Source organism: Butyrivibrio sp. VCB2006 (genome assembly GCF_000420945.1).
Lineage (GTDB): Bacteria > Bacillota > Clostridia > Lachnospirales > Lachnospiraceae > Butyrivibrio.
In genome coordinates, this window is sequence record NZ_ATVX01000012.1 from 57,672 (window position 1) to 104,832 (window position 47,161).

42 protein-coding genes (1 of these 42 running past the window's edge) are annotated in these 47,161 nt (G+C 41.9%); 37 read left to right on the plus strand and 5 right to left on the minus strand.

All coding sequences use genetic code 11. The features are described from left to right. The 15 genes from G613_RS0112140 to G613_RS0112210 form a co-directional block, all read left to right on the plus strand. On the plus strand, positions 1-1,301 hold the 3' portion of the coding sequence (locus tag G613_RS0112140) for an ATP-binding cassette domain-containing protein (RefSeq protein ID WP_029674897.1). It extends 235 nt beyond the left edge of the window; only the last 1,301 of its 1,536 coding nucleotides appear in the window; its start codon lies beyond the left edge, outside the window; it ends in the stop codon at positions 1,299-1,301. A 3-nt stretch (positions 1,302-1,304) separates the two neighbouring features. Next, positions 1,305-1,829, plus strand: a complete 525-nt coding sequence (locus tag G613_RS0112145) for a GNAT family N-acetyltransferase (protein WP_051151074.1) — start codon at positions 1,305-1,307, stop codon at positions 1,827-1,829. Next, positions 1,822-2,274 carry a GNAT family N-acetyltransferase gene (locus G613_RS0112150; RefSeq protein WP_029232888.1) on the plus strand — a complete coding sequence of 151 codons (453 nt, stop codon included), beginning with the start codon at positions 1,822-1,824 and terminating at the stop codon, positions 2,272-2,274. The genes G613_RS0112145 and G613_RS0112150 overlap by 8 nt, the downstream gene beginning before the upstream one ends. 83 nt (positions 2,275-2,357) lie before the next feature. Further along, positions 2,358-3,122, plus strand: coding sequence for a hypothetical protein (locus tag G613_RS0112155; protein WP_029232889.1), 765 nt, complete (start codon positions 2,358-2,360; stop codon positions 3,120-3,122). Between the two features lie 276 nt (positions 3,123-3,398). Further along, positions 3,399-4,193 carry a class I SAM-dependent methyltransferase gene (locus tag G613_RS0112160; protein WP_029232890.1) on the plus strand — a complete coding sequence of 265 codons (795 nt, stop codon included), beginning with the start codon at positions 3,399-3,401 and terminating at the stop codon, positions 4,191-4,193. Between the two features lie 54 nt (positions 4,194-4,247). Then, on the plus strand, positions 4,248-4,772 hold the full coding sequence (locus tag G613_RS0112165) for a GNAT family N-acetyltransferase (protein WP_029232891.1): 525 nt from the start codon (positions 4,248-4,250) through the stop codon (positions 4,770-4,772). Between the two features lie 17 nt (positions 4,773-4,789). Then, positions 4,790-5,338 carry a GNAT family N-acetyltransferase gene (locus G613_RS0112170; protein ID WP_029232892.1) on the plus strand — a complete coding sequence of 183 codons (549 nt, stop codon included), beginning with the start codon at positions 4,790-4,792 and terminating at the stop codon, positions 5,336-5,338. 84 nt (positions 5,339-5,422) lie between these two features. After that, positions 5,423-5,692 carry a hypothetical protein gene (locus G613_RS0112175; protein ID WP_029232893.1) on the plus strand — a complete coding sequence of 90 codons (270 nt, stop codon included), beginning with the start codon at positions 5,423-5,425 and terminating at the stop codon, positions 5,690-5,692. Between the two features lie 160 nt (positions 5,693-5,852). Then, positions 5,853-6,953: a radical SAM protein gene (locus G613_RS0112180; RefSeq protein ID WP_029232894.1), complete on the plus strand. Its 1,101-nt coding sequence runs from the start codon at positions 5,853-5,855 to the stop codon at positions 6,951-6,953. A gap of 41 nt (positions 6,954-6,994) precedes the next feature. Next, complete coding sequence (locus G613_RS0112185) at positions 6,995-7,915, plus strand: DUF2156 domain-containing protein (protein WP_029232895.1); 921 nt, start codon at positions 6,995-6,997, stop codon at positions 7,913-7,915. 26 nt (positions 7,916-7,941) lie between these two features. Further along, positions 7,942-8,598 (plus strand): GNAT family N-acetyltransferase, encoded by a 657-nt coding sequence (locus G613_RS18745; RefSeq protein ID WP_029232896.1) that lies wholly within the window; start codon positions 7,942-7,944, stop codon positions 8,596-8,598. Positions 8,599-8,616: 18 nt separating this feature from the next. Further along, positions 8,617-9,582 (plus strand): ABC transporter ATP-binding protein, encoded by a 966-nt coding sequence (locus tag G613_RS0112195; RefSeq protein ID WP_029674901.1) that lies wholly within the window; start codon positions 8,617-8,619, stop codon positions 9,580-9,582. Further along, positions 9,579-10,370 (plus strand): ABC transporter permease, encoded by a 792-nt coding sequence (locus G613_RS0112200; RefSeq protein ID WP_029232898.1) that lies wholly within the window; start codon positions 9,579-9,581, stop codon positions 10,368-10,370. The genes G613_RS0112195 and G613_RS0112200 overlap by 4 nt, the downstream gene beginning before the upstream one ends. A 3-nt stretch (positions 10,371-10,373) precedes the next feature. Continuing rightward, the gene (locus G613_RS0112205; RefSeq protein ID WP_029232899.1) at positions 10,374-11,174 is read left to right on the plus strand and encodes an ABC transporter permease; all 801 of its coding nucleotides are present in this window, start codon (positions 10,374-10,376) and stop codon (positions 11,172-11,174) included. 147 nt (positions 11,175-11,321) lie between these two features. After that, positions 11,322-11,810 carry a YgjV family protein gene (locus G613_RS0112210; RefSeq protein WP_029232900.1) on the plus strand — a complete coding sequence of 163 codons (489 nt, stop codon included), beginning with the start codon at positions 11,322-11,324 and terminating at the stop codon, positions 11,808-11,810. A 163-nt stretch (positions 11,811-11,973) separates the two neighbouring features. Here G613_RS0112210 and G613_RS0112215 read toward each other — a convergent pair whose 3' ends face one another. Next, positions 11,974-12,195, minus strand: a complete 222-nt coding sequence (locus tag G613_RS0112215) for a hypothetical protein (protein ID WP_029232901.1) — start codon at positions 12,193-12,195, stop codon at positions 11,974-11,976. Between the two features lie 287 nt (positions 12,196-12,482). Here G613_RS0112215 and G613_RS0112220 point away from each other — a divergent pair, with 287 nt between their 5' ends. From G613_RS0112220 to G613_RS0112275, 12 genes are all read left to right on the plus strand, one after another. Then, positions 12,483-12,683, plus strand: a complete 201-nt coding sequence (locus G613_RS0112220; protein ID WP_026662330.1) for a hypothetical protein — start codon at positions 12,483-12,485, stop codon at positions 12,681-12,683. A 30-nt stretch (positions 12,684-12,713) separates the two neighbouring features. Further along, positions 12,714-12,923, plus strand: coding sequence for a PspC domain-containing protein (locus tag G613_RS0112225; protein WP_029232902.1), 210 nt, complete (start codon positions 12,714-12,716; stop codon positions 12,921-12,923). 132 nt (positions 12,924-13,055) lie between these two features. Next, positions 13,056-14,411 (plus strand): ElyC/SanA/YdcF family protein, encoded by a 1,356-nt coding sequence (locus tag G613_RS19700; protein ID WP_029232903.1) that lies wholly within the window; start codon positions 13,056-13,058, stop codon positions 14,409-14,411. 216 nt (positions 14,412-14,627) lie between these two features. Next, positions 14,628-15,704, plus strand: coding sequence for a mannonate dehydratase (gene uxuA, locus G613_RS0112235; RefSeq protein WP_029232904.1), 1,077 nt, complete (start codon positions 14,628-14,630; stop codon positions 15,702-15,704). 2 nt (positions 15,705-15,706) lie between these two features. Next, the gene (locus tag G613_RS0112240) at positions 15,707-17,326 is read left to right on the plus strand and encodes a mannitol dehydrogenase family protein (protein ID WP_029232905.1); all 1,620 of its coding nucleotides are present in this window, start codon (positions 15,707-15,709) and stop codon (positions 17,324-17,326) included. Between the two features lie 171 nt (positions 17,327-17,497). After that, positions 17,498-19,840 carry a beta-L-arabinofuranosidase domain-containing protein gene (locus G613_RS0112245; RefSeq protein ID WP_029232906.1) on the plus strand — a complete coding sequence of 781 codons (2,343 nt, stop codon included), beginning with the start codon at positions 17,498-17,500 and terminating at the stop codon, positions 19,838-19,840. 40 nt (positions 19,841-19,880) lie between these two features. Further along, positions 19,881-20,591 (plus strand): LytR/AlgR family response regulator transcription factor, encoded by a 711-nt coding sequence (locus G613_RS0112250; protein WP_013280088.1) that lies wholly within the window; start codon positions 19,881-19,883, stop codon positions 20,589-20,591. 23 nt (positions 20,592-20,614) lie between these two features. Next, positions 20,615-21,907, plus strand: a complete 1,293-nt coding sequence (locus G613_RS0112255; protein ID WP_029232907.1) for an ATP-binding protein — start codon at positions 20,615-20,617, stop codon at positions 21,905-21,907. A gap of 205 nt (positions 21,908-22,112) precedes the next feature. Next, positions 22,113-24,110 (plus strand): glycoside hydrolase family 2 protein, encoded by a 1,998-nt coding sequence (locus G613_RS0112260; RefSeq protein WP_029232908.1) that lies wholly within the window; start codon positions 22,113-22,115, stop codon positions 24,108-24,110. 35 nt (positions 24,111-24,145) lie between these two features. After that, a complete protein-coding gene (locus G613_RS0112265; protein ID WP_029232909.1) occupies positions 24,146-25,678 on the plus strand; it encodes an MFS transporter in 1,533 nt (510 codons plus the stop codon). 12 nt (positions 25,679-25,690) lie between these two features. Continuing rightward, a complete protein-coding gene (locus tag G613_RS0112270) occupies positions 25,691-28,894 on the plus strand; it encodes a glycoside hydrolase family 3 C-terminal domain-containing protein (RefSeq protein WP_029232910.1) in 3,204 nt (1,067 codons plus the stop codon). A 3-nt stretch (positions 28,895-28,897) separates the two neighbouring features. Then, on the plus strand, positions 28,898-29,341 hold the full coding sequence (locus G613_RS0112275; RefSeq protein ID WP_029232911.1) for a hypothetical protein: 444 nt from the start codon (positions 28,898-28,900) through the stop codon (positions 29,339-29,341). 213 nt (positions 29,342-29,554) lie between these two features. Here G613_RS0112275 and G613_RS0112280 read toward each other — a convergent pair whose 3' ends face one another. Beyond that, complete coding sequence (locus G613_RS0112280) at positions 29,555-29,791, minus strand: helix-turn-helix domain-containing protein (protein WP_029232912.1); 237 nt, start codon at positions 29,789-29,791, stop codon at positions 29,555-29,557. Between the two features lie 12 nt (positions 29,792-29,803). Next, positions 29,804-30,346, minus strand: coding sequence for a DUF2975 domain-containing protein (locus G613_RS0112285; protein WP_029232913.1), 543 nt, complete (start codon positions 30,344-30,346; stop codon positions 29,804-29,806). A 279-nt stretch (positions 30,347-30,625) separates the two neighbouring features. Between G613_RS0112285 and G613_RS0112295 the strand changes: the two genes are divergently transcribed. From G613_RS0112295 to G613_RS0112320, 6 genes are all read left to right on the plus strand, one after another. Next, the gene (locus tag G613_RS0112295) at positions 30,626-31,639 is read left to right on the plus strand and encodes a LacI family DNA-binding transcriptional regulator (protein WP_029232914.1); all 1,014 of its coding nucleotides are present in this window, start codon (positions 30,626-30,628) and stop codon (positions 31,637-31,639) included. A gap of 286 nt (positions 31,640-31,925) precedes the next feature. Further along, positions 31,926-33,224 (plus strand): extracellular solute-binding protein, encoded by a 1,299-nt coding sequence (locus G613_RS0112300; protein WP_029232915.1) that lies wholly within the window; start codon positions 31,926-31,928, stop codon positions 33,222-33,224. A 99-nt stretch (positions 33,225-33,323) separates the two neighbouring features. Further along, positions 33,324-34,685, plus strand: a complete 1,362-nt coding sequence (locus G613_RS0112305) for a carbohydrate ABC transporter permease (protein ID WP_029232916.1) — start codon at positions 33,324-33,326, stop codon at positions 34,683-34,685. Then, complete coding sequence (locus tag G613_RS19905) at positions 34,685-35,998, plus strand: sugar ABC transporter permease (protein ID WP_029232917.1); 1,314 nt, start codon at positions 34,685-34,687, stop codon at positions 35,996-35,998. The genes G613_RS0112305 and G613_RS19905 overlap by 1 nt, the downstream gene beginning before the upstream one ends. Before the next feature lie 102 nt (positions 35,999-36,100). Continuing rightward, on the plus strand, positions 36,101-37,834 hold the full coding sequence (locus tag G613_RS0112315) for an alpha-amylase family glycosyl hydrolase (protein ID WP_155828084.1): 1,734 nt from the start codon (positions 36,101-36,103) through the stop codon (positions 37,832-37,834). After that, entirely contained in the window at positions 37,831-40,239 is a 2,409-nt protein-coding gene (locus G613_RS0112320; protein WP_029232919.1) for a glycoside hydrolase family 31 protein, read from the plus strand. The genes G613_RS0112315 and G613_RS0112320 overlap by 4 nt, the downstream gene beginning before the upstream one ends. A 52-nt stretch (positions 40,240-40,291) precedes the next feature. Here G613_RS0112320 and G613_RS0112325 read toward each other — a convergent pair whose 3' ends face one another. Further along, positions 40,292-41,842 (minus strand): carbohydrate-binding domain-containing protein, encoded by a 1,551-nt coding sequence (locus G613_RS0112325; RefSeq protein ID WP_029232920.1) that lies wholly within the window; start codon positions 41,840-41,842, stop codon positions 40,292-40,294. A gap of 227 nt (positions 41,843-42,069) precedes the next feature. On the opposite strand from G613_RS0112325, the gene G613_RS0112330 reads away from it, so the two are divergent. From G613_RS0112330 to G613_RS0112340, 3 genes are all read left to right on the plus strand, one after another. Beyond that, positions 42,070-43,260 carry a class I SAM-dependent methyltransferase gene (locus G613_RS0112330; protein ID WP_029674909.1) on the plus strand — a complete coding sequence of 397 codons (1,191 nt, stop codon included), beginning with the start codon at positions 42,070-42,072 and terminating at the stop codon, positions 43,258-43,260. Between the two features lie 119 nt (positions 43,261-43,379). After that, positions 43,380-43,670, plus strand: coding sequence for a hypothetical protein (locus G613_RS0112335; protein ID WP_013280103.1), 291 nt, complete (start codon positions 43,380-43,382; stop codon positions 43,668-43,670). Between the two features lie 175 nt (positions 43,671-43,845). Beyond that, a complete protein-coding gene (locus G613_RS0112340) occupies positions 43,846-44,883 on the plus strand; it encodes an aldo/keto reductase (RefSeq protein ID WP_029232922.1) in 1,038 nt (345 codons plus the stop codon). 37 nt (positions 44,884-44,920) lie between these two features. Here G613_RS0112340 and G613_RS0112345 read toward each other — a convergent pair whose 3' ends face one another. Next, positions 44,921-45,817 (minus strand): AraC family transcriptional regulator, encoded by an 897-nt coding sequence (locus G613_RS0112345; protein ID WP_029232923.1) that lies wholly within the window; start codon positions 45,815-45,817, stop codon positions 44,921-44,923. A 109-nt stretch (positions 45,818-45,926) separates the two neighbouring features. On the opposite strand from G613_RS0112345, the gene G613_RS0112350 reads away from it, so the two are divergent. After that, complete coding sequence (locus G613_RS0112350) at positions 45,927-46,970, plus strand: DUF6709 family protein (protein WP_029232924.1); 1,044 nt, start codon at positions 45,927-45,929, stop codon at positions 46,968-46,970. Positions 46,971-47,161: the final 191 nt, after the last annotated feature.

Consider the following 47,161-nt stretch of genomic DNA (forward strand, 5'->3'; position numbering starts at 1 on the left):
TTCCGGAGACTGATAAAGAAAAAACGCTATATGAATACTTTTCACAGGCACAGCTCTTTTTTGATAAGAATCCAAAAGAACTAGCTGAGATGGCCAGGGAATTCCAAGTGCCCTCAGATTTCTTTTACAGCGATCAAAAAATGGGAAGTTTATCCGGTGGAGAGAAGGTTAAGGCTCAGCTTATGAGGATTCTTATGGATAAGCCGACAGTTCTTTTGCTGGACGAGCCTTCGAATGATATTGATATAAGCACGCTGGAGCTTTTGGAGAAGCTGATAAATGAGTGGAAGCACATAGTTCTTTTCATATCTCATGATGAGACCCTTATTGAGAACACGGCTAATGTGGTGATCCACATCGAGCAGATCATGCGAAAGACTAAGAGCAGGTACACTGTCGTTAAGGATAATTACAGGAATTATATCAAGAATAGGGCCGAGAACTTCGAGAGGCAGGAGCAGCAGGCAATTAACGACAAAAAGGAGAAAAAGCGCAGGGACGAAAAGTATGCCCGAATCTATAACAGCGTGGACCATGCACAGACCAGTATATCCAGAGCCGCCAGGGACGGAATAGGTAAGAATCTCAAAGATAAGATGCACACGGTTAAGGCCATGGAAAAGCGTTTTGAAAAAGAAGATGAGAACATGACCAAGATGCCTGAGCAGGAGGAAGCGATCTTCTTCAAGCTTGGAGGGGAAACGGCCAAAATGCCTGCAGGCAAGACCGTTATTGAGTATTCCCTGGATGAGCTGAGAACTCCTGATGATTCCAAGGTCCTTGCAAAAGACATTTTCCTTAGAGTCAGAGGCCCGGAGAAAATCTGCATTGTTGGAACAAATGGTGTGGGTAAAACGACACTCCTTAAGAAAATGGCAGATGAGCTGTTATCCAGAAAAGATATAAAGGCCCAGTATATGCCACAGAACTACGAGGAGCTTCTTGATCTTGATGCTACACCGGTAGAATTTCTGGACGATACAGGGGATAAAGCGATTAGAACCCGCATAAGGACCTATCTTGGTTCTCTTAAGTACACAGCGGATGAGATGGATCATGCTATCAGGGATCTGTCCGGAGGACAGAAAGCCAAGGTGCTGCTTTTGAAAATGAGTTTATCTGATGCCAATGTACTTATTTTGGATGAGCCAACAAGAAACTTTTCACCGCTGTCGGGACCTGTTATCAGGAAGATGATTGCTTCTTTTCCGGGAGCTGTGATCAGCATTTCCCACGACAGAAAATATATTGATGAGGTTTGCACAAAGGCATACACGCTTACAGAGAAAGGACTTAAATAACCAATGACAGGAAAGTGGATAAAAGTAATTCCCTTTGATATGAAATATCTTAGGGACTATCACGAAAACTTCAACGAGGAGATTGCAAGATACCAATGGCCGGATCCCTTTGAAAATGAAGACGCTGCAAGGGAAGTTTTGCAGGAGTTTCTTGACGAAATGGAAAAAGAGGAAATGCTGATTTTTTCTATTGTTGATGAAAATGAGAAGTTTGTGGGAAGCGTTGAGATGCATGGACTTACAGAAGAATGTCCGGAACTTGGCGTGTGGATCGTAGAAGCGGAGCAAGGAAAGGGCTATGCCTTTGATGCGCTGAACTTCATTCTGGATTACGCCCATGAGAAATACGGAAAGAGCCAGTTCTTTTACGAAGCTGATATCAGAAACGCAGGAAGTAACAAGCTTCTGGAAAAGCTATCCTCAGACTACGACATAGAGGAATTTGAAGTGGAAGACCTTGTTACTGATTCAGGAAAAGAGCTAAAGCTAAAAGGAAATGAACTAAGGAGAAAAACTGAAAATGAGTGAATATACATATTTGAATTTAAGAGAAAAACCTGAAATGAAAGACATGGCAGCCAATTGGTTCCACGAAAAGTGGGGAGTGCCAACAGAGGCGTACCTTGAGTGCATGGAGGATTACCTTGGCGGTAATACAGAATACGGCTGGTACCTTTGCCTTGATGGTGACAAGATCGTGGGCGGTCTTGGCGTTATTGAAAATGATTTCCATGACAGAAAAGACCTTGCGCCCAACGTTTGCGCAGTTTATACAGAAGAGAACTTTCGTTGTCAGGGCATTTGCGGAAATCTTCTTAACATGGCAGTTGATGATATGAAATCAAAAGGCATTACACCAATTTACCTTGTTACAGACCATACCGGATTCTATGAGAGATATGGCTGGGAGTTCTTCTGCATGGCACAGGGCGACGGAGAACCTGAGCCTACAAGATTGTACATACATAGATAATTGCGAAATCCAATAGACCAAATTGCACGTAGATGCTTATAATGCGTCTGCTATGTATAAATGACAGAGAATGGAGGGATTGGATGAATTATTTCGTTGAAGGATTACAGGGAAGCGGTAAGAGTACCCTTGTAAGAAGACTGTCCGAAAAATATTCTGATCTTAAGGCTATCTGCGAAGGTGATTACTCTCCTGTAGAGCTTGCCTGGTGCGCCTATGTGGATAATAAGACCTATGAAGAGATTCTCCATAAGTACAGCGCTATAAAGGATGAAATCAGGGAAAAGACCTATGAAGAAGGAGATAAAAGGATAATCTGTTACACCAAGATCATCACTGACATTCCGGGATTTCACAAAGATCTTGAGCAGCATGAGATATACAATGGGCGTATTGATTATGATAGCTTCAAAGATATTGTTTTGGGGCGCCTAAAGAGATGGCATAGTGATAACAACATTTTTGAGTGTTCTCTTTTCCAGAACATCGTGGAGGATATGATTCTTTTTAGGAACATGAGTGATCGGGAAATCCTGGATTTCTACAAAGAGATTAGCCTGGTCCTTGCTGATAAAGATTACAAGATTATGTATCTTAAGGCCGATGATATAGCTTCAAACATCGATGTTATCAGGAAGGAAAGATCTGACGACAACGGAAAAGAAATGTGGTTTCCCCTTATGCTGGGCTACTTTGATAATTCTCCCTATGCTGTAGAAAACAAAGTATCCGGGACAGAGGCTTTACTTGGTCACTTTGCCCACAGGCAGCAGCTGGAGTTGAGAATCCTGGAGGAAGTGTTTGAAGGTAGGTACACCATACTAGAGTCAAAAAAATATGAAATATAGTGTTGACACGAAGTTGTCAGACAGATATACTAACAACTAAATATTTTCAGAAAGTGATTCAAATTATGAAAAATTTTAGACTCGTCAATTCCATTACTAAGAATATGATGCCCGTGGATTATAAACAGGGGTCTATTAGTGATAGCATTGATGAGGATAGAGAATAGGTGCAGAGTATACGCATATATTCATATTGTTTTGAGATTTGGCCTCATCAGACTTATATAGTTTGATGAGGCTTTATTCATTCCATCTTAAAGTTATAGGAGGGGACATATGGCAGAACAATCAAGACAGGAAATAGTCAGCGGTTTTTACAACCAGTATGAAGAGGAGGGGCGCCTTGACAGGTCAGTTCATGGAAGACTTGAGTTTGCTACAACCATGAACTACATCCACAGATATGTCGGCAAGAATTCCAAGATTTTGGAAGTAGGCGCGGGCACCGGCAGATATTCGATAGCTCTGGCAAAAGAGAGCATGGATGTTACAGCAGTTGAGCTGGTTGATAAGAATCTTGAAATCTTAAAAGCGAACGGGGCAGGTCTTGATAATCTGAAAGCTTATCAGGGGGATGCCACAAGGCTTGATCAGTTTGCCGATGGCTCTTTTGACGTAACCCTTGTTCTTGGGCCTTTATATCACCTGTACGAGAAGGACGATATTAACAAGGCTATCGACGAGGCTATTCGAGTCACGAAAAAAGGCGGAGTTGTCATGTATGCCTTTATCTCAGTATTTGCCATTATGTACGCGGAGTACTTCTACGGCAACTGGGCAGCAGGGCAGGAGGAGAACTTCACCAAGGACTATAAGGTCAGACATTTCAAGGAGCAGCTTTTTACCGGATATGATGTGACGGAGTTTGAACAGCTTTTTGAGGGAAAAGATATAACCTGGATCACCACAACAGGTGTGGATGGCCTGCTTCAGCCAATCGAAGAAAGACCGGATTTTAAAATGTCAGATGAAGACTTTAAGGCAATGGCCGACTGGTATCTGGCTTTTTCGGAAAAGAGGGAGCTGCTTGGGCACACAAATCATCTCCTATATATCTGCAGAAAAAATTGAGATAAATAATGGGGATAATAATTTATATCAATATAAAAAAAGAGGAGAAATGTTATGAGTTTGAGACTAATTAAGCTTACAAAAGAGTATGAGCATCAGCTTGGGGAGATGATCGATGAGTGGAAGGAAGATCAGGAAAAGAACCACACCAACCACTCACCATATGCTATTTTCAAGAATGATTATCAGGACTTTGATTACTATCTTGAGAACCTGGAACTTGCGCAGGCACGAGATGGACTAGTCCCGGACTCAACCTTTTTCCTTTTGGATGATGAGAGAAACAGACTCCTTGGAGCCGTGAACATTCGTCACTACCTAAACGAAAAGCTTTTGAAGGATGGCGGTCATATCGGGGATGGAATCAGACCTTCCGAAAGGCGCAAGGGCTACGCTACCAAGATGATCGGACTTGCCCTAGATGAGTGTAAGAAACTTGGTATCGACAAAGTACTTATCTGTTGTGACAAAGACAACATCGGCTCAGCCAAGTCTATACAGAATAACGGCGGAGTACTAGAAAATGAATTTGTAGATGAAGATGGAGAAGTAGTTCAGCGCTACTGGATAGAATTATAAATGAGGAGGATATCAATATGAAATTCGAAGAAAAGAAAATACAGCTTAAAGACGGTAGAACCTGCACCCTTAAGCCCAATACATCAGAGTATGCCCAGGATATGATTGATTATCTCAAGAAAACAAGCGCAGAGACTCCATTTCTTTTACGAAACCCTGACGAAGTTCAGTATACGCTTGATGGTGAAAAAGAGATTCTGGACAGGCTTTATAATGATCCAAACTCTGTAATGATGATAGCCATAGTCGGTGGCAAGGTTGCAGGGAATAGCAGCATAAATGGCATGGGTGATAAGAGAAAAATAAAGCATCGCTGCAGCATGGCTATTGCCCTATATGAGGAGTATTGGGGACTTGGAATTGGAAGTGCAATGATAGAGTATCTGACAAGCCTTGCCAAAGAGATAGGCTATAGTCAGATGGAGCTTGAAGTTGTTGCGAATAACGAAAGAGCTCAGGCCTTGTATAAAAAGTGCGGCTTTGTAGAGTATGGTCGCAGACCCAATGCTCTTAAATTCGATGATGGAAGCTACAATGATGAGATCCTGATGTATAAGGCATTGTGAGATATTGAATTCATATCCGGGTATAAAATAAGCCACAAAAGAGTATAATGTTAAGAGAAATTACTTGGATTCAAGGAGAAAAGAATGCAAAGCGAAGTAAGTACTAAGATAATGAGATTGCTAGTATGCCGCATAGTACTGTGGATCATTGCGGCTGTATCAACAGGATACTGGATTTATTTTTCCATAAAGCTTCACAGAGATGGAATATTTGATCCGGCGGAGTATTCAACTGCATTAAGACCGGTGTTGTATACCTGCCTTGTAATCGCAGTTATAGCTATTTGCATAAGCTTTGTACTTCACCATTTGAGTAAGAAACTGAAGGCTAAGGAAAAAGAGACAACGGTTTAATTACCAAATAATAGCGGAAAGTAGCAGTACAGGCCATAAATCTGTACTGCTAAAAATTTGAATATACGAATTGCAAACAATACAATTGCAATAAATTTAAAATATGATATAATCCACTTATCTTATTCGATATAATGAATAGTAAGGAAGGATTATTTCAATGGATAAAGAATTCAACATTCAGGAATACATGACTCATGGCGTGGAGAGAGTTGTTTCAGATGCTATAAAGGCTACTCTCAAGAACCCAAGAGAAAGTGCATATATGGCTAAGTTTGCCCTGGCTACTAAGGCTGCTTCCAAGAAAAGAGCCAAATTAGAGGCAGAAGGGGAACACATTCCGCCATTTCTGATCGCCAGCATCACAAGCAGTTGTAATCTCCACTGCGCGGGGTGCTATTCAAGATGCAATAACGCCACAGAGGATACAGAGCCTGTAAGTCAGCTTACTGATGAAGAGTGGCTCAAGATCTTTGACGAAGCATCAGACCTGGGAGTTAGCTTTATCCTTCTTGCAGGTGGTGAGCCACTTCTTAGAAAGGGTGTCATCGAGGCAGCAGGTAAAAAGCAGGACATTCTTTTCCCAATATTTACAAATGGAACATATATGGCGGAGAAGTACTTCGACCTTTTTGATAAGAACAGAAACCTTGTGCCAATCATGAGTATTGAAGGCGAGAAAGAGGCTACTGATACAAGACGTGGTGAGGGCGTGTATGACAAGCTGATTTCCAACATGGACGAGCTGAATAGCCGCGGCCTTATTTACGGAGCATCAGTTACCGTGACTACAGAGAATCTGAGGGACGTATCCTCAGAGGAATTCATAGGTAAGCTTTCAAGCAAAGGCTGCAAGGCTGTAATATTTGTTGAATTTGTTCCTGTCACAGAGGATGCGACTCATCTTGCACCCGGTGATGAGGATAGAGAATATTTGAAAAAAGAGATTAGGAGGCTTCGAGAAGAGCACCCTGAAATGGTATTTGTATCCTTCCCCGGAGATGAGAAAAGTTCAGGTGGATGCATTGCTGCAGGAAGAGGATTCTTTCACATCAATTCCCACGGCGGTGCAGAGCCATGCCCATTTTCACCATATTCAGATATAAACGTAAAAGAGACATCCCTTAGAGATGCCATGAAATCCAAGCTTTTCAGAGCACTTCAGACAGAAGGCGTCCTTCTTGATGATCACGCCGGCGGATGTGTTCTTTATGAGAAAAGAGAAGAAGTTGAGAGACTACTGGCTGTAAATTTGAGCTGATGGTTTTGTATCTGCCTTGACTATCAGTTGGAGATAAAATTATGGATAGAAAGCTTGTTTTTCACAAACCCATATTTGAGGAATCTGCGGAATTATCAAGAATATATGCCCTAAGAGATAACAAAACCTGTGACAGTACGATTCTTGACACATACATTTGGAAAGACCTGTATAATACTGAGGTATATATTGAGGAGGAAGCTGCCCTCATTCTTATGAAGGACGATAAGGGCTACTTTGCGGCGATGCCCTATTGCAGGCAGGAAGATCTTCCACTGTACTTTGGGCTCTTGAGGCGCTATTTCAGGGAAGAACTTGGGCAGCCTCTCCGTATAGATCTTGCTGATGAGGAAGCTTTGAAGGCGCTGAAGCTTTATAATAATACTGATTTTATAATAGAGGAAGAGTCTGATCTTAAGGACTATCTCTATGATGCCCAGGAACTTAGAACCCTTCCAGGCAAGAAATTCCAGAAAAAGAGAAATCTTGTAAACAAATTCATGAAGGAGTACGAGGGCAGGTGGGAATATAAGACTCTTTGCTGCATGGATGAGTATTTCCTTGAAAAGTTCATGGAGAAATGGGTAGAGATAAGGCTTTCTGAAGGAGTGGACAGTAAGGATACCCTGATAATAGAAAAAGATGGAGTTATCGATATCCTCCGAAACTGTGATAAAGTCACCTTCAGAGTTGGCGGTATTTTCATTGATGAAGAGCTTGAAGCTTTTTCAATCGGCTCCTACAATAGTAGAGAGAAAATGGCTGTTATCAGTATAGAAAAGGGAAACTCGGAAATCCCCGGAATATATCAGGTTATAAATCAGCAGTTTCTCATTAATTCCTACGAGGATGCGATTATGGTGAACAGAGAAGATGACATGGGAATAGAGGGTCTTCGCCATGCCAAAGAAAGCTATAATCCCGTGGGATATGCCAGAAAGTACAGAGTATATGAGAAATAATTAACTTAAGTATCGGAGTAGGCTAGATGATAATAGAATATCAGGAATACAGTGATAAGCTGAAAACCAGGCCCCTCTACGAAGAGGCTTTCGATGATCCGAGGGAATTTGTTGACTATTACTATGAAGACAAAATTCTTGATAACAGGATGATCGTAAGCCTTGAAAATGATGAAGTAGTATCTATGCTTCATTTAAATCCTTATAAGATTAATCTGTGTGGCACTATAGTCCCCACCTATTATGTGGTGGCGGTGGCTACCAGGAAAGATAGGCACCACCAGGGTCACATGTCAAAAGTCTTTGACAAAACCTTCGAAATTCTAAAAAATGAGAATATTCCCTTTGTATTTCTTTTACCTGTGGATGAGTCCATATATTCCTGGATGGGCTTTGAGACAATATGCGATTTTACAGTGGATAGAATCCCTGACTATCAGACCATTATGGACAAATTTGATGTTTACTGCATAAGAGATGAAGCCTATACTAGGAGAATGAGTAAAGAAGATGCCCTTAGAGAGATGGACAATGGGGAAGTTCTGCCGGACAATCCGGTCATAATGGGCAAGATAACGAGCTTGCAAGCCTTTGATAAGGCGGTGGGAAAAGAGTTTGTGTATGAAAAAGAAGCCATCAAATGGCTGAAAAGTAAACGCATCTATATCTGCGAAGAGGTATAGACGCTTAAGGGGATAATCATGAGTTATATCGAAGTAAACAATCTAAAGAAAGATTTCGTAGTTAAAAAGAAACGTGAAAAAGGAAAGCTCCTTAGGGAAAGAGATACAGTACATGCTCTTAAGGAGGTTTCTTTTTCTGTTGATAAGGGAGAACTTGTGGGATATATCGGCCCTAACGGCGCTGGAAAGTCAACCACAGTTAAGATTCTCTCAGGAATTCTCACACCGGATGGCGGAGAAGTTTCTGTAGGAGGTCTTGTGCCCTATAAAGAAAGAAGAGCCCATGTCAAGAATATCGGAGTAGTCTTCGGACAGCGAAGCCAGCTATGGTGGGATGTCCCTATTGTTGACAGTTACAATCTTCTCAAGGATATCTACAGAATTCCTCAGGGTGATTATGAAGCAAGGTTAAAAGAGCTGGCTCAGGCTCTGCAGCTTGAAGAGCTTATGAGAACACCTCTGCGCCTTCTGAGTCTTGGCCAGAGAATGCGTGCAGAGCTTTGCGGTTCACTTCTGCATAGACCGGAGCTCCTATTTCTGGACGAACCAACCATTGGTCTTGACGCAGTAAGTAAGCTTTCTCTTCGTGAGTTTTTAAAATGGGAAAACGAGGAGTATGGAACAACAATCATGCTCACTACTCATGATATGGAGGATATTGCGGCGCTTTGCTCAAGAGTAATGGTCCTTGGACATGGCCAGAAGCTCTTTGACGGAAAGCTTCCGGATCTTCTAGAGCGCTTTGATACTGTACGAAACGTACAGGTTAAATTTGACGTTCCTAATCCGAATCTCAAACTTCCGGACGGAGTTGAATGGAGTCAGAGTGAGGATGGAATCGAGCTTAGCTACGAACCTTCTGTGCTCCCAACAGCACAGCTTTTGTCAATTCTTCAGGAAGCCGGAAATATCAGTGAGCTTACCCTGCAGCCTGAGAACACAGACCATCTGATTGCGGCTATGTACAAGGAGCTTGACCTATGAGAGCATATTTGTCCGTATTTAAAATGCGCCTTAGAATGGAGCTTCAGTACAGAGGCGCCATGATTGGTGGAATACTTTGCCAGATGTTTTTTGGATTAGTGTTGGTGGCTCTTTATAAAACTCTTTATGATGGAAATCCGCAGCCTATGCCGTTTTCAAGTATAGCAACCTACGTTTGGCTTCAGCAGGCTTTCTTTAGAATGATGCTTGGTTCTGATTCGGATCTTTTGGATAAGATAAGATCTGGAGACATTTCCTATGATATGTGCAGACCGGTGAATATGTACGGTTTTTACTATGCCAGGATAATGGCCCAAAAGTTCATGGGAAGTATTATGCGTGCCGTACCAATGCTGATCCTTGCTGCCATTCTTCCAATGGGCTATGGCATAAGTGGTCCCGCATCGGTATGGGGCCTTCTTTCGGCAATTCCGGCTCTTTTCCTGGGACTATTGTGTGTGTGCGCCCTTGAGAACATAACCATGGCATTTACCATGAAGACACTTGATCCAAGAGGAATGCAGGGACTTCTTAACCTTTTGATGATGACTCTTTCAGGTAATATTTTGCCACTTACTCTTTTTCCTGATAGTTGGCAGAAAGTTATTACCTTTTTCCCATATGCGCAGCTTCTGGATGCTCCCATAAGGCTTTACACAGGAGACTACCTGCCCGTAGATGCACTTAGGGTATATGCACTTCAGGGATTCTGGGTAATTGTATTGGTATCACTTGGAGTAGCTATGTGGAATGCCAACAAGAAACGCATGGTTGTGCAGGGAGGCTAAGCTATGAATACACTACGACTTTATTTTAAATCAATAGGAATGCTTCTTAGAAGCCACCTTCAGTATCCAAGCTCCTTTATTATGCAGACCATTGCACAGCTTGTAATGGAGGGCGGCGAGATGCTGGCGGTCATCCTTATTGTGGACAGATTTAATAACCTGAAGGGATGGAGCGGCGGAGATCTCTATTTCTTTTTCGGAATGATGTCTGTATCCTTCTATCTTACAGAGATGTTTGGAAGAGGAATTACAGGTGATTTCCCCATGATGGTCAGGACAGGAAAACTTGACACTTTCCTTGTAAGACCCAGAGGCGTTCTGACTCAGGTCTTGTGCGCAGGAACCGACCCAAGGCGAATTACATGTGTTGCAGTCGGCGTGGCAGCGCTGATCATGGGAAGCAATCTTTCAGACATTGTCTGGACGCCACTAAAAGCGCTTGTTCTTGTGGAATCAATAGCTATGAGCTGCCTTCTTATTTTGGGACTTTTCATGATTGAGGCAATCTTTAGCATTTTCAGCGTTAAGTCTGTAGAGCTGGTTAATGCCATAACTTATGGCGGACGAAGTGCTTGTCAGTATCCAATTGATGTTTATCCACTGCCACTTAGAGCTCTTTTTACAGTTATAGCACCCTTTGCACTAACACTTCATGTTCCGGCTTCCTGGATCCTGGATAAGCCCCTTTATGGCTGGCCGGCCTGGACAGCTTTTGTGACACCACTTTCAGGAGTATTGGTGTTTGGTATCATGACAGGGGTATTCCATCTTGGAATGAGACATTACAGATCTACAGGAAGTTGATCTATATCCCAGCCGCCATGCAAAAGGAAGTCTTGCAGTAACTGTAAATGACGAGTATATTTTTATGGGAGATTCCTTCTACCGCAGCTCTAAGGGCTAGCTTGAAGAAATATATGCCAGAAAAGAGAAAGGAAATCCGTATATCAAATGGTCATAGCAGCAAACGTAATAGATTTCCTGGCCGCCCTTATTCAGGTGAGCACAGGAGCAGTTAAAAAGAAATCAAGAATTCTCATAATGCAGATCGTACAGCTTATCATGCAGGGAGTGGCGATGCTCCTTCTGGGCGGCGTTACAGGAGCTGTCAGCAATGTCTTATCCTGTGTAAGAAACTACATCTGCTATAAAGAAAAACTTAATCTTCCATGGAAGATATTTTTCATCGCGGCCTCAATTGTTATGACGATTCTTTTAAATGACCAGGGGCTTCTTGGAATCATTCCGGCAGCAGTCTGCACCGTGTACATTATCTTTATGGACATCAAGGATCCAATTAAGTTCAAGATTCTTGTAATGCTCACATTTATCCCATGGTGCATTTATCATTTTGTTCTCGGATCCTATACAGGAGCAATATTTGATGCAGTGACGATTATTACAAACCTTTTTACGATTGTAAGGATGAAAAAAGGATAAAAGTACGCAGAATTATGCAGTTCTCGGACGAGGAGATAATTAACGAAAAGAAAAAACAAGAACTTACTGACTGTTCTGAATAACATGAAAGGAAGTAAGTTCTTGTTTTTGATTTTTAGTTAATTACGACGCAGACGAAAACAAATAATTCTGCGTATTTTATTCAGTTGTCGGCCTTCACTGGAAGGAGTCTCAGTCCGCCTGTTCCAAAGAACATTGAATTTCTGATCATTCCGATCTTATAAAGACTCAGAACATAGAACATTGAATACATGATAGTCATAAGTCCGAAGGTTCTGATCAGTTCCTCAACTGTTGGAGGATATCCGTATCTCCTTGTAAAGTTTCCTACATATTCTGCAATTTCTGCGTTAAGTCTACCCATATTAGTAACCATCCCTTAACTGCGTTTTAATGCCGCTTTTGTAGTGTAATGACAGCGGTATTTCTTTTAACGCTTTTTATCAGTCTAGCAAGGGAATATGTCCTAAATTTGTTCAAGTTATAAAATAATTATAAAATGATTGCTTACAATTTTTATTTCGCCAAATTAGAAAAATAAACATATGGAAAGCTCCGATAACGCTATGTAACATAAGGACTTCCAATCCTATACTGATTACATAAGATCACATATTAAATAGTGATGTGTAAATAAAAAGGAGGATGCCTATGAACAGATTCATGCAGGGAATGCTGTTTGCACTTCTTTTGGTATATGTGGTTTCGCCAGTGGATTTCGTTCCCGGACCTGTTGACGACATCCTGGCAATCGTATTATACGCAGCGGCAAACAGAAATAAGTTTTTACCAAGAAAGTCCACTGACAATGATCGAATCGAAGTAATCGATGTGGACGGCAGAGAAATCTAGATTGTGGAATGTGTTTTGGAGGAAAAGGTTATGAGTAAGAAATTATACAGAAGCAATGACAGAAAGGTGTTTGGTGTTTGTGGTGGTATCGCAGAGTACTTGGATATTGATCCTACAATCGTAAGACTTATCTGGATCATCCTTACATGTTCAGGCGGAAGCGGAGCAATTCTTTACCTTATAGCCGCAATTCTCATGGACAACAGACCTGATTACGTTAGCAGATATGAGAATCAGTAAAAGTAAAATGGTTACAACCTAATATTTGGAATAGCATAGAACCCTTAAGAAAGCAGCATATGATTCACAAATGAATTGTATGCTGTTTTCGTTTGAGGCTATAATAAAGTATTGTTTGGAGGATTTGGGAAAATGACATACAGACTTATTGCATTATTTTGGCTTGCAGTTTTTTACGGTATCTATTTTGCAAAAGTGCTGATTCAGAGAAGAAAAGGCATTGTTACCAATCAGATTGCCAAGAGCAAGACTCACGACAAAACTTACTATGTAGAGTCAGTGATGAAAATCGCCACATGGCTTGTTTTGATAGTAGAGCTTGTTTCCATCGCATTTAACTGGGTTCACCTGTCACTTATATGGCGTATTTTCGGTATTTACCTTTGCCTTGTAGGAAACGTGATTTTCTTTATATCTGTCCGGACCATGAAGGATAGCTGGAGAGCCGGAGTTGCCAAAGATATAAAAAGAAATCTGGTGACGGAAGGAATATATCAGTACTCAAGGAACCCTGCTTTCCTGGGCTTTGACCTCGTATATGCAGGAATCCTTTTAATGTTCTTTAATCCTTTCCTACTTCTTGCAACTCTTTTCGCTGTGGTAATGCTTCATTTGCAGATTTTACAGGAGGAAGAATACCTTACAGAGCGCTTTGGAGACGAGTACAAAGAGTATAAGGCCAAGGCCCATCGCTACGCAGGTTTTGGGAAACTTACTTTTGATAAAGTTCTTTTGTACATTTATTTCGTCCTCGGAATATGGTCAGTACTGTACTTCTTTACCTGCCTTGCCTATGGCGGAGGGCCTAAGCTTTCCTGGGTATGGCTATGGGTTCTGATTGCCGTATTTTCTTTTGCCAGAGTATGGATGCTTAAGGCCAGAATAGATGGCCGGGAAAAGATAAAACTACCGACAGTACTAAAGTGGATATACAGAATAGTTTTCACCATTTGCCTGGTGATCTTCGTGTTTGTGGAGGGCCGCATTATTGGGGCTATGACAGCCACACCAAAAGAAAACCTTGACTACATCATCGTTCTGGGAGCTGGACTTAACGGAACCGAGCCATCCAACCCTTTCAAGGTAAGGATTGAAAAGGCAGCTCAGTATCTGAAAGCAAATGAGAATACAATAGTTATCGCCTCCGGAGGCCAGGGAAGACATGAGAGCATAAGCGAAGCCGAAGCTGTTCGAAGGAAACTTACACAGCAGTACGGCATCGATGAAAGCCGCATTATTCTGGAGGAAAAGTCCCGTGATACCGAGCAAAACCTCAAGTACAGTCTGGGAATCATTGGTGATACGCGTGCGTCAGTTGGCATTGTGACAAATGGTTTCCATGAGCTTCGTGCTATGTCAATTGCACAGAAGGTGGGATATAAGAATGTTCACTCCGTTCCCGGAAAGACGCTTATGCCGGTGGGAATTCATTACACGGTGAGAGAATTTTTTGGAATGGTGGAGTATTTCATTAAGTATGTGATATAAAGATACAAAGCTTTAATAAGACTGGTTGGTTTTATTGACTAATCAGTCTTTATTTGTGGATAAAAGGGTATAGCAATTTTTGCAATGTATGCAACAAGAAACTCAATTCCTTCATTACTCCGTAAGTATTAGAGTATGGTTGTAAACCAAATAAGTGGTGGACAGCAGCATTTCTTTTGCCACTAACAACAATATTTGATAGGGAGATTAAGCTTTATGGAAATGACACTTCGCTGGTACGGCAAAGAGTACGACACAGTTAAGCTGTGGCAGATTAGACAGATTCCTGGAGTTAAGGGAGTTATCACAACACTTTACAACAAGCAGGCAGGAGAACTTTGGACACAGAATGAGATCAAGGCTCTGAAGGCAGATGTTGCTGCAGAGGATATGCACATTGCAGGTATCGAGTCAGTTAACGTATCTGATGCGATCAAGGCGGCAACCAAGGACAGAGACGAGCACATCCAGAACTACATTGATACACTTGAGAACCTCGGTAAAGAGGACATCCACATGGTGTGCTACAACTTCATGCCTGTATTTGACTGGACCAGAACAGAGCTTGCCAGAAAAAGGGCTGATGGCTCAACAGTTCTTGCCTATACACAGGAAGCAGTTGATGCAATTGATCCTGCCAAGATGTTTGAGACACTTTCAGGAGACACAAACGGCACAGTAATGCCAGGTTGGGAGCCTGAGAGAATGGCTCACGTTAAAGAGCTCTTTGAACTCTATCAGGGCATCGATGAAGATAAGCTCTTTGAGAACATTGTTTATTTCCTTAAGGCAATCATGCCTGTTTGTAATAAATATGACATCAAGATGGCTATTCATCCTGATGATCCAGCTTGGTCAGTATTTGGACTTCCTAGAATCATCAACAATGAAAAGAATATCCTTAAGCTCATGAAGGCTGTTGATGACGTGCACAACGGTGTTACCTTCTGCTCAGGCTCTTACGGAACAAGTCTTGAGAACGACCTTCCACACATGATCAGAGCTCTTGAAGGAAGAATCCACTTTGCACATGTAAGAAACCTTAGATTCATTTCTCCTACTAACTTCGAGGAGTCTGCACACCTTTCATCAGACGGAACCTTCGATATGTACGAGATCGTTAAGGCTCTCTATGAGACAGGCTTTGATGGCCCAATCCGCCCTGACCACGGCCGTATGATCTGGGGTGAAGTTGCTATGCCGGGCTATGGTCTCTACGACAGAGCCCTTGGTGCTACATATATCAATGGACTTTGGGAAGCAATCGAAAAGAGCCATCAGAGGGGAGTTTGAAAATGAAACTTAATTTTGAGAGTATTAAAAATGACAATACCTGGAAAGAGAAGGGCTATTTTGTTCCCTCTTTTGACAGAGAAAAAATGGTAGCAGAAACTGTAGCAAACCCTGAGTGGGTACACTTTGGTGCCGGAAATATTTTCAGAGCCTTTCAGGCTAACCTCTCTCAGAGAATGCTCGAAGAGGGATATGCTACGAAGGGACTTACAGTAGTTGAAGGTTATGACTATGAGATCATTGAGAAGATGTACAGACCTCATGACAACCTTTCAATCCTTGTAACACTCAAGGCAGACGGAAATGTTGAGAAGACAATAGTTGAGAGTATTGCTGAGTCCTGCATCCTTGATTCAAACAACGACAAGGAGTTTTCAAGACTTAAAGAGATATTCTCAGCGGATTCTCTTAAACTTGCTACATTCACAATTACAGAAAAAGGTTACAGCCTTGTAAATGCTGCAGGTGAAACAATTCCTGCAGTGGCAGCAGATTTTGCAAACGGACCTGAGAAGCCACAGAGCTATATTGGTAAAGTTGCAGCTCTTCTCTATGCAAGATACGTTGCAGGTGAGAAGAAGATTGCCATGGTCAGCACAGATAACTGCTCACACAACGGTGACAAGCTCTATGCTGCAATGCACGCTTTTGCCACTGAGTGGACCAAAGCAGGCAAGGCAGAAGCAGGTTTCCTTGCTTATGTTGAGGATGAAAACAAGGTATCTTTCCCATGGTCAATGATCGATAAGATCACACCAAGGCCTGATGATTCAGTCAATGAGATTCTCAAAAACGACGGTGTAGAAGAGCTTGACCCGGTTGTAACCACTATGAAGACATGGGTTGCTCCTTTCGTAAACGCAGAGGAGAGTGAGTATCTTGTTATTGAAGATAAGTTCCCTAACGGAAGACCTGCTCTTGAGAAGGTTGGAGTTATCTTCACAGAAAAAGAGACAGTTGATAAGGTAGAGAGAATGAAGGTTTGCACCTGCCTCAATCCTCTTCATACTGCTCTTGCAGTATATGGCTGCATTCTCGGATATCAGAAGATTTCAGATGAGATGAAGGATGAAAGCCTTGTTAAACTGGTAAAAGAGATTGGTTATACAGAGGGACTTCCTGTAGTAACTGATCCCGGTGTTATCAAGCCTCAGGAATTCATCGACACAGTAGTTAATGTAAGAATACCTAACGTATTCATGCCTGATACACCACAGAGAATTGCCTGCGATACATCACAGAAATTGCCAATCAGATTTGGTGAGACAATCAAGGCTTACGCAGCATCAGATAAGCTTGATGTTCAGAATCTCAAGTTCATTCCTATGGTACATGCCGGATGGCTCAGATACCTCATGGGAGTAGATGATAAGGGAGAGACATTCGAGCCAAGTCCTGATCCACTTCTTGCAAAGGCTCAGAGCTTTGTACAGGATATTAAGCTTGGCGAGACAGACAGAGATAAGGTTAAAGAAGCTGTTCTTCCTCTTCTCAAAGACGATGCTATCTTTGGAATTGACCTTGAAAAGGTTGGATTGTCAGACAGAGTAATAGATTATTACATGGAATTACTGGCAGGACCAGGGGCAATCAGAAAAACTCTTGATAAATATTGTGCATAGATAAGGAATACGCTCTGCATCTTTTGATGCAGGGCTTTTTCCGTCTTTAAATGATTTAGGTGTCAAAAGTCAAAAATGTGTGCTTTATAGAGCATTTTGGTTTTGTAATGAGGCATTTTATATATCATAATAAAAAATGAAAAAAGTATTTGATTGGGGAGAAAGTAAAAAATGTTAAAAGAATATGAGCTTACAAAAGTTCGTGTGGAGGATGAGTATTGTGCAAACGCACTTAATAAGGATGTGGCTTATCTTAAGAGCCTTGATCCGGAGAGACTTCTTGCTGGCTTTTATGAGAATGCGGGGCTAACACCCAAGAAAATTCGCTATTCCGGCTGGGAGAACATGCTGATCGGAGGTCATACACTGGGCCATTACCTTACAGCTGCAGTGCAGGGCTATGCTAATCCGGGGACAAGCGAAGATGACAAGAAGGCTCTTTTTGATATTATTAAGACCTTGGTTGATGGCCTTTTGGAGTGTCAGGAGCATTCCCAGGGTAAAAAGGGATTTGTCTTTGGCGCAATAATAATGGATAGCAATAATGTAGAGCTTCAGTTTGACCATGTGGAGCATGGCAGAACAAACATTATCACAGAGTCATGGGTTCCGTGGTATACCATGCACAAGATTCTGGACGGACTTGTAAGCACCTTTGTATTTACAGGCTATGAGCCTGCTCTTAAGGTTGCAGAAGGCATTGGGGACTGGACCTATAACAGAGCATCTGGCTGGTCAGAGGAGACACACAAGACTGTTCTTAGCATAGAATACGGTGGAATGAATGATGCCCTCTACAAGTTGTATAAGCTTAGCGGTAAAAAGGAGCATCTTGAAGCAGCTCATGCTTTTGACGAAGAAGAACTCTTCAAGAAAGTGGCAACAGGTGATGCCAATGTGCTTAATAACCGTCATGCCAATACTACTATTCCAAAGTTTTTGGGAGCACTTCAAAGATATATGACACTTGGAGATGTCGCCGGGGAGTATCTTACCTATGTGCAGAAATTCTGGGATATGGTTGTTGAGCGCCATACCTATGCAACAGGCGGAAACAGTGAGTGGGAGCATTTTGGAGAAGACTTTGTCCTTGATGCAGAGCGTACTAACTGTAACAATGAGACCTGCAATACCTACAACATGCTCAAGATGAGCAGAGATTTGTTCAGAATTACAGGTGATAAAAAGTATGCAGATTACTATGAGAACACCTTTATAAATGCAATACTGTCATCACAGAATCCCGAAAGTGGCATGACAATGTACTTCCAGCCTATGGCTACTGGTTATTACAAGGTTTATGGAACTCCTTTTGACAAGTTCTGGTGCTGCACAGGAACAGGCATGGAGAACTTTACCAAGCTAAACGACAGCATTTACTTCCTTGATGATGAATCAGTGATTGTGAACATGTACATTTCATCAGTAGTCTGTGATTCAAAGAAAAAGCTCACATTAACTCAGAAGAGCCTAATTCCAAAGGGAAATACTGCGCTCTTTACAATAAATCTTGAGGAGCCCGTTAAGACAAAACTTAGATTCAGAGTCCCTGACTGGGCTGTAAATGCAACCTGCAAAGCACTTTCTTCTGACAAGACTTATCAGGCAGAAGCCGATGGTTATTTCACAGTGGAAGAGACCTTTAATGACGGAGATCAGATTGAGATTTCTTTTGAGATGCACACTGTTGTTAAAAGACTTCCGGACTGCGAAAATGTTTTTGCATTCAAATATGGACCTGTTCTTCTCTCAGCTGACCTTGGATGCGAGAATATGATAGATGGCACAACCGGTGTTGACGTTACTATTCCTACTAACAAGATTGCAGGAAAAGAGTACCTTACAGTTCAGGATGGTAGTGTTTCTGATTATATTGCAGATATTGATAAGCACCTGATCAGAAAAGGCGATGAGCTTTGTTTCACTCTTACAGGAACAGACAGAGAACTCACCTTTGGCCCTCACTATCTCAAGACCAGACAGCGCTATGGTATTTACTGGTATCTTTTTGACAAGGATCAGGGTGTAACTGATGAAGTAGAGAAGCGTGATCAGGAAAATGCCAGAAGAGAGAGGATACTTGATACAGTTCAGCCGGGCTATGGCCAGTATGAAAATGATGAACTTCATGCCATGGAGGATAAGGGTTCAGTTGGCAGCACCAATAATGGAACCAGCAGAGCAGCTACTTCCGGAGGAAGATTTACCTATCATATGAAGGCTGTAGAAGGTCAGGATCTTGAACTTGAGGTACACTACCTCAGAGAAGATAACGGCAAGCCAATCCAGATCCACATCGGAGAGGATGAAATATTAAACGGAAGACTTCACTATACGGGAAGAGATGAAGAGTATTCTGTAGTGTATAATATACCTAAGGATGTTGTAACACGTAATATAGAAAGCAGAGAGGTCAGGGGAGAAAAAGTAACTACAATTCCTGTAACCTTTAGTGGATCCTATGTGATAGAATCTGCGAGAGTGTTTGGATTTGTTTATATTCTTACGAAATAGGCAAGCACTTATGGAAGTCATACGAGCATATGGAGCGTTTATGAAGCAGTACAGAGTGGCAATTGTTGAGGATGACAAGGATTATTCCGAGTTTCTTTCACAGTGTCTTGGTAAATATGGCCTGGAAAAAGAGATTTCTTTTTCCATAAAGACATATGGTAAAGCAGAGAGCTTTCTTGATGATTACAAGAAGGCCTGTGACGTTGTGTTCATGGATGTAGAGCTTGGAGACGGCTTTCTGAATGGTATGGAAGCTGCCAGAAAGCTCCGCGCTGTGGACCCTACTGTTTTACTTATCTTTGTTACCAACATGCCACAATATGCTCCTGAAGGCTATAGTGTAGATGCCCTTGATTACTGCCTTAAGCCCATTAATTACAATGATCTTAGCGTTAAACTTGATAAAGCTGTCAGAGTATTGTCTCAGAGGGGTGGTATTCCTGTCAGGATCAAGGATAGGAATGGAACAAGGATAGTTTCATCGAGTGACATTATGTACATAGAAGTTATGGGACATGATCTGATGTTCCACACTATAAGTGAAGTCATAACTTCTTATGGAGGACTTGGAGAAAGAGAAAACGAGCTATCAGGTAATAATTTTGCCAGGTGCAGCGCCTCTGCACTTGTAAATCTCTCATATATAAAGGGTCTTTATGGCGATGAAATAGATGTTGGAGGCGATAGGATCAAGATAGGAAGATCCAAAAAGAAAGCATTTATGGAACAGCTTAATACCTACCTCGGATGAGCCTGTGATGCGGAGGTCAGATCATGTTTGATGCAGAAGCAATAAGCCAATATGAATCAATAGGATATATGATAGAAGTTCTGATTGCGGAACTTCTATTTTTGCATGCTTATGAAAAGAGAAAACTCTTTTGGGTAAGAATTCCTATTGCTACAGTGATTTCAGGAATCATAGTTTCAAGGATCAGTTATCCTGTGGCAACAATAGCAATATACAGATTTATGTTTTTCTTTTTCATAATAGCACTGACAATAGCAGTCATGCTGATCTGCTATAAAGGAAACGCCTTTTCAATCGCATCTTCCTCTATTGCAGGGGTTGCTACGCAACACATAGCATACAAACTGATGACAATCTTTAACCTAATCCCGCCTGTGAATGCCCTGATCCAAATAAGCATTATCTATAGAATACTGACGGAAGTCATGATCATGGCAATTGTATATGTCATTGTATATATGCTTGTTGCAAGGACTCAGGTTCCGGATAAGGGAAGTATCAGGTTAAATATCCTGTCGGTCATCGTGATACTCATATGCATTGGAGTAAACAGGCTGGTTGCCGATACCTGGGACATCAGTCCCAAGCTTGTTATAGCCAGTAGCATATATGCGATCATCTGCTGTAGTTTTGCCCTTTCTATACAGTTTTATCTGCATAAGTGGCAGCAGGAAAAAGCGGAATCACTGGTGATAAAAGGTTTGTTATCAGCTTCCGAAAAACAGTATGAACAGTGGAAAGAGCTTGTTGAGTTCAATAATATCCAGATGCATGATCTTAAGCACATGCTAAATCGCATCGAGAAGCTTGCAGATAAAGAAAAACTCGATATTCCTGATCTGACGCCTATAAGAGAATCTATAGAAGGCTTTGCTCCAATAGTTAAGACGGGAAATGATGTGATAGATGTGCTCCTTCGCAATATGGGAGCTCTTTGTAGGCAGCAGGGAGTCAGATTTAACTGCGTGAGCTTCACGGACAAGCTTGATAAATTCGACAGTATGTCACTTTATTTTTTGTTCGGTAATGCCATAGATAATGCAAGGGCAGGAGCTTCAAGTGTTTCTGATGAGGATAAAAGACTTGTTGATGTCAGTCTCAAACAGTTTGGTGATTCTGTCATCATTCATATCTGGAACTATTTTGAAGGGGATATCACCTTTGAGGATGAACTTCCTGTCAGGAAAGACATGGAAAATGGCCATGGATTCGGACTTAAGAGTATCAAAGTAATGGTTGATAAATTTGGAGGTGCCTTCAAAACTCAGGTGGAAGGAGATGTATTCCATCTGAATATTATATTGCCTCTGGCATAGTACTGTACTTTAGTTTATATCAGAATTTTGAGAAAAGATGCATGTTTTGTGCATCTTTTTTCTTTTATCCAAATATTAAATTGCACACATGTAAATTATGTTGTGAAAAGTGTCGATTATTCCACCTTGGTTGAATGAACTGTTGTGAAATTGTTACGATGTAATAACTGATGGGAAACTGCAGAAAATGATAAGGAGATATTTCATGCGAAGATTTTTTTCCCTTAATAAGGATTGGCATTTTCAGATAACGGGCAAATATGACGAGAGAGTTGACGTTCCCCATACCTGGAATGCGATAGATGGTCAGGATGGCGGAAATGATTATTTAAGAGCCCTGGCCACATATGAAAAGACTTTTGACGCTCCTGACTTTGATAAAGACAAAGAGCGCGTTTATATACAGTTTGACGGAGTTAATTCCGAAAGCACAGTTTACCTCAATGGAGAAAAGATGATCCGTCATGAGGGAGGATATTCAACCTTTAGAACGGATATCACAAATTATCTTAAGGATGTGGGAAATATTCTTAAGGTGAATGTGGATAACAGGCCTAATACAAGGGTTTATCCACAAAAGGCAGATTTCACATTTTATGGCGGCATTTACAGAGACGTTAATCTGATTGTCGTAAATAAGAACCACTTTGACCTGGATTATTATGGCGGAAACGGAGTTCAGGTCAAGGCAAAGCCTGTGGAAGGCTATCAAAAAGCTGAAGGTAACGTAAAGCTTTTTGTTAATACCATAGACTGCTGTGTCAGACTTGAAATATCTGATGCAGAAGGAAATGTTATTTATCATTCAGAAATTGATCAAAAGACAAATAAACTTGAGACTACTGATAACAGCAATAGTGATGTCTTTTGTCTGGAACATAGCTTTTTGATCGATGATGTTCATCTTTGGGAAGGTGTTAAGAACCCATATTTGTATTCTCTTAAGGCAACTCTTGTCATTAATGGCGAAGCTGCAGATGAGATAGTTACAAGGTTTGGAGTAAGAGATTTCCATTATCATCCCAAGACGGGTTTTTACCTTAACGGAAAGAGCTATGCTCTTCATGGCGTTTCAAGACACCAGGACAGGAAAGGTCTTGGAAATGCCATCACAAAAGATATGCACAAAGAAGATATGGACCTTATATGCGAGATGGGGGCTAACACGATCAGACTTGCTCACTACCAGCACAGCCAGTTTTTCTACGATCTGTGCGATGAGAGAGGAATGATAGTCTGGGCTGAGATTCCATATATCTCTGAGCATATGCCTGATGGACGTGACAACACTATCAGTCAGATGAAGGAACTGATCATTCAGAACTACAACCATCCATCTATTGTCTGCTGGGGAATTTCCAATGAGATCACAATCTCTACCAGAGATAAAAAAGACATGATGGAGAACCACAGGATACTTAATGATCTGTGCCATGAAATGGATGATACAAGATTTACAACTCTTGCCTGTTACGCAGTGTGCGGACCTTTTAACAAGGTAGCTCACATTACAGATACTGTCAGCTGGAATCTGTATCTTGGCTGGTATGTTCCGGGACTCTTTTTAAATGATATCTGGATGAGATTTTTCCATTTGGTATATCCCAACAGATGTCTGGGTTATTCAGAATATGGATGTGAGGGTATGCCTAACCTTCATTCTGAGAAACCTAAAAGAGGCGATCATACAGAGGAATATCAGGCAATTTATCACGAATATATGCTCAGATGCTTTGACAGAAACCCGTTTATGTGGGCAACTCATGTGTGGAATATGTTTGATTTTGCGGCAGATGCGCGAAATCAAGGAGGTGAGCCCGGAATGAATCATAAGGGGCTTGTGACCTTTGACAGAAAGACTAAAAAGGACAGCTTCTACCTCTATAAAGCCTGGTGGAGCGATGACCCTTTTGTACATATTGCTTCTAAGAGATTTGCACAGAGAACTAAAGAGAACATCAAGGTTAAGGTCTATTCCAACCAGAATGAGATAACTCTTTTTGTAGATGGACAGAAACTTGAAACCAAGCATGGACAGCATGTATTTGAGTTTAGTGTTTCTCTTGGCGAAAACGGTAAGGAGCACGAGATAGTCGCTGTAAGCGGAGCGTTCAAGGATTCTGCGAAGTTTACAAGGGTGGCTACTCCAAATCCTGAGTATAGTCTTAAAGACCTTGGAGATAAAGGTGCTAACTGGACCTGATACGGGATTTATAAGGGAAAAATAGGAGTGTGGATATGGAAAATACTGTAGTACAGGAAAGGGGTAATAAGGCCAAGCTCTATCAGCTGGTTCTTTTTCCTCTGAATAATGGAGCTACCAACGTTTATTACGTGTTGGTACTTTCCTACATAGCAACATTTGGCTCTAACGTTCTGAGCCTCGGAATCTTGTTTGCATCAGTAATGGTTACGGGTATGAGGGTATTTGATGCCTTTACAGACCCGATCATTGGAGCACTGATGGACAGGACAAATGGTAAATTTGGTAAGTTCCGACCATTCATGGTCATAGGAAATATCATTATGGCGCTCAGCATCATTACTATGTACATGATAACGCCGGGTATTCCTGAGAGCATGATGGCCTTTAGATATGCGGCATTTGTAGGACTATATGCAATCTGGGTAATAGGTTATACATTCCAGACTTCCTGCACAAGAGCTGGTCAGACAGTTTTGACTTCTGACCCTTCACAGAGGCCTCTGTTTACAATCTTTAACACAGTGGGATCTCTTGCGGGAATGGGAGTTATGCAGTTTCTTGCACCGATCATAAGAGCCAACGTTGCGGATTATTCAAGCGCTGATTTCTACAAGGTTCTCACACCAATTGGAATTACAGTGTCGATTGTACTGACAATTTTGGCAATCATCGGTATCTGGGAAAAAGATCAGCCCAAGTATTTTGGAATCGGCGGAGACAAGCAGGAGAAAGTCAGAATCTCTGAGTATATAGAGATCATTAAAAAGAACGATCCTATGAAGAGACTTATGATAGCAGGAGCCGGATGTAAGCTTGCTCTTTCAATAGCAACCAACACTACAGTTTTATGTATGCTCTACGGCTGCATGATGGGCAACTACGATGGTCTCTATCTTCCAATGATGATCATCGGATATGTCTTCTCAGTGCCGTTCTTCCTTCTGACAGTCAGAACCAGTCAAAAGAAGGGCCAGAAAGCATCACTTCTTAGATATGTGTCTGTGGCGCTTGTGTGTTATGTGGGAGTTTTAGTTCTTCTTCTCATGTGGAAAGAAGGTGTTCCATCAAGGAATCTTTCATTCCTTTCAGATGGAAGCGTATCAATAAATCTTTATACTGTTTTGTTTATTTTACTGTTTGGTATTGGTTATGGTGCTTACTATTCAACAGCGGATATGCCAATTCCAATGGTTGCAGATTGCTCGGATTACGAGACTTACAGATCAGGCAAGTATATACCTGGAATAATGGGAACTCTTTTTTCACTGGTAGATAAGCTTGTTTCATCTCTTTCTGCAACAGTAGTAGGAATAGCTGTTAGCATTATCGGAATACAGAATCTTCCAACTGCCGAGACGCCTTATTCATCAGGCATGAACGCAGTTGTTATCATACTCTTTTGCATAGTCCCAATGGTGGCTTGGATTGCAACACTGATTGCCATGAAGGGATACATTCTTTCGGGGGAAAAGATGAGACGCATTCAGGAAGTAAACCTTAAGCGTAAAGAGGCTATTGCAAACGGAATGAGCATGGAAGAAGCAATGAGAACTATAAATGATTAAGGAGGAAAGAAATTGAAAAAGACAGGTATTTTCAGAGGATTGGCAGCACTTATGACATTCTTACTGTCAATCTCAGTAATCGTGGGAAACACACTGGAATCATTTTCATCAACTATTGATACTGCCCTTGGTACTCAGAGCGAGATGATGGTTACAGACGACAAAGATGCAGTGTACGACAAATTTACACCACCTGCAGAACTCTTAAATGAGGATGGAACAGGTAATTCACATGCACTTATTCAGGCTGCTATCGATCTTAACAGAGAGCAGGCAGCAGAGGGAACAGTACTTCTCAAGAATAACGGAGTACTTCCACTTGCATCAGGTGCAAACGTAACTTTATTCGGAATAAGATCACAGGTGCCTATCCTTGGTTCAAGCTTTGGTGTTAAGGCATTTGGTGGATTTATAAATCTTGATGAGGCACTTCAGAACAACGTAACTGATTTTGCACATCATATTACAACATCTCTTTCTCAGAACTGGGCAACAGGCCAGGTAGAAAGAGGCTACACTACAGGCGAATGGAGTGGAGATGAATTTGAGTTTGACGGAGCAGGCTACAAGGTTAATCCTACAATGACTTCGATCTATACCAAGCTCAATGAGACATACCTTCACACAGAGAATGCCGGTCCTGCTGAAGAATACGATCCGGGAGAACCATCAGTTAAAGAGATTGAAGGCGTAAATGCAAACTTCAAGGACAGCTTTGCTAAGTACGGTGATGCTTCTATCGTAGTTATCGGAAGACCAAGTGCAGAGAGTGAAGATTATCTTCCCGGCGGAATTGTTTCAGGTCTTGGAGCATCAGAGCCTCTTGCACTTACAACTAATGAGAAGGATGCTATCGCTCTTGCAAAAGAGTGTAGTGACAAGGTTATCATTCTTGTTAACAGCGCATCTGCGGTAGAAATCGGCGAGCTCAAGGATGATCCTGAAATCGATGCAATTCTCTGGATTGGTGCACCTGGAAGTTATGGCCTTCTTGGAGTAGCAGATATTCTTTGCGGAAAAGTTTCTCCTTCAGGCGGACTTGCAGATATCTTCCCTACATACAATATGTCAGCACCTGCAATGCAGAATATGGGTAATTTCTCATATGCAAATGCAGCAGATGTCATTACAAGAGAGAACTCCAGCAACTACATCATAGAGGCTGAGGGAATCTATGTTGGATATCGTTACTATGAGACAAGATACTATGACGCAGTTCTTGGACAGGGAAATGCAACAGGAACTGCAGGAACATATGCTTCTAAATCCGGTTGGGATTATGATGCAGAAGTAGCTTATGGCTTTGGCTATGGCTTATCTTATACTACTTTTGATATGGAATATGAGGGAGAACCTGTATTCAATGTATCCAAGAATAAGGATGTAACTACCGCTACAGCAACTTTTAATGTAAAAGTTACAAACACAGGAAATGTAGCAGGTAAAAAGAGCGTTCAGATTTACGGACAGGCTCCTTATGAGCAGGGCGGAATAGAGAAGAGTGCCATTGTCCTTCTCAACTACGGCAAAACAGGTCTTCTTCAGCCGGGAGAGTCAGAGGTTGTATCTGTAGATGTTGATCTTCAGTACATTGCAACTTATGACAGCTCTTTTGACAATGGAGATGGAACTTTCGGAACATATATCGTAGATCCTGGAACATATTACTTTGCATTTGGTAATGGTGCTCATGATGCACTTAACAATATCATGGCTATGCAGGGTGTAGCAGCAGAGAGCCTTGTTGGTGAGGCTAATGCAGACTATGCTTATAGCACTGAAATAACAGAGGATACACTTTCAAAGACAGCATTTGCTTATAGCAAGACTGGTACAAAGATTTCTAACCAGCTTGACTATGCAGACTGGAACTACTTCCAGGATGGCGAGGTTACTTACCTTAGCCGAGCAGATTGGAACGGAACATATCCTAAGACTTATTCAGATATGACTCTTACAAGCCAGGAGATGATTGATTATCTCAATGGTAAGTACTATACAGTTGCTACTGAGGACAATACATCTGATATTGTATGGGGCAAAGATGGTGATCTTATGTTCTATGAGATGGCTGGCCTTGACTTTGAGGATGAGAAGTGGGAAGAGCTTCTCTCAGAGATGACTCTCGAGGAAGCACAGTACCTTGCAACATTTGGTGGCCCAAGCATTCCTGGTGCCGATTCAATCGGAACAGTTGAGACTTATATGACAGAAAATGCAGGTAATGGTATTGCTGTAAACCTCAATGCTTCCAAGGATACAGAGGCTCCATGGAATATCAGCTCAGAAGATCCTAACGGTAACTGGCATCCTGAGGTATTTGGAAGCAGCCCACTTACAGCAGCTTCATTTAATCCTGACCTTGCCAAGAAGCTTGGTGAGTTTATTGGAATCGAGTCACTCTTTACAGGTATTCCGATTCTTTGGGGACCTGGACTTAACACACATCGTCATGCGTACAACGGACGTAATGGTGAGTATTATTCAGAGGATCCTATCCTTTCAGGTTACACTGCTATGGAGTTTGCTATAGGAGCTCTTGAATATGGTCTTATTGCAGCACCAAAGCATTATGCATTTAACGATCAGGAAACAAACAGGGCAGGTGTTGCTCCGTTTATGACAGAGCAGCGTGCAAGAGAAGTAGAACTTAGAGCTTATCAGATTGCTTTCGAAGCAACTAAGTATGATACAGAAGATGAAGATGCAGGAATGAGAGGTCTCATGATCTCATTCTCCAAGATCGGACCTGTTGAGTGTACTGTAAGTACCGGTCTTATGACTGAAATCCTCAAGAAGGAATGGGGCTTTAAGGGATATGCTGTAACAGATATCTATGATGATTTTGATCTCTACGGTGCTGTTCTTACATCAGGAGCAACCTGTTATGATACAAGAGGAATGTCAGGATTCTACACAGACACAACTTTGGACAGCCCTAGATTTGCCAACCAGGCAGATGGTTCTGCAATAAGTGCAACAGTCTTTGCAGGAGATGCTAATGCCCAGCAGGCAGTAAGAGAATCTGCTCACAATGTTCTCTACGCGATTGCCTCAAGTAATCTTATGAACAGATACAATGCAACTACGCACGTGGTTAAGCTTAACACATGGTGGAGAACAGCTTATTATGCAGCAATTGGATGTACTGCAGCGCTTACAGTATTGTTTGCAGTTCTGTACATTCTTTCTAAGAGAAACAAAAAGGAGGCATAAGTGATGGCAGAAAAAAATAAAAAACTATCTGTGGGTGCATATTTAAATTGCTTGGCAGCAGTGTTGGGAGTAGTTGGAATAGTGGCAGCTCTTATCTGTAGCAATATGACAATAACCTATAGACTTGGAAATATGGGAACAATTGCAGTACTTGGTGTCTTTGGAATATGCCTTGCTATTCTGGGAATTGTTTTCCCAAGCCGCTTTGGCAATCATGATTATCTTGGAACCCTTTCTGTTTTGGGTGGCATCGCAGTATTCACTGCAGCCTTTGGTCAGATTCTTGGAGAGAGGATATTGCTTATAGCAGGTCTGTTTTCCTATGACTCTGTTAATACAGTCGGATGGCAGGTATTCTATGTGACAGCAGTAGCGATTGCAGCATTTATCATAGCGGCAATTGTGCTGATTATTGGAGCTTTCCTTAAAACTGTAAAGAATCAGTAAAAAAGAGATCCACCGGTATAGTGCGTACCGGTGGATTTTATGTTTTTCGATTCTTTATTATTTTTATACTTTTTTTAGATTCTGAGAATGTTTTTCATGATACCATATATAGTGTGATTAGAAATAATACTCCAAGTTTTTCATACTCCTAAAAAACGCTCTGCACCGAATGGTACAGAGCGTTTTTGATTATTATTTCTGTTTGAATTTGAATCATTCTGTTTCAAAATCTTCCGATTCCGCATTAGGATCATATTTAAGTATGTCTCCCGGTTCGCATTCCAGAGCATTGCAAATTCCAGCAAGTGTAGAAAATCTGATAGCATTAACTTTGTTATTTTTGATCTTGGACAGATTAACATTGGAGATGCCAACGTTGTCTGCAAGGTCATTAAGTGACATGTGGCGTTTGGCCATCATCACGTCAAGTTCAAGAAAAATTTTACCCATATATACGCCTCCTTACAGTAATCCGTTTACGTCTTTTTCAAGAGAAGCACCATATGCAAAGTACTGTGACAGACAGAGGATGATAAGGCCAAAGAGTACTTCACTAAGCTCTACACCTATTGTGACATCACGTGCTATAAAGCCGATAATGATGTTGGAGAAAAGCTTGATAATAGGAAGACTGATAGCTATGTAACCAATGTTCTTGATACGCTTAATGTTGATTTCAGCAAAAGGTGATTCCTGGTTGGTGGTCTTGAAGATCAGGTTAACATTTCTGAACATGATTGCTGTCAGGGAAATAAGTGCTAATGCTACAATTCCACCCACTATGATGAGTGGCATAAGGTTTGCTTCTGTGATTGATTCTGCGTTAATCACTGTTGTGCGAAGGCTAAGTTTGGCAGCGTCTGTAGAATACATTTCCAATAATGCGTCTTTCATGATAATTGCTGTAATCATGACTATTACTAACAGTGCATCACCAATCCACATAAATACTTCCATAAATTTTGCAAAGCCTGCTGTAAAGTCTCTAAGTTTTGATGATTTCATGTTCGTTTCCTCCTGTATCCTTGTGATTATTCTTTTAATTAATAGTTAGTCAGGTTCTTCCTGAATTGAAAGGATGACCATTTGTTTGATAAGTTCCGCGGATTCAATTAACATTAAAAATTTAATGTTTATCGTTAAATGAATAATAACTCCATGAATTACGTTTGTCAATAACAATTTAACGAAAAACATTAAAATTTTTTTCCGGCTTGACATGTTTCATTATGTATATGTATAGTAAAACCTAAGTTAACCGTTTTACCAAAGGGAGTAACAGACGTGAATATCAGAGAAATCGCAAAGAGGGCGGGAGTTAGTACAGCAACCGTATCAAATGTGCTTAATGGCAAGCTTTCCAAGGTTTCTGATGAGACCAAGGCTAAGATTGATAGCATTATAAAAGAAACCGGATACAAGCCAAATGTTATGGCAAGATCCCTTGTGAAAAAAGAAAGCAGACTAATAGGAGTTGTGGTCCCTTATCTTGGCAAGGATGAGACCTTCTTTACAAATCCGTACAATGCCCATATTATCGCAGCACTGGAGAGGTATATCAGGGGAAATGACTATTACCTGATGCTAAGGTGCGTTGGTGATCCAAGGGAAATTGTGCCGCTTCTATCATCCTGGAACGTGGATGGAGCTTTTTTCCTAGGAATATACAAGGATGAGGTTCCGGAAATAAAGAGCCAGATAGATATGCCGATAGTATTCCTTGATACCTACGCTCCGGGTGAAGAGATAGTAAACATCGGTATTGAAGACTATAGAGGAGGCTATCTTTCAGCAAGGTACCTCATCAGTAAAGGCCACAACAAGCTGGCACTGGTAACTCCGGACATAACATCAGAGGGAGTTATCAAGGAGCGCTACAAGGGATTTTCGGATGCCTGCAAGGAAGCCGGTGTTCCCTTTAAAAAGGGTAATATCTACTACACCGAGTCCACCTATTCAAGTGCTGTTCAGGTGGGACAGGATATTGCCTTTGGCGGCGGAGATTATACGGCTGTCGCCTGCATGTCTGATATTGTAGCCTTCGGCGTGATTGAAGGACTTAAGCAGTGCGGACTTCGTGTCCCCTATGACATGTCGGTAGTAGGCTTTGATAACCTTCCGGACTGTGAATTCATGTCGCCCAAGCTTACTTCTGTGGCCCAGGATTTTGAATGGAAGGCCAGAAAGGCCAGTGAATATCTGTTCAAGATGATTGAGGAAAAGAGTAATCTGGTAGTGGATGAGAGACAGCCAATCAGAGTAATGGAGAGACAATCGGTAAAGAATCTGCTTGAGTAAGAATACAGAAAAATAGAGCTCTAGAGAAGCATTGATGCCTCGCGGGATTATATCCTGTGGGGCATTTTTTATGTAATAGAAAACTGATCCTAACAATGAAACGTTGGTTATCAGTTTACCATGTCAACTATCAATTAATTACAAAGATTTTGTGCAATTTAACAAGTATAATCCTACTATTTATTGAAAAAATGGAAAATGATTTAAACTGGTTGACCGGTTAACCTGAAGTGATTATAGTCTTGGTAAACCGATTAACGTAATTTGTTCAAAGGAGGATTACAAAATGAAAATGAAACAAATTGGAGCCTTAGCTATGACAGCTATTCTGGGCGCATCTGTACTTACAGGCTGCGGCGGGGAAAACGCAGGATCTGCAAGTGCAGCAGGTAACAACGACAATACTACAACAACTACAGCTGTTGATACAGCTACCCCCACAGAGACTCAGAAGGTTGAGCTTAAGATCTGGGTTCCTGAAGAGGAAGTTGATATTACAGACGAGATGGTTAAGAAATTCGACGCTGCTCACGACGAGTTCGATATCACATATGAGATCGCAGTTGTAGGAATCGATGAGGCACCTCAGGCCCTGGAGACAGATGCTGACACAGCAGCAGATATTTTCTATACACCATCAGGCGGTGTTGGAGATCTTGCAGGAAAGGGACTTCTTCTTCCTATCACCAAGGACTTTGATACCCTTACAGCAGACCTTCCTGAGAGTGCTATAAATGCAGTGACAATTGACGGACTTACATACGCGGTTCCATTCTCACCTAACACATTTTTCATGTATTATAACACAGATCTTTTCACAGAGGACGAGGTAAAGAGTCTTGATACCATGCTTGCTAAGGACCTTGGAGATGAAATGTGGAACTTCAGCACACAGCTTACAAACTCCTGGTACTCAGAAGTGTTCTTCCTTGGTAATGGATGCACACTCTTCGGAGCAGATGGTAAAGATGAGAAGGATTGTACTTTCAATGACGCAAACGGATATGCAGCAGGTCAGTACATGATCGAGCTTGCAGCAAATCCTAAGTATCTTGAGGACGCAGATGGTGTCGGCGGTAATGCTTTCAAAGAGGGGAAACTGGGAGCAGTAACAAGCGGAGCATGGAGTGCACCTGAATTCAGAGAAGCACTCGGAGATAAGGTTGCAGCTGTAGCACTTCCTGTTGCTAATATCGGCGGAAAAGACGTACAGCTTTCAAACTTTGTTGATTTCAAGACAATCACAGTTAAGTCAAACACACAGTATCCTCTTTGCGCTCAGCAGCTTGCAGTTTATATGGCAAGTCCTGAGAGCTGCCTTACAAGATATAAAGAGCAGGGCGATGTTCCGGTTCTTAAGTCACTTTCAGAGAGTGCTGAGATTGCAAGTGACATCGTAGCCAGCGCACTTAATGATCAGGCTGCAAACGCAACAAACCAGCCAAGTATTCCTAAGATGGGCGACTACTGGGATCCTATGAAGGCTTTTGGAACAAGCGTATATAACGGAGAGGTTTCAGAGACAAATCTCCAGAGCCAGCTGGATGCACTTGTGGACAGCATCACAAGCACACTTACTGAGTAATATCAGAAAAATAGTTTTTTGCGGAAGGGGGCCGCGGTGGCGGTCCTTTTCCATTCATAAGAAGTTACAAGTATTTTGAAGTATGTACGAGGAAGAACAATGAAGGCAGTTAACACTAACAGGAATTTAATAACGACATTTACCAAGGGCGATATTTTTTCCAAACTTTCTTATGTGGTATTGGGACTTTCAAATATTAAAAATGGCCAGGTGCTTAAGGGACTTGTTTTCATGGCGCTTGAGGCGGTTTATATCGCTTTTATGGTCATGACAGGAAGACATAACCTTCACATGATGAGAACCCTTGGAGAGAATACCCAGGGGATGACTTATAACGAAGCTCTTGGAATCTATGAAGTATCAAAGGGCGATAACTCCATGCTTATCCTTCTTGCCGGAGTTGTGACCTTGGTAATCACAGGATTTTTCATAGCTTTATGGCTCTTTTCAATTTATTCAGGTGAAAAGGCAAGACAAATGAGAGCACTTGGTAAAAGACCTAACACATTCATAGAGGATGTGAAGAGCCTTGCAAATGAGAACGTGCACTTTCTCTTTTTATCAGTGCCTGTTCTGGGACTTTCAATATTCACAGTAATGCCACTTATTTACATGATCCTCATGGCATTTACCAACTATGATCAGGATCACCAGCCACCTGGAAATCTATTTACCTGGGTTGGCATCAAAAACTTTTTTACCCTGTTATCGACAGGCGACAGACTATCAGCCACCTTCTGGCCTGTGCTGGGATGGACACTTATCTGGGGCTTTGCGGCAACATTTTCCTGCTACTTTGGCGGGATGATACTGGCTATGATCATAAATTCCAAAGGAATTAAATATAAAAAATTCTGGAGAACGTTTTTTGTTATAACAATGGCTATTCCTGCTTTTATCTCACTTCGCGTTGTTGCAACAATGCTGGGAGAAAGAGGAATCATAAACGTACTCCTTCAGCAGTGGGGCTTTACAGCATCTGCACTGCCATTTCTCTCAAACGTGACCTGGGCGAGAGTATCGGTAATTGTTGTTAACTTCTGGATTGGTGTACCTGTAACCATGCTGATGGTATCGGGAATCCTCATGAATATTCCGGCTGAACTCTATGAGAGTGCCAAGATTGACGGAGCAGGCCCTGTGCTGGCCTTCCTCAAGATCACTTTCCCTTACATGTGGTTTGTGACAACACCTTACCTGATTTCTAACCTGATCGGTAACTTCAATAACTTTAATGTTATTTACTTTCTGACAGCAGGTCAGCCACTTACCCTTGATTACTTCAAGGGCGCCGGAAAGACAGATCTTCTGGTAACCTGGCTGTACAAGCTGACTAAGGACAGTAACGACTACAACCTTGCCGCAACTATCGGCATTATCATATTCGTTATTTCTGCAACCTTTACACTGATCTCATTCTCAAGATCTAATGCAATGAAAAATGAGGAGGGATTCCAATAATGGGAAACTTTCGTAAAACAGTAATAGGACTAAATTTAAAGAATCATTTACAGGCAGTGATTGCATCGCTACTGGCTTTTATAGCTCTTTTCCTGCCCTATGTACGGCTTGGGGGAGAAAAAGGCGTAGCTACAAACAAATCGGTAGTTGGCGTTATAGCTGAGCTGATCAAAGGCTATACCAACATTGCAAAGTCAAATGGAGACAGTTTCCCATGGGTATATGTCTTCGTATTCGGATCGGTAGTGCTTACAATAATTGCAGTAGTTTTTGCGCTGGTATCAGTCTTTAAGACCAATGAAAAGATAATGAGAGTTTGGCAGTGTTTCCAGACTTTAGCCCTTGTTTTCTCCGGCCTTCTTATGTTCTCAACAAGAGCAATAATGAGAACTTCAGGTATTGCAGGAAACTTCCTTAATAAGGATTTGTCTTTTGGCTATTGGATATTATTCATTGCATCATTCGTGGCACTGGTCCTGGTAATGTCTGTTACCAAGACAAATGTTGGATATATTGCACTTTCAGTCCTTGGAGTGATATGGCTTTTCCCGATTTTGTGGATTGTACTGACAGCCTTCAGAGCAGAACAAGGCTACTATGTTGGATATTTTATTCCTAAGGGATTTACCTTTGATAATTTCATAAATCTTTTTACCAATAACAGTGTGCTTCCCTTTGCAAGATGGTGGTGCAACACTCTTATAGTTGCTCTTTGCAGCTGCGTTATCAACACTCTGATCGTGCTGATGACTTCCTATGTCCTTAGCAGAACCAGATTTGCGGGACGTAAGGCCTTTATGAATATCCTTATGATCATTGGAATGTTCCCGGGCTTTATGTCACTTATCGCAGTTTATAACATCCTTAAGGGAATAGGACTCAACCAGTCATTGATGGCGCTTATTGTTGTAGGTGCTGCAGGCGCGGCAATGGGCTATCATGTCAGCAAAGGCTTTTTTGACACTATTCCAAAGGCAATTGACGAGGCTGCTATTATTGATGGAGCATCGAGATTTCAGATATTTTTAAATGTAACTTTGCCACTTTCAAAGTCAATAATCGTTTATACTGTACTTGGAAGCTTTCTTGGGGCGTGGTCAGACTATATCTTCCCGAGTATGCTCTTTGGAGATAAGCAGAGCTCTTATACTGTAGCAGTAGGTCTTTACTGGCTCACAGACTTTAAGAGAATTGATACCTATTACACTCAGTTCGCTGCGGGAGCAGTTATTGTTGCAGTACCTATTGTAGTGCTGTTCGTGTGGCTGCAGAGATTCTATGTTGAGGGACTTTCAGGTTCCGTGAAGGGATGATAAATATTACCAATTTAGATCTTGAAATTGTAAGTAAGAGGAAGTGAGGACAGAAAATTGACTTGGCTTGATAGCATATATAGTGATGGAACAAGAGGCTTTGTGAGTAGTACAAACCCTGCCATGGGGGAAAAAGTGAAAATCTCCATGAGAGTTTTGGAGGATGCCCCCATAGAGAAGGTATTTATAAGGCGTATCGTGAATGGCGCTGAACAGTACATTGAAATGGAAAAAGACAGGTCTTTTGCGGGACTTTCTTACTACAGTGCCGAGACTGTGATGAATGAGCCAAGACTGTCCTATTACTTTGTTATAACCAGTGCTGATGTGATCTACTTCTATACTCAGGCAGGGGTTACGACTTATATTCCGGATGATGGGCACAACTTTGTGCTGCTATCCAGGGGATATGACGAATCCGAGGAAAACTGCCATCAGTATTATATTCAGCCGGACTGGGTAAAGGGCGCTGTTTACTACCAGATTTTCCCCACAAGCTTTAAGGATCATTCTTTGTATGGCGTTATTGAGAAAATCCCCTATTTAAAAGAGCTGGGAGTTACTGCGGTTTATCTTAACCCCATTTTCAGGGCACCAAGTGAGCATAAGTATGACTGCTCAGATTATTTCCACGTGGATGAATCCCTTGGCGGGGATGAGGCGTTGGAAGCTCTTAGCAAGGCACTTCATGAAAATGGTCTTAAGCTGATTCTTGATATTTCCATAAATCATACCGGACTGGAATATAGCTGGGCCAAGAATAGAAAAGATTTATATGTAAAAGATGAAGACGGTACGCTTAAGGGCTGGGCAGGCTACAAGGGCCTTCCTGTTTTGGATTATCGCAAGGAAGAAGTAAGGGACATCATATATAGAAACGATGATTCAGTCATCAGAAAGTGGCTTCGTCCTCCTTATGACATCGACGGTTGGCGCTTTGATGTGGCTGACGTATGGGGAAGAAATGACGATGTCCAGCTGGCGGATGAGCTGTGGAAAGAGCTGTGCCAGGTAATAAAAGAAGAGAAAAAAGATGCCATGATAATCGGAGAGCACTGGGGAGACTGCACAGATTATCTGAAAGGAGATTTGTGGAATGCTCCTATGAACTATTTTGGTTTTGGAAGGATAGTCAGGCAGTTTGCGGGGCTTTCAGATCTTTTCCTGGAAAGAGTTGAGGACTTTAAAAAGATTAAGTATAAGATGACTGCGCAGGATGTGGTAAAACGAACTGATGAGTTTTACACAAAACTCCCACAGGCAATTGCAGATTGCAACATGAATCTGTTCGATTCACATGATGTTTCAAGAGCTCACAATAATCCGGAAATTGACGAAGCTAAGTGGCAGAGCATTGTCATAATGCAATATCTTTGGACAGGAATTCCATGTATCTATTATGGAGACGAACTTGAAATTGACGGCTACATAGAGCACGACTCAGGTTTCAGATATAAGATGCCCTGGGAGGAAGAAGCTGAGCGCAGGAAGGGAAAGAAGTTTTTAACCTATCAAAAGCTTAACTGGCTTCGCAGTAATGAACCTGCCTTTTCTGAGGGAGGAAGAAAAGTTTTATTATCTGAAGGAAGAGTACTGGCAGTTTCCAGGTTTTTGGATGATAATATATATATCGGAATCGTTTCCATGGAAGATGAAGAAAGAAAAGTTCGGATTCCGGTGGGATATGTTGGAGCTATAGAGCCGGATAATTGCGTGGATGAACTAGGCAGCTCTTTTACCGGCAAAATGACAGATGACGGAATGCTAGAAATTATAGTTCCGGCGAAGAGTTCATATTTGATCAAGATGAATGATAATCGGAGATACATGACATGAATGAAACTAGCAGTAATACACAAGTGATAAAAGGAGATAAATACAGAATATCCGTGCTGACAGACAGGCTGATAAGGCTTGAATATAGTAGTGAAGGCTGCTTTGAAGACAGGAAGAGCTTTGCTGTAATTAATAGAAAAGGTATAGGCGATGGCTTTTCTTGCGATATTGTGACGGACTCTGACGATGAGCTTGTGGTAGAGACAGATTCTCTTTTATTAACCTATGACAAAAAAGAATTTAGCTCATATGGCCTTAGTATCAAGATCAAGGACATGGGCACTGTTTGGAACTATGGTGACAACTATACAGACTGGTCAAATCTTGGCGGAACAGCCAGAACGCTGGATGACGCCGATGGAAGAGTGCCTCTTGAAAAGGGCATTTTTGGCAGAAACGGATATGCAGTAATTGATGACAGCAAGACTCCTGTTATGGAGAATGGAGAATTCCTAAACAGGGCTGAAGGCGTGATAGATGTTTATTTCTTTGGCTATGGAAAGGACTACTACAGGGGACTAAAGGATTTTTGCAGTCTTTGCGGCAAGATGCCTATGGTGCCAAGATACGCCTTTGGTAACTGGTGGAGTAGGTACTATAAGTACACAGAGGACAGCTACATGGAGGTTGTGGAGAACTTTGCCAAGGAGGAAATACCTCTTTCTGTGGCTGTTATCGATATGGACTGGCATATCACGGAGATTGACCCTAAGTATGGCTCAGGCTGGACAGGATATAGCTGGAATAAGGATTATTTCCCTGATTACAAGAGGTTCCTTAGAAGACTTCACGACAGCAAATTGGCTGTGACTTTGAACCTGCATCCTGCTGATGGAATAAGGCCCTTCGAGGATATGTATGAGGACATGGCAAGAGCCGTGGGACAGGAGTCTGGGACTGAGTCAGACAAAGGTGTAGAGTTTGACTTTGGTGATAAGAAATTCCGCTATGCATACTTCGAAACCGTGATGCACCCCTATGAGAAGGATGGCGTTGATTTCTGGTGGATTGACTGGCAGCAGGGAACAGGCAAAAAGTGCGGCGACGTGGATCCACTGCTTCTTTTGAATCATTATCATTATGAGGATCAGGAAAAGAGAAATCTTCGTCCTATGATCTTTTCAAGATACGCTGGTGTTGGAAGTCACAGATATCCTGTGGGCTTTTCCGGAGATACCCATGTAACCTGGAAATCCTTGGAGTTTCAACCTTACTTTACGAGCACTGCAAGTAATATTGCCTATGGAATGTGGAGCCACGATATTGGCGGACATATGCTGGGAGACAAGAACCTGGACCGTCTCGTGAGGTGGATTGAGTATGGAGTTTTTTCTCCGATCATGAGAATACACAGTAGCTGCAGTCCTTTCTTTAATAAGGAGCCATGGCTTTTGGATGAGCCTTACAGAGGAATTGTCCGAAAGTTTATGAGGCTTCGTCATGGGCTGATTCCATATCTTTATACGGAGAATCATAGAGCTTATGCGGAAGATAAGCCTCTTGTAAGACCCATGTACTATGACTATGCACAAACTACTGAAAGTTATGACGTGGGAAAACAGTATAAGTTTGGTGAGAGCCTTATTGCGTGTGCAATAACATGTCCTAATGATGAGGAGCTTCGCCTGGGATGCACTAGGGCACTTATTCCCGCCGGCAGATGGTATGACATTTTTAATGGACTTATTTATGATAGTGACAATGACCGTGTCATGAAGCTATACAGAGACCTTGCGGAGATTCCGGTTCTTTTACCGGCAGGTGGAATTGTGCCTATGGCTGTTCTGGAAGGTGAAAATCTTAATCATACCGGAAATCCGAATGCTATGCGCATATTGATAGGAGCCGGTGCTGACGGAGAGTACACTCTTTATGAGGATGACGGTATCAGCATGAATTATAGAAAGGGAGCTTTTGCAGAGACCAGATTTGCTGTAAGCTACGATGCTTCCAGGAAAAAGATTGTCTTTACTATTGATCCTGCAAAGGGAGATGTATCATTGACTCCGTCGGAGAGAAGCTATGAGCTTGTGTTCTATGGAGTGAGAGCGGAAAGTGCTTCTGATAAATCCGGTGAATTGTCTTTAGTTTATGAGGCAGGCAGCAAGGATAGTCAGACTTCGTGTAATGGTTTAATTACAAGTAGTAGCAACGTTACGATTGTTAGAATTCATGCTACCAGAGTTGATGAGCAGATTGTAGTTGAACTAGATAATGTTACGCTTTTGGAAAATGACTACAAGAAGCTTGTATATGACATTCTGGACAGAGCCTGGATTTCTACTAACGATAAGGAAGCTGTTTATTGTAAGCTTCAGAGCCTTGATAGATGTAGATTTGCTAAGTGGCTTAGGACAGCGGATGTATCCGAGAATCTAAAGAGTGCCATCGAAGAGGTACTGTAAATAAAAAGAAACCGTTGACGCTTCAGAAACAGAAACGCCAACGGTTATATTTTTACTTGTTGCCACGTCCGCCCTTCATGTTACCGGACTGGTTCTGACCATCAGGGGCCTGACCGGAAGGAGTATTACCATCTGATGGAGGATTTCCGCCTGGGAAGTCTCCACTTGGAGCTTCGCCGGAAGGCATTTGAGGCATATCACCTGAAGGAGTTTCACCGCCTTGGAAATTGCCCTGACCATCGGAGCCGTTCTGACCACCACCGAAGCCTCCGTTGCCACCGGGGCCACCCTGGCCGCCACCAAAGCCACCGCCGCCCATCTGCATGGACTCAGTGATCTCAGTCACTTCTTCACCGTTTACTGTAATGGTTCCGCCGTTGAATTCTGCGGTTGTATCAAAGTCAAAAGCAAACTGTGCTGTAATATCGATGTTTCCGCCATTTACAATGAGTTTACCATTGACATCAAGAGCATCAGTGTCGCCGCTGGCCATTTCAATCGAAATATCACCGCCATTGATTTCAATAACTACCTCGTATGCACTGCTCTTATTGGAGGCGTTGATACCATCGTCTGTGCCGTAGAGGCTAATGGTGCCGCCGTTAATCTGGACATAAGTTCCCTCAAGACATTCACTGGCATTTATATCAATAGTTCCGCCATCAATCATGAGAACTGTTGTTGCCTGGATTCCGTCACCATCTGCGTCAATCTTAATGTTGCCCCCTGCAATGTAGACATAGCCAACAGTCAGATCATCAGAATTTTCGCTGTGAAGACCATCTTTTCCTGAAGTAATGGTTATAGAACCATCGTATACTCTGATAGAATCATTAGCTTCGATGGCGTCTTCTTTTGCGTCAATATTGTAGGTACCGCCTGTGATCTTCAGGTCATCTTTTCCTGAAATACCATTAGCAGTTGATTCAATGTTAAGAGTTCCGACACCGTTCAGAACAATATCGTCTTTGGAGTAGATTACCGCGTCTGTATTTGTATCGCCATCTGCGGTAAAAGTGCCTGTAACCTTAAGAGTATTCTCGGAATCTGTAGTAGTTACAAACACCTTGTCTGCTGCTTTAACATAGATTGCAGGAGAGTCAGTATTTGTAATCGTTACCCCGTCGAGAACCAGCTGAACCTTGGCAGCATCTGCATCGACGATGATTGTCGCATCTGTTACATTTCCGCTGATTACATATACGCCCTCTGATGAGATTGTTACATCCTGACCGCTTGTAAGGGTGATGTACTCAGCATCTGTAAGGTCTGCTTCCTGCTCAAGGTCTCTATCTGAGAACATGTTTGATGTATCAAGAAGAGTTGAAGTGCTGGCCTCTGAGGAACTGCTTGCCATGTAACTTTCTGATGATCCTGATCCGGAGCTTGTCATTTCTTTTTCTGCTTCGTTGTTATTTACTGAATTGTTGCCATCAGAGTTTACGTCACTATTCTCAGAAGACTGCTCACTTATCACCTGACTGAATACGCCTGTCACATCCTCTGATGAGCACCCTGTTACTGCAAGGGCAGCTGTCAAAAGAACTACCGCAACGAATCTATTTCTTTTACCATTTAATTTTTCTAATGTATTTCTTTTCATAATTAAGTCTCGCTTTCTTACAAACTAAAACTTGTTTATTGGATGATTCCATTATTATTTATCAACCTAAATCTAACTTAAAAAGATTTTTTTTCTATCAAAAAATGTTTGCAGTCCAAAAGACATGAAATAGACCCAATTATGTAATAGAATAGATGGTGAAAACAGAAAGACATTTTGTTTATGCCATATGCGAATATATGAAGGTGGTAGCGGAGATTTACCAAATGGGAATTATTCAGGAGAAACTGGCTCAGATTCTTGGAGAGGCAGCAGTTACCAGGGCTATTATAAGTAAGCCCTCATCCAAGTCATCTGAGTACAAGAAAATAGATATACAGGCCAAAGAGAAGTCCTACCAGATTTCCAAGTACACACAGAAGCAGGTGTTTCATGAAAATCTTTCGGAAAAAGACCTGCCAAAGCGCATAGAGGAGCTTATAAATGAGCTTTCCTTCAGGCAGATGAATCTTTGGACAGCAGATAATGAATTCATATTTCTTTTGTCCAAGAAGGGGGAGCTAAGCCTAAAAAAGCGAACCCTGAACGAAGCCGAGAAATGCCAGCAGTGCAGCAGCGATAGCACTTCTCACAATAGGCAAAAGAACTACATAATAAATGAAGGGCAGCAGGTGGCGCCACTTGTTGACATGGGAGTCTTTACTAAAGACGGCAAGGTTGTTAAAGCCATGTACGACAAATTCAGACAGATCAACAGATTTCTGGAGATTCTCGACGACGAGATAGACAGCGCTAAACTGGATCACCTTAATGTAATTGATTTTGGATGTGGAAAGAGCTATTTAACCTTCGTTGTTTACTATTATCTGACTGAGATTAAGGGCATTAAGGCCGACATAATAGGTCTTGATCTGAAAGCTGATGTAATTAAGAAGTGCAACCAGGCAGCAGCCAAATACGGTTATGACCACCTTCATTTTGAGCTTGGTGATATCAACGGTTACAAGGCACCCTTTGATGTTGATATGGTAATTACGCTCCATGCCTGCGATACAGCCACAGACTTTGCACTCTACAACGCAGTGCAGTGGAATGCCAAAATGATTTTCTCGGTTCCTTGCTGTCAGCATGAGCTTAACAAGAAGATTCAAAGTGATGATTTATCGATACTCACAAGGTACGGCATTATAAAAGAGCGTTTTGCAGCTCTTGCAACTGACGCCATTAGAGGAAATCTTCTTGAGTATGCAGGATATAAGACGCAGCTTCTTGAGTTTATCGACTTTGCTCATACGCCCAAGAATATACTTATAAGAGCAGTGAAAAGAGGCGCAGCTCCAAAGAGCACAAGAGAGAAGATGCTGGGCGAAGTGAATAGACTCATGGAGGAATTCAACACGGACCAGACACTATACAACTTGTTGGTTAATGATAATGATTCCACAATCGGCAAGTGACAAAAAGCAGGCAAATATAACAATAAATAGAGAAGTATATATCAGAGAACTAGTATATAGTAATATCTGAGCAAATCTATAATCGAAACAAATTTATATATAATACGGAGGAAATAGAAATGGGAGTTAACAGTATTGACGCAGAGGACGATCAGTTCGCATATCGTTATGACACACAGCTTCTCATCGATCGTAGAGACAAGGACCTTGATGAGGATGAAATTTCAGATTATATCACAGAGAACTTTGAGGGAAATTCCCTCATTGCAGCAGGAGACGAGGACCTTGTAAAGATTCATTTCCATACCAACGAACCTTGGAAGGTACTTGAATACTGCAACACAGTAGGTGAGATTTATGACATTGTGGTTGAGGACATGATCCGCCAGTCTAACGGACTGCAGGGCTAATGCATGAACCTCCGATGATACTGATGCAGCATGTAAATATCCATCAAAACCTCCGATGATGCTTACGCATCAAATCGGTTTTGCCGGATATTCACTTTGCTGCGTCTTGCATCAAATCGGTGTAATGCACTTAGCCTTTACACGGGCTCTGGTGGTAATAGAGTAGGAGACTTCTATGAAAAGTGTAACATTAGGACGCACTGGCATATGCGTTCCACAGAATGGTTTTGGAGCGCTTCCTGTTCAGAGAGTTTCTTTGGAGGAAGCTGTTAAGCTTCTTCGCAAAGCCTATTATGGAGGCATGAGATTTTTTGACACAGCAAGAGCTTACAGCGACAGCGAAGAAAAACTAGGAGCAGCCTTTGGAGATGGCTATATCCAAAGAGAAGATATAATCATCGCAACCAAGACCGGTGCCAAAACTCCGGAAGAATTCTGGCAGCACCTGGAGACATCTCTTGAAAAGCTCAAGACTTCTTATATTGACATCTATCAGTTCCATTTAATGGGACAGTGTTGGAAACCTGGCGATGGCTCAGGAATGTACGAATGCATGCTGGAAGCCAAGGCCCAGGGCAAGATCAGACATATCGGCGGAACAGCTCACAAGATTGGTGTAGCCAAAGAACTTGCAGAATCTGGCCTTTATGAGACTGTTCAATATCCTATAAGCTACCTTGCTACAGACAAGGAAATTGAACTGATCCACCTGTGTAACAAGAACAATGTAGGATTTATCTGCATGAAAGGCCTTGCCGGAGGCCTTATCACCAACTCCAAGGCAGCTATGGCCTTTGTCAGTCAGTTTGACGGAACTGTTCCAATTTGGGGAATTCAGAGAGAGTCTGAGCTTGATGAATGGCTATCTTTCATGGATGAGACTCCTTCCATGAATGATGAGATCAAGGCCTTTATAGACAGCGAGAGAAAAGAGCTTATGGGTGATTTCTGCCGCGGCTGCGGATACTGCATGCCTTGTACTGTGGGAATTCAGATCAATCAGTGCAACCGTATGTCTCTTATGCTCAGACGTGCGCCATCTGACTCATGGCTTTCCGATTATTGGCAGGCTGAGATGAATAAGATTGAAGAATGCATTGGATGCGGCCTGTGCCTGTCCAAGTGCCCATATGAACTGCAGATACCGGATCTTCTTCGCAAGAACTTGGAAGACTACAGGGAAGTCCTGGCAGGAAATCGCAAGGTGAAGTGAAAAAAAGCCGATATGGTCATCAGATCATATCGGCTGTTTAATTATCTATCAAATCATTTTTGTACACATTCTGATACTCCTTTGGCGACATTCCATATTCCTTCTTGAAGGCCTTGAAAAAACTGGAGTAGTCCCGGAATCCGAATCTTTCATAAGTCCCAGTAATGCTGCTTCCTGAGATAATGGCATCGCGGCATTCGGACAGTCTTTTCTTAATGATGTACTGATGTAGCGATATTCCCAGTGTGTCCTTGAACAGGTGCGCAACGTAGTACTTGCTGACAAAAAACTGAGCTGCCACATCATCAAGGCTAAGGGTCTCCTCAAGATTACTCTCCACATAGGATAGGATATTCTGGAAAAGAGTAAGCTCATCACTTCCGGCGTGCTGATGATCCTCGTCGTAGATGACGCGGTTGATTGTAAGAATCAGATCGCACAGGCATAGATGTCTGAAGGCAGCGGAGGCATATCTTTCACCCTTCGTTTCTTCCAAAAGGCGCAGAAACTTGGATTCCACCTGATGAAACTGAGAAGGTGGAAGGTGATAGATATATTTTTTGAAGGCTTCAGCTCTTTGCATAAGGTACATATAATCCACAGATTCGTTCATAAGACTGTTACAGCAGTCTCTACTAATCCAAAAGACAAATCGCCTATAATATTCATCCGACTCATGCATAAGGGCATGGTGTGAAATCCCCGGTGGAACGATCATCAGATCTCCCGGGGTCATTTTGTTTTGCAATACTTTCCCATCGGGCTGTTCAATCTCCATGGTTACATTGCCCTCTAAAAAGAGATAACACTCGTAGTAATCGTGGGCATGAGGAGAGAGGGTCTTGAAGTCTTTATCTGAGTAATAGAAGACCTCAAAATCCGAGGAAAGCATGTACTGTCTGGAATTAAAGGATGAACGAAGTTTGTTTTTCATATTAATTATTTTATGAGATACTGCAACATTTGCAATATGGCAAATGGTATTCTGAGTGGTGACAATGTGTTATAATAGCAAACAGTTTTATGATTAGGGAGAAGTAAGTATGAAGTGTAAAATCGATAACAAGTATGTTAAGTCAGCTCTTTTAAAGAAATTTCTTGTGCTGATAGTTGGAGCGTTACTGGTGGTTTCAGCGCTGGCTATCATCGCTGTAAGGAGCACTAAAACAAATAAACTTAAGGCTGAGAGCATCTCTTTTGCCCAGGCCTATCACGATGGACGTACTAATGAAGATATCTATGTAAATCTGGAAATAAAAAGTGAGCCCTTTGAATTTGCTACTATAAGCGGAAAAGAGAGCCGTTACTACTTTGTAAGCGACGGGGATGACCTCTATATCATGAAGGCCACCGAAGAAAACGCCAATAAGTATTCAGAGGCAGTTAAGGATAACGGTTCCGTTAAGGTGGTTGGCCCGGTTATTCCGTTGGAACCGAAAGTAGCGGAGATTGCTCTTGAAGTGTACAACGAGGGCCTTGATCCTGAGGACCAGCTCACAAGAGAACAGTTTTATAATTATTTCGGAGATGTTGCTATCCACGGTGGAGCTACCATCAGAACTGATGCCAGCGACAATATGACACTTCTTGTATTTGCCATGATAATGCTTGGCGGTTTCATGGGCGTGTTAGGCCTAATCTTCGTTACCAATTACACCGGAACTCTTGGCAGAATGTCAGATGCTGAGGCTATGCAGATCACAGCTGAGCTGGATGATGCAAGAACCGTATATATCAAGAAATGCAAGGTGTTCTTAACACCAAGTTACGTTGTAAGCCTTGGCTCAAGCTTTGTAGCTATGCCTTATGCCAATATCCGCTGGGCTTACAGATACAATAAGAGCATCAACTTTATTCCGGCTTACACAGACGTTAAGCTCATGGGCCTGAACTTCCAGAAGGTCAGCATCGCCCAGATGCCCGGCCTTGCTTTCAAAAAGACTGATGTGATCACCCAGATATTTACTGCAATCCAACAGCACAATCCAAACACAGCCTTTGGCTATAGCAAGGAGCTTATCAACTACTTTGCAATGCTCCAGAGACAGGCTAGGCAGCAGGCCGTTCAGCAGATTAAGGTTGGATGATACAGGATTGGAATTGAATAAATGATAGTGTAATGAGAGGCGCAGCCTAGAGGCTGCGCCACAGACTGTAGACAAAGTCCACGGCATTTGCCGTGGATTTTTCTTTATAAAAGTGCCGAAAACCCAGTATTTATCTGGGCTTGAGGCACTTTTTCTGGTATAATAGAAGTATCAAAGTTGGGGATGGGGAT

Bases quoted from the DNA above. Each gene is read 5' to 3' on its own strand.
- G613_RS0112145 (WP_051151074.1), top strand. From the start codon at position 1,305: ATGACAGGAAAGTGGATAAAAGTAATTCCCTTTGATATGAAATATCTT.
- G613_RS0112150 (WP_029232888.1), top strand. From the start codon at position 1,822: ATGAGTGAATATACATATTTGAATTTAAGAGAAAAACCTGAAATGAAA.
- G613_RS0112155 (WP_029232889.1), top strand. From the start codon at position 2,358: ATGAATTATTTCGTTGAAGGATTACAGGGAAGCGGTAAGAGTACCCTT.
- G613_RS0112160 (WP_029232890.1), top strand. From the start codon at position 3,399: ATGGCAGAACAATCAAGACAGGAAATAGTCAGCGGTTTTTACAACCAG.
- G613_RS0112165 (WP_029232891.1), top strand. From the start codon at position 4,248: ATGAGTTTGAGACTAATTAAGCTTACAAAAGAGTATGAGCATCAGCTT.
- G613_RS0112170 (WP_029232892.1), top strand. From the start codon at position 4,790: ATGAAATTCGAAGAAAAGAAAATACAGCTTAAAGACGGTAGAACCTGC.
- G613_RS0112175 (WP_029232893.1), top strand. From the start codon at position 5,423: ATGCAAAGCGAAGTAAGTACTAAGATAATGAGATTGCTAGTATGCCGC.
- G613_RS0112180 (WP_029232894.1), top strand. From the start codon at position 5,853: ATGGATAAAGAATTCAACATTCAGGAATACATGACTCATGGCGTGGAG.
- G613_RS0112185 (WP_029232895.1), top strand. From the start codon at position 6,995: ATGGATAGAAAGCTTGTTTTTCACAAACCCATATTTGAGGAATCTGCG.
- G613_RS18745 (WP_029232896.1), top strand. From the start codon at position 7,942: ATGATAATAGAATATCAGGAATACAGTGATAAGCTGAAAACCAGGCCC.
- G613_RS0112195 (WP_029674901.1), top strand. From the start codon at position 8,617: ATGAGTTATATCGAAGTAAACAATCTAAAGAAAGATTTCGTAGTTAAA.
- G613_RS0112200 (WP_029232898.1), top strand. From the start codon at position 9,579: ATGAGAGCATATTTGTCCGTATTTAAAATGCGCCTTAGAATGGAGCTT.
- G613_RS0112205 (WP_029232899.1), top strand. From the start codon at position 10,374: ATGAATACACTACGACTTTATTTTAAATCAATAGGAATGCTTCTTAGA.
- G613_RS0112210 (WP_029232900.1), top strand. From the start codon at position 11,322: ATGGTCATAGCAGCAAACGTAATAGATTTCCTGGCCGCCCTTATTCAG.
- G613_RS0112215 (WP_029232901.1), bottom strand. From the start codon at position 12,195: ATGGGTAGACTTAACGCAGAAATTGCAGAATATGTAGGAAACTTTACA.
- G613_RS0112220 (WP_026662330.1), top strand. From the start codon at position 12,483: ATGAACAGATTCATGCAGGGAATGCTGTTTGCACTTCTTTTGGTATAT.
- G613_RS0112225 (WP_029232902.1), top strand. From the start codon at position 12,714: ATGAGTAAGAAATTATACAGAAGCAATGACAGAAAGGTGTTTGGTGTT.
- G613_RS19700 (WP_029232903.1), top strand. From the start codon at position 13,056: ATGACATACAGACTTATTGCATTATTTTGGCTTGCAGTTTTTTACGGT.
- uxuA (WP_029232904.1), top strand. From the start codon at position 14,628: ATGGAAATGACACTTCGCTGGTACGGCAAAGAGTACGACACAGTTAAG.
- G613_RS0112240 (WP_029232905.1), top strand. From the start codon at position 15,707: ATGAAACTTAATTTTGAGAGTATTAAAAATGACAATACCTGGAAAGAG.
- G613_RS0112245 (WP_029232906.1), top strand. From the start codon at position 17,498: ATGTTAAAAGAATATGAGCTTACAAAAGTTCGTGTGGAGGATGAGTAT.
- G613_RS0112250 (WP_013280088.1), top strand. From the start codon at position 19,881: ATGAAGCAGTACAGAGTGGCAATTGTTGAGGATGACAAGGATTATTCC.
- G613_RS0112255 (WP_029232907.1), top strand. From the start codon at position 20,615: ATGTTTGATGCAGAAGCAATAAGCCAATATGAATCAATAGGATATATG.
- G613_RS0112260 (WP_029232908.1), top strand. From the start codon at position 22,113: ATGCGAAGATTTTTTTCCCTTAATAAGGATTGGCATTTTCAGATAACG.
- G613_RS0112265 (WP_029232909.1), top strand. From the start codon at position 24,146: ATGGAAAATACTGTAGTACAGGAAAGGGGTAATAAGGCCAAGCTCTAT.
- G613_RS0112275 (WP_029232911.1), top strand. From the start codon at position 28,898: ATGGCAGAAAAAAATAAAAAACTATCTGTGGGTGCATATTTAAATTGC.
- G613_RS0112280 (WP_029232912.1), bottom strand. From the start codon at position 29,791: ATGGGTAAAATTTTTCTTGAACTTGACGTGATGATGGCCAAACGCCAC.
- G613_RS0112285 (WP_029232913.1), bottom strand. From the start codon at position 30,346: ATGAAATCATCAAAACTTAGAGACTTTACAGCAGGCTTTGCAAAATTT.
- G613_RS0112300 (WP_029232915.1), top strand. From the start codon at position 31,926: ATGAAAATGAAACAAATTGGAGCCTTAGCTATGACAGCTATTCTGGGC.
- G613_RS0112305 (WP_029232916.1), top strand. From the start codon at position 33,324: ATGAAGGCAGTTAACACTAACAGGAATTTAATAACGACATTTACCAAG.
- G613_RS19905 (WP_029232917.1), top strand. From the start codon at position 34,685: ATGGGAAACTTTCGTAAAACAGTAATAGGACTAAATTTAAAGAATCAT.
- G613_RS0112320 (WP_029232919.1), top strand. From the start codon at position 37,831: ATGAATGAAACTAGCAGTAATACACAAGTGATAAAAGGAGATAAATAC.
- G613_RS0112325 (WP_029232920.1), bottom strand. From the start codon at position 41,842: ATGAAAAGAAATACATTAGAAAAATTAAATGGTAAAAGAAATAGATTC.
- G613_RS0112330 (WP_029674909.1), top strand. From the start codon at position 42,070: ATGGGAATTATTCAGGAGAAACTGGCTCAGATTCTTGGAGAGGCAGCA.
- G613_RS0112335 (WP_013280103.1), top strand. From the start codon at position 43,380: ATGGGAGTTAACAGTATTGACGCAGAGGACGATCAGTTCGCATATCGT.
- G613_RS0112340 (WP_029232922.1), top strand. From the start codon at position 43,846: ATGAAAAGTGTAACATTAGGACGCACTGGCATATGCGTTCCACAGAAT.
- G613_RS0112345 (WP_029232923.1), bottom strand. From the start codon at position 45,817: ATGAAAAACAAACTTCGTTCATCCTTTAATTCCAGACAGTACATGCTT.
- G613_RS0112350 (WP_029232924.1), top strand. From the start codon at position 45,927: ATGAAGTGTAAAATCGATAACAAGTATGTTAAGTCAGCTCTTTTAAAG.